The 42,060-nt window shown below is 69.8% G+C and carries 40 protein-coding genes (1 of these 40 running past the window's edge); 20 read left to right on the forward strand and 20 right to left on the reverse strand.

Going from position 1 to position 42,060, the window contains the following annotated elements; all coding sequences use genetic code 11:
• A protein-coding gene (locus tag ACFOY2_RS41990; protein WP_379533710.1) for a CU044_5270 family protein crosses the window boundary here: on the forward strand, positions 1-1,078 show its 3' portion. Its footprint begins 38 nt before the window's first position; only the last 1,078 of its 1,116 coding nucleotides appear in the window; the start codon falls outside the window, past its left edge; the stop codon is at positions 1,076-1,078.
• Positions 1,079-1,276: 198 nt separating this feature from the next.
• Here ACFOY2_RS41990 and ACFOY2_RS41995 read toward each other — a convergent pair whose 3' ends face one another.
• Together ACFOY2_RS41995 and ACFOY2_RS42000 are read right to left on the reverse strand one after the other, a co-directional pair.
• Positions 1,277-1,906, reverse strand: coding sequence for a response regulator (locus tag ACFOY2_RS41995; protein WP_379533711.1), 630 nt, complete (start codon positions 1,904-1,906; stop codon positions 1,277-1,279).
• A complete protein-coding gene (locus ACFOY2_RS42000) occupies positions 1,846-2,940 on the reverse strand; it encodes a sensor histidine kinase (protein ID WP_379533712.1) in 1,095 nt (364 codons plus the stop codon). Before ACFOY2_RS42000 ends, ACFOY2_RS41995 begins: the two co-directional genes overlap by 61 nt.
• A 165-nt stretch (positions 2,941-3,105) precedes the next feature.
• Between ACFOY2_RS42000 and ACFOY2_RS42005 the strand changes: the two genes are divergently transcribed.
• Positions 3,106-4,029: a hypothetical protein gene (locus ACFOY2_RS42005; protein WP_379533713.1), complete on the forward strand. Its 924-nt coding sequence runs from the start codon at positions 3,106-3,108 to the stop codon at positions 4,027-4,029.
• A gap of 3 nt (positions 4,030-4,032) precedes the next feature.
• Here ACFOY2_RS42005 and ACFOY2_RS42010 read toward each other — a convergent pair whose 3' ends face one another.
• On the reverse strand, positions 4,033-4,521 hold the full coding sequence (locus ACFOY2_RS42010; RefSeq protein ID WP_379533714.1) for a nuclear transport factor 2 family protein: 489 nt from the start codon (positions 4,519-4,521) through the stop codon (positions 4,033-4,035).
• 68 nt (positions 4,522-4,589) lie between these two features.
• Here ACFOY2_RS42010 and ACFOY2_RS42015 point away from each other — a divergent pair, with 68 nt between their 5' ends.
• Complete coding sequence (locus ACFOY2_RS42015; protein WP_379533715.1) at positions 4,590-5,183, forward strand: TetR/AcrR family transcriptional regulator; 594 nt, start codon at positions 4,590-4,592, stop codon at positions 5,181-5,183.
• Between the two features lie 89 nt (positions 5,184-5,272).
• Entirely contained in the window at positions 5,273-6,283 is a 1,011-nt protein-coding gene (locus ACFOY2_RS42020) for a zinc-dependent alcohol dehydrogenase family protein (RefSeq protein WP_379533716.1), read from the forward strand.
• On the opposite strand, the gene ACFOY2_RS42025 is transcribed toward ACFOY2_RS42020, so the two are convergent.
• A complete protein-coding gene (locus tag ACFOY2_RS42025) occupies positions 6,274-6,732 on the reverse strand; it encodes a MaoC family dehydratase (protein WP_379533717.1) in 459 nt (152 codons plus the stop codon). The genes ACFOY2_RS42020 and ACFOY2_RS42025 overlap by 10 nt on opposite strands.
• The gene (locus ACFOY2_RS42030; RefSeq protein ID WP_379533718.1) at positions 6,729-7,619 is read right to left on the reverse strand and encodes an amidohydrolase family protein; all 891 of its coding nucleotides are present in this window, start codon (positions 7,617-7,619) and stop codon (positions 6,729-6,731) included. The genes ACFOY2_RS42025 and ACFOY2_RS42030 overlap by 4 nt, the downstream gene beginning before the upstream one ends.
• A 176-nt stretch (positions 7,620-7,795) precedes the next feature.
• Here ACFOY2_RS42030 and ACFOY2_RS42035 point away from each other — a divergent pair, with 176 nt between their 5' ends.
• The 3 genes from ACFOY2_RS42035 (at position 7,796) to ACFOY2_RS42045 (ending at position 10,871) form a co-directional block, all read left to right on the forward strand.
• A complete protein-coding gene (locus ACFOY2_RS42035; RefSeq protein WP_379533719.1) occupies positions 7,796-9,073 on the forward strand; it encodes a phytase in 1,278 nt (425 codons plus the stop codon).
• A 66-nt stretch (positions 9,074-9,139) separates the two neighbouring features.
• Complete coding sequence (locus tag ACFOY2_RS42040) at positions 9,140-9,703, forward strand: hypothetical protein (RefSeq protein ID WP_379533720.1); 564 nt, start codon at positions 9,140-9,142, stop codon at positions 9,701-9,703.
• Between the two features lie 46 nt (positions 9,704-9,749).
• Positions 9,750-10,871: a sensor histidine kinase gene (locus ACFOY2_RS42045; RefSeq protein ID WP_379533721.1), complete on the forward strand. Its 1,122-nt coding sequence runs from the start codon at positions 9,750-9,752 to the stop codon at positions 10,869-10,871.
• A 15-nt stretch (positions 10,872-10,886) separates the two neighbouring features.
• Here the strand turns inward: ACFOY2_RS42045 and ACFOY2_RS42050 are convergent, their stop codons facing one another.
• Entirely contained in the window at positions 10,887-12,065 is a 1,179-nt protein-coding gene (locus tag ACFOY2_RS42050) for a cytochrome P450 (protein ID WP_379533722.1), read from the reverse strand.
• A 97-nt stretch (positions 12,066-12,162) separates the two neighbouring features.
• On the opposite strand from ACFOY2_RS42050, the gene ACFOY2_RS42055 reads away from it, so the two are divergent.
• Positions 12,163-12,645 carry a MarR family winged helix-turn-helix transcriptional regulator gene (locus tag ACFOY2_RS42055; protein ID WP_379533723.1) on the forward strand — a complete coding sequence of 161 codons (483 nt, stop codon included), beginning with the start codon at positions 12,163-12,165 and terminating at the stop codon, positions 12,643-12,645.
• A gap of 197 nt (positions 12,646-12,842) precedes the next feature.
• Here the strand turns inward: ACFOY2_RS42055 and ACFOY2_RS42060 are convergent, their stop codons facing one another.
• The 10 genes from ACFOY2_RS42060 to ACFOY2_RS42105 all read right to left on the reverse strand — a co-directional run bounded on the left by ACFOY2_RS42060 (position 12,843) and on the right by ACFOY2_RS42105 (position 24,238).
• Positions 12,843-13,310, reverse strand: coding sequence for a hypothetical protein (locus ACFOY2_RS42060; protein WP_379533724.1), 468 nt, complete (start codon positions 13,308-13,310; stop codon positions 12,843-12,845).
• Between the two features lie 264 nt (positions 13,311-13,574).
• A complete protein-coding gene (locus tag ACFOY2_RS42065; protein WP_379533725.1) occupies positions 13,575-16,163 on the reverse strand; it encodes a family 78 glycoside hydrolase catalytic domain in 2,589 nt (862 codons plus the stop codon).
• A gap of 8 nt (positions 16,164-16,171) precedes the next feature.
• The gene (locus ACFOY2_RS42070; RefSeq protein ID WP_379533726.1) at positions 16,172-16,999 is read right to left on the reverse strand and encodes a carbohydrate ABC transporter permease; all 828 of its coding nucleotides are present in this window, start codon (positions 16,997-16,999) and stop codon (positions 16,172-16,174) included.
• A complete protein-coding gene (locus ACFOY2_RS42075; RefSeq protein ID WP_379533727.1) occupies positions 16,996-17,925 on the reverse strand; it encodes a carbohydrate ABC transporter permease in 930 nt (309 codons plus the stop codon). Before ACFOY2_RS42075 ends, ACFOY2_RS42070 begins: the two co-directional genes overlap by 4 nt.
• Positions 17,919-19,220: an ABC transporter substrate-binding protein gene (locus tag ACFOY2_RS42080; protein ID WP_379533728.1), complete on the reverse strand. Its 1,302-nt coding sequence runs from the start codon at positions 19,218-19,220 to the stop codon at positions 17,919-17,921. Before ACFOY2_RS42080 ends, ACFOY2_RS42075 begins: the two co-directional genes overlap by 7 nt.
• Positions 19,221-19,578: 358 nt before the next feature.
• Positions 19,579-20,553 (reverse strand): aldo/keto reductase, encoded by a 975-nt coding sequence (locus ACFOY2_RS42085; RefSeq protein WP_379533729.1) that lies wholly within the window; start codon positions 20,551-20,553, stop codon positions 19,579-19,581.
• Positions 20,554-20,555: 2 nt separating this feature from the next.
• Complete coding sequence (locus tag ACFOY2_RS42090; protein ID WP_379533730.1) at positions 20,556-21,461, reverse strand: carbohydrate ABC transporter permease; 906 nt, start codon at positions 21,459-21,461, stop codon at positions 20,556-20,558.
• Between the two features lie 9 nt (positions 21,462-21,470).
• Entirely contained in the window at positions 21,471-22,370 is a 900-nt protein-coding gene (locus tag ACFOY2_RS42095; protein WP_379533731.1) for a carbohydrate ABC transporter permease, read from the reverse strand.
• Positions 22,371-22,428: 58 nt separating this feature from the next.
• A complete protein-coding gene (locus tag ACFOY2_RS42100) occupies positions 22,429-23,850 on the reverse strand; it encodes an ABC transporter substrate-binding protein (RefSeq protein WP_379533732.1) in 1,422 nt (473 codons plus the stop codon).
• 19 nt (positions 23,851-23,869) lie between these two features.
• Positions 23,870-24,238 carry a hypothetical protein gene (locus tag ACFOY2_RS42105; protein ID WP_379533733.1) on the reverse strand — a complete coding sequence of 123 codons (369 nt, stop codon included), beginning with the start codon at positions 24,236-24,238 and terminating at the stop codon, positions 23,870-23,872.
• Between the two features lie 229 nt (positions 24,239-24,467).
• Between ACFOY2_RS42105 and ACFOY2_RS42110 the strand changes: the two genes are divergently transcribed.
• The 4 genes from ACFOY2_RS42110 (at position 24,468) to ACFOY2_RS42125 (ending at position 28,821) form a co-directional block, all read left to right on the forward strand.
• Positions 24,468-26,213 (forward strand): glycoside hydrolase family 97 protein, encoded by a 1,746-nt coding sequence (locus tag ACFOY2_RS42110; protein WP_379533734.1) that lies wholly within the window; start codon positions 24,468-24,470, stop codon positions 26,211-26,213.
• An 8-nt stretch (positions 26,214-26,221) separates the two neighbouring features.
• The gene (locus ACFOY2_RS42115) at positions 26,222-27,016 is read left to right on the forward strand and encodes a hypothetical protein (RefSeq protein ID WP_379533735.1); all 795 of its coding nucleotides are present in this window, start codon (positions 26,222-26,224) and stop codon (positions 27,014-27,016) included.
• Entirely contained in the window at positions 27,016-28,251 is a 1,236-nt protein-coding gene (locus ACFOY2_RS42120) for a hypothetical protein (RefSeq protein WP_379533736.1), read from the forward strand. Before ACFOY2_RS42115 ends, ACFOY2_RS42120 begins: the two co-directional genes overlap by 1 nt.
• A gap of 378 nt (positions 28,252-28,629) precedes the next feature.
• On the forward strand, positions 28,630-28,821 hold the full coding sequence (locus tag ACFOY2_RS42125) for a hypothetical protein (protein WP_379533737.1): 192 nt from the start codon (positions 28,630-28,632) through the stop codon (positions 28,819-28,821).
• A 9-nt stretch (positions 28,822-28,830) separates the two neighbouring features.
• Here the strand turns inward: ACFOY2_RS42125 and ACFOY2_RS42130 are convergent, their stop codons facing one another.
• Positions 28,831-30,678 (reverse strand): glycoside hydrolase family 36 protein, encoded by a 1,848-nt coding sequence (locus ACFOY2_RS42130; protein ID WP_379533738.1) that lies wholly within the window; start codon positions 30,676-30,678, stop codon positions 28,831-28,833.
• Positions 30,675-31,838 (reverse strand): ROK family transcriptional regulator, encoded by a 1,164-nt coding sequence (locus ACFOY2_RS42135; RefSeq protein WP_379533739.1) that lies wholly within the window; start codon positions 31,836-31,838, stop codon positions 30,675-30,677. Before ACFOY2_RS42135 ends, ACFOY2_RS42130 begins: the two co-directional genes overlap by 4 nt.
• Positions 31,839-32,014: 176 nt before the next feature.
• Here ACFOY2_RS42135 and ACFOY2_RS42140 point away from each other — a divergent pair, with 176 nt between their 5' ends.
• Both ACFOY2_RS42140 and ACFOY2_RS42145 read left to right on the forward strand, forming a co-directional pair.
• The gene (locus ACFOY2_RS42140) at positions 32,015-32,833 is read left to right on the forward strand and encodes an NAD(P)H-binding protein (protein ID WP_379533740.1); all 819 of its coding nucleotides are present in this window, start codon (positions 32,015-32,017) and stop codon (positions 32,831-32,833) included.
• 21 nt (positions 32,834-32,854) lie between these two features.
• Entirely contained in the window at positions 32,855-34,048 is a 1,194-nt protein-coding gene (locus tag ACFOY2_RS42145) for an epoxide hydrolase family protein (RefSeq protein WP_379533741.1), read from the forward strand.
• A 104-nt stretch (positions 34,049-34,152) separates the two neighbouring features.
• Here ACFOY2_RS42145 and ACFOY2_RS42150 read toward each other — a convergent pair whose 3' ends face one another.
• The gene (locus ACFOY2_RS42150) at positions 34,153-35,178 is read right to left on the reverse strand and encodes a LacI family DNA-binding transcriptional regulator (protein ID WP_379533742.1); all 1,026 of its coding nucleotides are present in this window, start codon (positions 35,176-35,178) and stop codon (positions 34,153-34,155) included.
• 233 nt (positions 35,179-35,411) lie between these two features.
• On the opposite strand from ACFOY2_RS42150, the gene ACFOY2_RS42155 reads away from it, so the two are divergent.
• The 6 genes from ACFOY2_RS42155 to ACFOY2_RS42180 all read left to right on the forward strand — a co-directional run bounded on the left by ACFOY2_RS42155 (position 35,412) and on the right by ACFOY2_RS42180 (position 41,546).
• Positions 35,412-36,668: an ABC transporter substrate-binding protein gene (locus tag ACFOY2_RS42155; protein WP_379533743.1), complete on the forward strand. Its 1,257-nt coding sequence runs from the start codon at positions 35,412-35,414 to the stop codon at positions 36,666-36,668.
• Positions 36,669-37,613, forward strand: coding sequence for a carbohydrate ABC transporter permease (locus ACFOY2_RS42160; RefSeq protein ID WP_379533744.1), 945 nt, complete (start codon positions 36,669-36,671; stop codon positions 37,611-37,613).
• The gene (locus tag ACFOY2_RS42165; protein ID WP_379533745.1) at positions 37,610-38,440 is read left to right on the forward strand and encodes a carbohydrate ABC transporter permease; all 831 of its coding nucleotides are present in this window, start codon (positions 37,610-37,612) and stop codon (positions 38,438-38,440) included. The genes ACFOY2_RS42160 and ACFOY2_RS42165 overlap by 4 nt, the downstream gene beginning before the upstream one ends.
• 81 nt (positions 38,441-38,521) lie before the next feature.
• On the forward strand, positions 38,522-39,826 hold the full coding sequence (locus tag ACFOY2_RS42170) for a family 43 glycosylhydrolase (RefSeq protein WP_379533746.1): 1,305 nt from the start codon (positions 38,522-38,524) through the stop codon (positions 39,824-39,826).
• A gap of 400 nt (positions 39,827-40,226) precedes the next feature.
• On the forward strand, positions 40,227-40,571 hold the full coding sequence (locus ACFOY2_RS42175; protein WP_379533747.1) for a hypothetical protein: 345 nt from the start codon (positions 40,227-40,229) through the stop codon (positions 40,569-40,571).
• Positions 40,572-40,994: 423 nt separating this feature from the next.
• Positions 40,995-41,546, forward strand: a complete 552-nt coding sequence (locus tag ACFOY2_RS42180; RefSeq protein WP_379533748.1) for a hypothetical protein — start codon at positions 40,995-40,997, stop codon at positions 41,544-41,546.
• 106 nt (positions 41,547-41,652) lie between these two features.
• On the opposite strand, the gene ACFOY2_RS42185 is transcribed toward ACFOY2_RS42180, so the two are convergent.
• The coding region (locus tag ACFOY2_RS42185) for a hypothetical protein (protein ID WP_379533749.1) at positions 41,653-42,060 on the reverse strand (408 nt) is incomplete at its 5' end.

Here is a 42,060-nt window from a genome sequence, read left to right on the forward strand (position 1 = left end):
CGACCTGCCCGGGCCTTCCTCCGAGGCCGTCGCCCGTGCCAGGAGCCTGCTGGCAGTCGAGGCGGCGGGCACGCCCGCCGAGCCCTCCCGCCACGCGTTCCGGTCGGGCGACTCCGGCCGGGGGCGGCCGCTGCGCATGGGCGGGGCACCGCGTGGCCGGTTCGCGCTCAGGGGGGCCGTCGTGGTCGGCTTGGCAGCCGCGATGACGGCCGGAGTGATCACCCTGTGGGGCGGAGCGGGGGGCGTTCCGCCGGCGAGCGCCGCCGAGTTGCTCAGGAACGCCGCCGCCGCCTCGGCCGCGACCTCCGCGCCGGGGCCTGGCCAGTTCACCTACGTCGACCGCCTCGACCGCGACTGGGCTTTGGGCATCAAGCCCGGCGGCGTCTACCAGGAGCATTCCCAGGAGGTCCGCCGCGAGGTGTGGATCCCCGCGGACGACCCCGGCAGGGCGCTGGCGCGCTCGACGTTCGGCGCGTCCGTCCCGGACGTCGACGACCCGAGCTCCGCCAGGGAAGAGGGGACGGTGGAGTATCAGCGCGCCGGGCAGTGCCATATGGACGTCCTGCGCCTCCCCGCCCGGGACGTCGCGAGCCTGCCGACCGACCCCGACCAGCTGCTGGCCCAGGTCCGCCGGGAAGCGGACGTGCTCATCAGGTCGGACAAATCGGATCAGTCGACCGAGGACATGACCGTGCGCATGGTCGAACGGACCACCATCACGAAGTTGTTCCAGCTGGCGGAGACGCCGCTGGCCGGGGCCAGGACGCGCGCGACCGTGTTCGAGGCCCTGTCGAGGCTGCCCAGGACGACCGTGGTCTCCGACCGCACCGACCTGGCGGGCCGGCCCGGCGTGGGCGTCTCGATCCCGTATCAGGGGCCCGACGGCTGGGAGCGGCAGGAGCTGATCTTCGATCCGAAGACGTACGCGTTCCTGGGCTGGAACATGTGGGTCCCGTTCAAGCAGCCCGGCGGGCAGGCGAAGGAGACCATGATCGGTGGCACGGCCGTCCTGGACATCAAGGTCGTCGACACCATGCCCGAGGTCCCGAAGGACGCCAAGGCGCCCATGCTCTGCTGACCGTGCCGTCAGGAACCGGAGGCCGGCGGGGGCCAGACCTTCGCGGAAGGGACGGGGACGTCTGCCTCCGGGACCGGCCAGGTCTGCGCGGAAGGGACGGGGACGTCTGCCTTCGGGACCGGCCAGGTCTGCGCGGAAGGGACGGGGACGTCTGCCTTCGGGACCGGCCGGGTCCGCGCGGATCTGCCTTCGGGGCCGTCACGGCTCGGCTCGGCCGGTGGACCAGGCCCAGGCGGCGACGCCGACGCGGTTCCTGGCGCCGATCTTGCGCTGGACGGCCGCGATGTGGTTCTTGACCGTGCCGGGCGCGAGGAACAGCTCCGCGGCGATCTCGGCGTTCGTCCTGCCCTGCGCCACCATCGCCACGACCTCGTCCTCGCGCTCGGTCAGGACGACGTCCTGGCTCTCGCGCGGCAGGCCGCGTCCGCGCAGCAGTCGCACGGTGAGCTGGGGGCTGATGAGCATGTCGCCGCTCATCGCGGCCCTGACGGCCTCGACGAGCAGCGTGGGCCCCGAGCGTTTGAGTACGAAGCCGGAGGCGCCGTGCCGCAGCGCCGCGTGCACGTACTCGTCCAGCCCGAACGTGGTGACGATCACGACGTGGATGCCGGTGCCGGCCAGCACGCGGGCCACCTCGATGCCGTCGGCCCCCGGCATGCGGATGTCGGCGAGCACGACGTCGGGGCGGACCGCCATGGCGGTGTCGATCGCGGCCCTGCCGTCGGCGGCCTCCGCCACGACGGTCATGTCGGGCTGGGCGTCGAGGATCAGCCGGAAGGCGCTCCTGATGCCCTCCTGGTCGTCGGCGACGAGGATGCGGGTGGACACTCCGCCGATTGTGCCAGGGGCAGGCGGGCGGTCAGCGACCACCCGTCCCGTACGGTCTCCGTCACCAGGGCGCCGCCCTGCTCCCGGACGAGTGCGGCCAGCCCCGCCAGCCCGGAGCCGCCGCGTCGCGGGCCGCGTGTCCTCGTCACGCCGTCGTTGACCATCGTGATCTCCAGCCCGCCTGACCCGGCGCCGACGGCGAGGTCCACCCGGGTGGCCTCGGGGGCGTGCCTGCGCACGTTGGTCAGCCCCTCGACCACGATCCGGTACGCCAGCGCGCCGACCTCCGCGGGCACCTCGACCGGATCCATCCGCAGGTGGACCTGGGCCGCGCCCGCGGCGGAGAAACGCTCGGCGGCGGCGCGGACGCCGTCCAGGTCGCCCGCCGGGCTGCGGGGGCGGTCGTGGTGCAGCATGTCCAGGGTGCGGTCCAGCATCGACATGGCGCGCTGGCCGGCCGCCTCGACGCGTTCGAGCGCCCGCAGCGGATCGCCCGTGACCGTGCCCGCCTGGGCGTGCGCGATCATCTCGCTGATGTCGTGGGCGACGAAGTCGTGCAGGTCCCCGGCGAGGCGCAGCCGCAGGGCGGTACGGGCGTCGGCCACCGCGCGGGCCTGCCGCGCCTCGACGTGGCGCAGATGGCCGCCGACCGCGACGGCCAGCAGCGCGCCCAGCCCCCAGAACGCGCACACGCCGACGCCTTCCAGCACCGACGCCGGCTCGAACGAGCGCAGCAGCCACACGGACGCGGCCAGGCCCGCCGCCGGAGCGGCCGTAGCGGCCCGTGACGGCGGCGCGTACCGGACGACCAGGCCGGCCAGCGCCATCAGCGCCAGGCTCTCGACCAGCCCCGACACGTCGGCGCCCGGCACGGGCTCGATCACCCCGAGGGCGCGGGCAGGCGTGACGGCCAGGGAGAGCACGGCGGCCGCCCAGGCCGACGCGGGCAGCCACGGCCGGCGCGACAACCCCGCCGCCACCGCCACGACGGCAACCAGCGCCGGCGCGAAAGCCGCGACCCACATCACGCTCACCGCATCGAGGATACGCGCGCCACGAAGATCCCGAACGGCACGTTCCGCAGTGCTGAAGGGACAATGTTCTGCGTGGCGGTGGGTGCCGAATGGCATGTTTTGTGGTGGCGGTGGGTGCCGATCGGCATCTCGTCCAGGACCCTCCCCGGCCGCGACGCTTGTGCCATGAGAACCCTTGCTTCCCGCGCGGCGGCCGTGTGGGCGCTGCTCTACGGCGGGCTCGGCGCGGCCTGGGCGCTGGGCCTGCCCGGCTACCCGTGGGGCGCCTCCGACCCCGACCCGGACGGGGCGCTGTCCGTCCTCAGCGCTACGACGCCGCGCTTCGGCTGGTGGATCGCCGCCTTCGCGCTGCTCACCTTGGTGACGGCGCTGACCCACCGGGCGTCATTGTTCGTGGCTTGGCCGATCGCCGTGGTCCTGGTCCTGGTGATCCCCGACTCCCGGCTCATGATGGGCGTCGCCTACACGCCCCTGTTGCTGGTCGCGCCGGTCTTCGGCTGGGGGCTGGGCGGGGCGACGTTCGCCGACGCCTGGCCGTGGCCCGTGCTCAACCAGCTCTTGTGCGTGCTCGGCGGGTTGCTGCTGGCCGCCTCGGCCCTGGGCGGGGGCCGGTCCCAGGTGTTCACCCCCACGCTGGGACGCCGGGCCGCGTACGTGGCGGCCGTGGTGCCGCTGGTGTACTGCCTGACCCGGTGGGCCTGGGCGCTGGGCATCCCGTTGGGGGTGAGCCAGGAGTTCCTCGCCGAGGGCGAGGGCGGGCTGTGGCTGTTCGGGGCGTACCTGGCGACGTTCGGCGCGCTCGGCGGCGTGCTCACGCTCGGGCTGACCCAGCGGTGGGGTGAGATCTTCCCCCGCTGGATCCCGGGGCTGCGCGGCCGGCGGGTGCCGCCGTTGCTGGCGGTCATCCCCGCCGGGTTCGTCGCGATCATCATCACCGTGGCGGGGCTGACCTACATCCGCTGGACGATCGCCGGCCGCTTCGCCCTGGACGAGTGGGGGGCCTGGCTCCCCGAGTGCTTCTGGCCGATCTGGGGTGCCGCGCTGGCCACCGCCACCGTCTCCTACTACCTGCGCCGCGTTCGTAGCTGAAGTTCAGCAGCCGGGGGTCGCGGGGAAAGTAGCGCAGAACGTCACGGGGTTCCCGTACTCCGCGCTCCTGATCACGCGTCCGTCGCGCCACTCGAAGTGGTAGACGTACACGTTGCGATACGGCTTCCCGTCGGCGGTGGTGAAGTCGCCGTCAGCCTGGACGAAGGACGACTTCCCGTCCTTGGAGACGGTCACCTTCTTGTTGACGAAATTGATCTTGCCGAACATCGCGAACGCGTTCTTCGCGTACCCGAGCACCTCGGCCTTGCCGGTGAAACGGGCGGCGTCCTCCTTCCTGCCGGAGAACGACAGCGGCAGCGTCATCGTGACGTCCGGGTCGAGCAGCGCGGACAGAGCGGTGAGGTTCTTGCGTTCGAGCGCCTCCATGAACGCCGCCGTCCGCCGCTCCGTGGCCCCTTGGCCGTCTGCGAAGGCGGGTGCGGCGGTGGCGAGGGTGAGCGCGGCGGCGACCAGAATGATCGGGGTCCTCATGTGAGCTCCAATCTCTTTTGAGACTCAGTCTCGTTCAAGACTGAGTCTCGCACACTACACTGGGTCGCATGGATCGTGGGCGCCAGGCTGAGAGTTCGCTCAGGGAGCGCAAGCAGCGGCGCGCCAGAGAGGCGATCATCGAGGCCGCCCACGGGCTGTTCGCCGAGCGCGGGTTCGAGGGCGTCACGGTCAGCGACATCGCAGAACGCGCCGAGGTCGGCCGGGCTACCTTCTTCCGCTACTTCGGCGACAAACAGGAGGTCGTCTTCGCCGACACGGGCGAGCTGCAGGAGGTGCTGGCCGAAGCCCTGGAGGTTCCCGGGTCAGGTCCGATCGGCGACTCGCTGCCCGCCGCGCTGGCGCTCGTCCGCGCGGTCGTCGTCTCCTACATGGCCCGGCTGACCGCCGACCCCGACGCCTACGCCCGCCACGAGCGACTGGTCGCCAGTCATCCCGAGTTGTGGGCGCGCAGCCTCACCAAGCAGCGCCAGTACGCCGAGGCGCTGCGCGACCTGCTGGCCGGCAAGGGTGCGAACGCCGAGACCGCCGCCTTGGGCGCGGAGATGGGGCTGGCCGCCTTCTATGCGGGCCGCGCCATCGCGGGCGACGACCCAGTCCTGCTGTCGTCGGCGGTGGAGTCGGTCTTCGACCGTCTCAGCTGAAATCTCCCGGAGAGGCCACTGCTTTCGCATGCCCCTGTAGTACGATCGCCATCGAAGTTTGACGAACATCGTACTTAAGGACGTGTGGCATGGCCAAGACAGTGCGCTTCCACGAGATCGGCGGCCCCGAGGTGATGCGGCTGGACGACCTGGAGACCGGCGAGCCCGGTACCGGCGAGGTACGCATCCGGGTGGAGGCGATCGGGCTGAACAGGGCAGAGGCGATGTTCCGCCGCGACCAGTACATCGAGCCCGTCAGGCGGCTGCCCGCCAGGCTCGGCACCGAGGCGGCGGGCGTGATCGAGGCGGTGGGGGAGGGGGTGACCGGGTTCGCGGCGGGGGAGCGGGTCAGCGTCGTGCCCGCCTTCTCGCAGAACGACTACGGCGTCTACGCCGAGCGGGCCATCGTGCCCTCGGCGGCGCTCGTGCGCCGTCCGGCGAACCTCGACGCGGTCTCCGGGGCGGCCGTGTGGATGCCGTTCATCACCGCCTACGGGGCGCTGGTGGAGGTCGGCGGGGCGCGGGCCGGGGACACGGTGGTCATGAACGCCGCCTCCAGCAGCGTCGGGCTGGCCGCGATCCAGACCGCCAACCGGATCGGTGCCACCCCCGTCGCCGTCACCCGCACCGCCGCCAAGAAGGACCGCCTCCTCAAGGAGGGCGCCGCCGAGGTGATCGTCTCAGAGGAGGAGGACGTCGCCGCCCGCGTGCTGGCCATCACCGGCGGCCGGGGCGCCGAGCACATCCTGGACGCCGTCGCAGGCCCCGGCGTCACCGACCTGGCCAGGGCAGTCGCCCCAGGCGGCACGCTGTTTTTGTATGGGCTCCTGAGCGGGCAGCCGACCCCGCATCCCGGAATGGAGCTGGGCATGCCCGCCCTCAACGTGCGCACCTTCACCCTCTTCGAGATCACCAAGGACGCCGCGCGGCTGCGAAGGGCCGAGGCGTTCGTCGGGTCGGGGCTGCGTACCGGGGCGTTCCAGCCGGTGGTCGACCGCACTTTCACGCTCGACGACATCGTGGCGGCACACCGGCACATGGAGTCCAACACCCAGTTCGGCAAGATCGTCGTCACCGTCGACCCGGTCGCTCAGGCGTAGTGGCGGTAGACGGCCTGGGCCACGCACGCGGGCTTGGCCGAGCCGTCGATCTCGACCGTGAAGTCCACGACCATCTGGACGCCGTCACCGGCCACGTCCTCGACCGAGACCACCGTGGCCGCCAGCCGGATCCGGCCGCCGACCTTGACCGGAGCGGGGAAGCGGACCCGGTTCAACCCGTAGTTGACGCTCATCCGCACGCCCCCGATCTCCAGCAACTCCGTGAACAGCGGGATGACCAGCGACAGGGTCAGGTAGCCGTGCGCGATCGTGCCGCCGAACGGCCCGCGCCCGGCCCGCTCCGGGTCGAGGTGGATCCACTGGTGGTCGCCGGTGACGTCGGCGAAGGCGTTGACGCGCTCCTGGCCGATCTCCAGCCAGGAGCTGTGCCCGAGGTCCGCGCCCGTGAGCGCCTTCAACTCGGCCAGGCCGGCGGCGGTGGTGGTCACGGCTGCTTCTCCTTGGGGGTGAGGCCGAGCAGGCGGGCGGCGTTGTCCTTGAGGATCTTGGGACGTACCTCGGGTTTGAGGTCGAGCGCGGCGAAGTCGGCCAACCAGCGGTCGGGGGAGATGACCGGGTAGTCGGAGCCGAACATGACCTTGTCCTGGAGCAGGCTGTTGGCGTAGCGGACGAGCTGGGGCGGGAAGTACTTCGGCGACCAGCCCGACAGGTCGATGTGCACCGTCGGCTTGTGGGTGGCGACGGCGAGCGCCTCGTCCTGCCAGGGGAACGACGGATGAGCCAGGATGATCTTCAGGTGCGGGAAGTCCACGGCCACGTCGTCGACCAGCATGGGGTCGGAGAACTTCAGGCGGATGCCGCCCCCGCCGGGGACTCCCGCGCCGATGCCGGTCTGGCCGGTGTGGAAGAGCGCGATCGCGCCCAGCTCCTCGATCACCTCGTACAGCGGATAGGCCATCGGGTCGTTGGGGGCGAACGCCTGGACGCTGGGGTGGAACTTGAAACCCCGCACCCCGTGGTCGGCGACCAGCCGGCGGGCCTCGCGCACCCCCGCCCCGCCCTTCCACGGATCGACACTGGCGAACGGGATGAGCACGTCGGCGTGCCGGGCGCAGGACTCGGCGATCTCCTCGTTGGAGATGCGCGGGTGGCCGGTGGCGTGCTCGGCGTCCACCGTGAACACCACCGCGGCCATCTTCCGCTCCCGGTAGTAGGCGGCCGTCTCCTCGATGGCCGGCCGCCCGTGCGAGCCGAAGTAACGCGCGGACGCGCCGTACAACTCGGGGCTGAGCGAGCCGTGGCCGTCGGCGGAGACCTCCACGTGAGTGTGGACGTCGATCGCGGTCAGCTCGTCGAAGGAGAGCGGCATGCCCATGGACAGCACCTCTCGGGAGCGGCGGATGATGCGAATGTAGGCAGATTCATCATGGTCGTCAAGATTCTGCCGACCTTTTACGCGGAGGCGCATTCGTGTGATGTTCACGCTGTGCACGCTCACGCGCCGGAGGCGGTGCCTAGGCTCCTGGCGACACACGATCAAGGAGGCCGTCCATGCGTCCCCTGTCCAGGCTTTTCCTGGTGACACTGACCTTCCTATCCGCAGCAGGACTGGCGGTGCCCGCGCACGGCCGCGCCGTCGCGACGGTGGAGCCACGGGTGGAGACCCCCGCGCTCTACGACGACGAGGCGGGCGGCAACGCCAACGGCGACGACCCCGCGATCTGGCTGCACCCGTCCGATTCCCGCCGCAGCGTGGTGATCACCACGGCCAAGGAGGGCGGGCTCTACACCTACGACCTCAAGGGCCGTCAGCTTCAGCACTTCCCCGCCCCGGCCGCCCCCGGGCCCGACGACGAGGTCGGACGCTTCAACAACGTCGACGTCGCCTACGGCTTCCACGGGCGCGACCTGGCGGTCGTCTCCGACCGCGGCCGGGACACGCTGCGCTTCTACTCCGTCTCCGGCGGCCGGCTCACCGACGTGACCGACCCGGCCGCGCCGTTCGTCTTCAACACCACCCAGCAGGAGGTCAACAACGCCGAGACCGCCTACGGGCTGGCCGTCTGGCAGGACGCGACCGGCACCTACGCCCTGGTCAGCCGCCGCCACAAGACCTCGGTCGGCCTCGTCGAACTGCTCGCCAAGCCCGGCGGCAAGATCGGCTACCGGGTGGTCAGGACGCTCGACCTGCCCGCCTCCTTCACCCTCCCCAACGGCCAGAACTGGACCCCGTGCCTGGAGCCCGGTGAGCAGGCCCAGGTCGAAGGCATGGTCGTGGACCAGGACACGGACGTGCTCTACGTGGCACAGGAAGACGTCGGCATCTGGCGCATGCGCGCCGACCTCACCGGCCCGCCCGTGCTGATCGACAAGGTCCGCGAGTACGGCGTGCCCGGCACGTACGACCCCGGCACCGAGGAGTGCGCGCCCGGCGCCGACCCCGGCTACGGCGGCCGGCGCCTGGCCGCGGACGCCGAGGGTCTGACCATCTACTACCGCGACGGCGGCAAGGGCTACCTGCTGGCCTCCAGCCAGGGCGACAACACCTTCGCCGTCTACCGCCGCGAAGGCGGCAACGCCTACCTCGGCCAGTTCAAGGTCGGCCAGGGGCGCGGCATCGACGGCGTCGAGCACAGTGACGGCGCGGCCGTGCTGAACGTCCCGGTGGGCGACTTCGACGAGGGCCTGTTCGTCGTGCACGACGGCGAGAACACCCCGGCCACGCCGGAGCGCGAGAACACCAACTTCAAGTACGCCGACTGGGGCGACCTCGCCGACGAACTCGACCTCGACGTCGACACCGACGGCTGGAACCCACGCCACGGCTGACACGGCAGGCGGCCTGCGGCGGGTCCACCGGCCCGATCGAGCCGATGGACTCGGTAAATTGGTGCGGTGCGCGATCATGCCGTGATCACCTCGTCGGCGGCCCGGGGCGACGGCCCGTTGTTCCTGCTCGCGGGCGCGCCGTGCGCGGGCAAGACGACCCTGCTGCCCCACCTGCTGCGGGCGGCCGACGGGCTGGTCGTGATGGAGATGGACGAACTCCTCGAAGAGGGCAAGCTGATCGGGGTGCCCATCGCCGAGCCGCAGGCCGCGCCCGTCTGGCCCGCTTACGACCGCATGTGGGGGCGCATCGTGACCATGGTGCGCCGCGCGGGACACCCCGTTCTGCTGCTCTGCCCGATCCCCGACCCCGGCGACCTCGCCCCGCCGGGGCGGTGGGGCGAGGCCCGATGGGCGCTGCTCGACTGCCCCGACGACGAACGTGAGCGCCGACTGGCCGAGCGCGAGCAGGCGGCCGACTGGGCCGAGGAGGCCATGGCGGACGCCGTCCACGGCCGCGCGCTGATCTCCACCGTGTTCCACAACGGAAGCGAGGACCTCGCAGGACTGGCCGCGCGAATCGTCGCCTGGACGCGTTCGGGAGACTGCTACGGTGTGCCGACCGGCAGCTGAGAGGAGCTCGCCGGTCCGCCACATGACGGATGGATGGTGCTCACGCATGCGCTGGGGACCTGTGCCGCTGGATGTCCTGCTCGCCGCCGGAGGTCTCGCGCTGTCGGTGCTCACCACCTGGGGCATCTGGCACACCGGCGCCCAGCCCGCCGCCGTCACCGGGCTGTTCGCGGTGGTGGGCGGGCTGTCGCTCGGCGTCGCCAGACGGCTTCCCCACCTGGTCGTCGTCTTCCTGGGCGCGCTGCTGGTCGCCGCGGACACGTTCCTGAGCGCGGCGGTCGACACGTACCTGATCCTCACGCTGGTCGCGATCGGGATCTCCGCCACGCGCGTCACCTCATCGGCCTGGACGGCCGCCGTCTACCTGGGCGGCTGCCTGCTGATCGCGTCCGTCGTCATCGAGTCGCCCGGCAGGGTCACCCTGTTCCGCGTCATGGTCATCATGACGCTGGTGGCCCTGCCCATCGTGATCGGCCGCTACCTCGGGGCGCGGCGCGCCACCGAGGAGGCCGAACGGCTGCGTGCCGAGGAACTCGCCCGCGCCGCCGTGGCGCGGGCGCGCGCCGACCACGCCGCGGAACGCGAGCACATCGTGCGCGACGTGCACGACATTGTGGCCCGCCACATCGGCGCCATGGTGCTGCGCGCCGGCGCCGCCCGGCACACCGCGCCCGACGGGCCCATCGGCAACGCGCTCACCGACATCAGGGAGACCGGCCACCAGGTGCTGCAGGACCTGCGCGACCTGCTCCACGACCCGCACGGCCGCCCCGACCCGGCCGAGGCGGTACGCGAGTGCGCCGACCGCATGTCCGCGGCCGGGCTCCTGATCGACCTCGACCTCGACCCGGCCACCGGCTCGGCGCCGCGCGGCACGCGTGCCTCCGCCGCCCGCATCGTCCAGGAGGGGCTGACGAACGTGCTCAAACACGCGGGCCCCGGCACCCGCGTCCGCGTCCGCGTCGCCCGCTCCGGCGACGGACTCGACGTGCGGATCCACAACGAGCCCCCGCCCACCGCCGGCGAGCGGCTGCCTGCCTCCGGACACGGGCTGGCCGGCATGCGCGAACGCGTCCACACCCACGGCGGCACCCTGACCGCCGGACCCGACGGCGCGGGCGGCTGGCTCCTCACCGCTCACCTCCCCGGCGACGACCAGCCGAACTGACCGCGTCCCAGGGGCTCAGCTCGCGGTCCGGCCCGTCGCGACTGTCAGGCCGCGGATCTCGTAGCCGCCGATCTCGTCCTTGAGGCTCACTCTCGGCGTCCCCGTCATCCGGACGCCGCCGTCCAGCGCCAGGAGGCGGGTGAGGAAGATGTCGGTCTCCAGGATCGCGATGCCCGCCCCCGGGCATCGGTGCGGGCCGTCGCCGAAGGACAGCGCCGCCTCCACCGGACGGCCTGGGCACACGGTCAGCGGCCCGTCGCCCACGGCCTCGGCGTCGGCGTTGGCCGCATCGACGAACACGTCGATCAGCGCTCCCTCGGGCACCGTGACCGGCCCGTTGCGGCCGGGCAGTTCGAGCGCGGCCGTCGTGCGCCGCCGCAGCCGCGCCACCGCGGGTTCCAGCCGGACGAGCTCGCGCAGCACGGCCAGCCGCTCGGGCTCGTCCGCCCTCTGGTAGCGCTCCATCAGCTCCTCGTCGGTGAACAGGTGCCAGGCGGCCACGCAGATGAACTCCCGCGTGGTGACCATCCCGGCCGCGGAGAACGTCAGGCATTCCCCGAGGATCTCGGCCGCCGAGCAGCCCTCGGCGAGCAGGTGCGAGATGAGGTCGTCGCGGGGCTCGCGGCGGCGGGCGCGGACCGCCGGGCGGACGTCGGCGAGGTGGAAGCGCAGCCAGTTGGTGTTCAGGCGAAACAGCCAGTAGATCCCCCGCACGCTGGTCAGCCCGGGTCTGCCGAACTTCTCGGGAAAGAACCGCTCCAGCCTGCCCCGGATCCCGGGCCTGCTCTCGGTCAGGCCGATGACCTCGCAGACCACGCCGATCGCCATGTTGAAGCTCAGGTCCGACAGCTCGGCCTCGCCCGCCGCGCGCAGCTTCGCGAGCTGCTCGTCGGCGAGGTCGGCCATCAGGTCGCGATACCGCTCGTCCACGCGGCGGGGTGTTAAGAAGCGCGCGGTCTGCCGCCGGTGCTCGCGGTGCTCGGGCCCGTCGCGGTAGAGGACGGGGCGGCGGACCTTGGGGGGCAGCTTCTCCACGGTCTCGATGCCGAGCCCCGCCTGGACGGTACGGTCGCTGCGCAGCAACGCCCTGGCCTGCGCGTATCCGCGAATCTGCCAGGTCCCGTCGGCGGCGCGGTCCACCGGGCAGGTCCCCGGCGGGTGTCCCCGCTCGATCTTGCGCGCGTTGCCGTTCACGTGGAATGTCCCCCTGTCTGCGAAAGCCGGTCCTGATGCGATCGTGCGGCCTGGCGGCGCGTAAGGCCAGGGGCCGCCCGAACTTTAGGATGGGGGAGTGGACGACCCGCAGGAGCCGCGCTGGCTGACCGAGGAGGAGAGGCGGAGCTGGATGGCGCTGGTCAGCGTGCTGATCAGGCTCCCGGCGGCGCTCGACGGCCAGTTGCAGCGCGACGCCGGCATCAGCCACTTCGAGTACCAGGTGATGGCGGGGCTGTCGATGTCGCCCGGCCACACCATGCGGATGAGCGAGCTGGCCGACCTCTCCGACGGGTCGCTGTCGCGGCTGTCCCACGTGGTCAAGCGGCTTGAGCGGCGCGGCTGGGTGCGCCGCACGCCCGACCCGGGCGACGGCCGCTACACCCTGGCCATCCTCACCGAGGAGGGCTGGAAGAAGGTGGTCGAGACCGCCCCCGGGCACGTGGAGACGGTCCGCCGCTTCGTCTTCGACCCGCTCACCAAGGGGCAGACGCGCCACCTGGGCGACATCGGCGACCGCATCACCCGCGCCATCGACCCCGAGGGGCCCTGCCTCGGCTAGACCCTTGATCCGTGCCGCAAACATGTCGGTGGCGAACGATAGATCTCGGGTGTGCTTCGGTCGCACAGGTCACCATCGGCCCCAGCCGGATCGGGGACATCGCCCGCGCCGCCTTCGCACTCAACGCGATCTGGAAATGATCAGCACTGGGAAGACGTCACCGCCTGACTCCTATGCTGCCCGTCGGCTTCGCCGCGTCAATCTGCACCGGGGTAAGCGGCGGTGCGCCACCAGTTGCCGGCTTCAAGATGTTCGATCAACCGGGAGTCGGTGACCACCACGTCGTAATCGGCCCCCACGCGTATCTCCTCGCAGTGGACCAGGGCTGCGGCGGATTCAGGGGACATCTCGTTGAACGGCCCTTCATCCTCCCGGGGAAATCCTCTGCCACTTTCAAACAGCCGTGCTTTGGCCTTCGCCGTGAAGGGGTAGTTGCGCGTCGCAGTCCGCTCCACACTCTCGACGAAGTCGTCATCCACCCCGTCGTCCTCGTCAAGAAGAAGGTCCAGTATGGCCTCATCATCTTCCAGGTCGCGGAGGAAGAATTTCGCATCGTTGGGCAGCGGGCTGTCCCATACGTCCGGGTTAATGGCAGTCACCCGCAGTTGTATGCGGCGGCGTGGTGGATCGACCGCCAGCACCCGCACCGCGTAGAGATCGGTCATGGAGGCTATTCTCTGCGTGGACACCCGCACCTTCAACAGCCTCAGACGCAGCCTCCGCGCCCAGCGACGGACTCGACATACGGATCCACAGCGAACCCCCGCCCACCGCCGGCGAGCGGCTGCCTGCCTCCGGGCACGGGCGGGCGAGATGAGAGCCCCCGACACACCCAGGGCCAGGGGCTCCGTTCACCCGCGCCATCAACCCCGGCGAGCCCGGCCTCGGCTGACCGCCCCGCCCGCTTCGAGCGGGGCAGCCAGCGGTCGTCAGGTGAGGTCGTCGGCAGGATCGCGGAAAGCGCAGGTGAAGACGTGCTCGCCCGGACCCACCTGGACAGGCCGGTCCGGTTCGGCGGGTAGGTAGACGTCGGCGGTTGTCCCTTGCGGGACGAGCACCCGAAGCTCCAAAGACCCCCCGCGACGCTCCCAGCGGACCTCGGCCCGCCCGTACGGTGTGACGTGCGCGGCCCCTGCCCTGCTCAGGCCGCCGCCGGGCCGGGGGCGGACGAGCAGTTTGCGGTAGCCGGGAGCGCCGGGGGCCAGCCCGGCGACCGTGCGGTGCATCCAGTCGGCGACCGCCCCCAGCGCGTAGTGGTTGAAGGAGGTCATCTCGCCGGGGTTGACCGAGCCGTCCGGCAGCAGGCTGTCCCAGCGTTCCCAGATGGTGGTGGCCCCCATGGTGACCGCGTACAGCCAGGACGGGCACTCGGTCTGCAGCAGGAGCCGGTAGGCGTCGTCCCAGGCGCCGGCGTCGGTGAGGGCGTCGCAGATGATCGGGGTGCCGACGAAGCCGGTCCCGATGCGGTGGCCGTTCGCGCGGACGAGCTCCACCAGCCGCCGCCCTGCCTCCGCGCGGCGGCCGGCGTCCTGGATGAGGCCGAAGCGCAGGGCGAGCGCGTAGGCGGACTGGGAGTCGCTGGTCATCGTGCCGTCGGGGGACACGTACGCGGCCTCGAACGCCGCCCGCACCTGCCCGGCGAGCTGCCGGTAGTGGCGGTCGTCGTCCGTGCGGCCCAGGAGCGCGGCGGTCTCGGCCAGCAGCCCGGCGGAGTAGGCCAGGTACGCGGTGGCGACCAGGGCGGGTTCCGTACGCGCCTCGAAGGGCCGATCCGGCGGGGCGGTCGGGTCGAGCCAGTCGCCGAACTGGAACCCCTCGTCCCACAGGCGGCTCTCCCCGGCCAGCCCGGCGATCTGGTCCACCCACGCCTTCATGCTCGGGTACTGGGCGCGCAGCAGGTCGAGGTCGCCATAGCGCTGGTGGAGCGTCCACGGCACGACGACCGCTGCATCGCCCCACGCGGCGGCGGGCTCTGCGGGGTAGCGCAGGTTCACCCAGGGCACGTAGTGCGGCACGGTGCCCAGTTCTGAGTGCTCGGCGGCCAGGTCGGCCAGCCAGGAACCGAGCATGCCGGCACTGCCGTACAGGAAGCTCGCGGTCGGGGCGAAGACCTGGATGTCGCCCGTCCAGCCGAGCCGCTCGTCGCGCTGCGGGCAGTCGGTGGGCACGTCCACGACGTTGCCGCGCATGCTCCACACCACGTTCTCGTGCAGCCGGTTGAGCGCCGGGTCGGAGCAGTCGAACCAGCCGGCGCGTTCCATGTCGGTGTGGCAGACGACGGCCTCGACGGCGTTCGGGTCGAGGTCGCCCGGCCAGCCGTCGACCTGGGCGTAGCGGAAGCCGTGCGTGGTGAAGCGCGGCTCCCACTCCTCGGGACGGTCGTCGCCGCGCAGGGTGTACCGGTCGACGGCGGCGGCGTGGCGCAGCGGGCGCAGGGAAAGCGCGCCGTCCTCCAGCACCTCGGCGTGCCGCAGCGTCACGACGTGGCCGGCCGGCCCCTGGACGCGGATGCGCAGGCGGCCGACGAGGTTCTGGCCGAAGTCCAGGATGGTCTCGCCGTCGGGGCCCTTGAGCACGGCCGAGGGGGACAGGCTCTCCTGGCGGCGTACCGGCGGCCCGGTGGGGGCGACGAGCCTGGCCGGGGCGTGATCGAGCACGTCGGCGGGCAGCCAGCCGCCGTCGTCGAAGCCGGCCCGCGACCAGCCCGGCGGTTCGCGGCGGGCGTCGTGGTTCTCGCCGTCGTACAGGCTCGCGGCGGTGACGGGGCCGGCGGCGCAGCGCCACTGCCCGTCGGTGACGATCACGTCGGTGCCGCCGTCGGCGTAGGTGATCTCCAGTTGGGCGATGAGGGCGGGACGGTCGCCGTACACGCCGGTCCTGCCGCCGCCGAAGCCGATCCGGCCCCGGTACCAGCCGTCGGCCAGCGTGGCGCCGATGGCGTTGGGGCCCTGCGCCAGCAGGTCGGTGACGTCGTGGGTGCGGTAACGCAGGCGGTGGTGGTAGCTGCTCCAGCCGGGGGCGAGCACGTCGTCGCCGACGACCCGGCCGTTGATCTGGGCCTCGTACGTGCCGTGCGCGGTGAGGTACAGGCGGGCTCTGGCCACGGGGCCGCGCGCGGTGAACTCGCGGCGCAGCAGCAGGGCCGGGCCGTCGGGCGGGCCGAGCAGTTCAGGCGGCGGCGCGGCGGCCCGCGCCCGCCAGTCGGCCGGCTCCAGCAGTCCGGTCTCCGCCCACGACCAGTCGCTCCATTCTGAGACCGAGCCGTCGCGGCCGTGCGCGCGGACCAGCGCCGCCCGGCGTTCGCGTGAGCCCAGCGGCGAGCCCGGCCAGGCGACGAGGACGGACTGGTCCGACTCGATCACGCCGGTGGCGGTGCCGTCGTCGAGTTCGATCTCGTAGCCCCGCTGGGCCCAGCCGGGGAGGTCGGTGGTCACGGTCCAGGACAGGCGCGGGGCGGGCTCGCCGATGCCGAGCGGGTCGCGGTGGTGCTCGAAAGTGAGCGCGGTGACGTGCGGCAAGGTACTCCTTAGCCCTTGATGGCGCCGGCGGTCATCCCGGCGACGATCTTGCGGTTGAAGAAGACGAACATCAGCAGCGGCGGGATCGTGATGAGCACGATGTCCATGAACAGCAGGTTCCACTGGGTGTTGTACTGGCTTTGGAAGTTGTAGAGGGTGACCTGGACGGTGGCGTTGTCGTCGCCGGGCAGGAAGTACAGCGGGTTGACGAAGTCGTTGAAGACCGACACCGCGCTGGTCAGGATCACGGTGATGGTGACGGGCCGCAGCAGCGGGAAGACGACCTGGAAGAACAGCCGCAGGCCGCCGCAGCCGTCGATCATCGCGGCCTCGTCCAGTTCGCGCGGGATGGCCGCGATGAACGCCTTGAACAGCAGCATCGCGAACGACAGGTTGAAGGCCACTTCGATCAGGACGAGCCCCGGCATGGTCTTGAACAGGCCGAGGGCCTGTAGCAGCCAGATCGTCGGCACGATCGCGGGCGGGATGATCAGCCCCGACAACACCAGGAAGTCGGCGACCCTGGCGACCCTGCCGGGGCGGCGCTGCAGGACGAAGGCGGCCATCGCGGCGAAGACCACGATCAGCGCGACGGACGCGACCGTCAGGATCGTGGAGTTCACGTACGCGCGCAGCAGCACGTAGTCGCGCGCTTCGACGACGCGCACGAAGTTCTCCACGACGGGCCAGTTGGCGGGCCAGGCGAAGTCCAGGTCCAGGGACTGGACCTCGTCCTTGACCGCGGTCAGCAGCATGAACGAGAACGGCACCAGGAAGATCACGGTGGCCAGCACGAGCGCGACCGTCTCCGCGCCGAACCTCTTGAGCGCTCTCATACGGCGACCTGCCTCTTGCCGAGGAAGTGGTTGAGGGGGACGACGACGGCGGTGACGACGAGGAACAGCAGCACGTTGCCCGCCGTCGACAGGCCGAAGAAGCCGGCCTGGTACTGCTTGTAGATGATCGAGGCGATGGTGTCGCTGGTGAAACCGGGGCCGCCGCGGGTCATCGTCCAGATGAGGTCGAACGAGCGCAGCCCGCCGATGAACGACAGGAGGATCACCGAGTAGGTGGCCGGCCAGCTCAGCGGCAGTGTGACGTGCCTGAAGCGGTGCCAGGCGGTGCCGCCGTCCACCGACACGGCCTGGTAGTAGTCGCGCGGGATCGACATGATGCCGGCGATGTAGATCACGGTGGCCAGGCCGACGCCCTTCCACACGTCGACCAGCGCGACCGAGAGCAGGGCGGTGGCGGCGTCGCCGAGCCAGTCGCGGCCGTCGACGCCCACCACGGCCAGCGCCTTGTTGACCAGGCCCGTGTCGGGCCGCAGCAGCGCGCTGAAGGTGAAGCCGACCGCGACCGTGGAGACCAGCACCGGGAAGAACACGACCGAGCGCAGGAAGAAGCGCAGGCGCAGCTTCGAGGTCAGCAGCACGCCGAGCAGCAGCCCGAGGACCACTTTGAGGCCGCTGGTGACGACCGCGTAGAAGATCGTGTTCTGGAAGCCGATGCGCAGGTTCTGCTCGGACAGGAAGTCGCGGAAGTTCTGCAGGCCGACGAAGGTGCTGTCGAACAGGGTCCAGCGGGTCAGCGCGAAGTAGAACGCCATCACCGTCGGCACCAGGAAGATCACCAGGTAGACGACAGCGGCCGGCAGGTAGAGCGCGTAGGGGTAGGCCGAGCGCCGTTTCGTCGCGCGGGCGCGCCGCCGCCGGTCGGGCCCGGGCTCCGTGCGCGGTCTGGCCCGTTGTTCGGTCACCATCCCGCGAGCCCCAACTGCTTGGCCTGCTTTTCGACGTCCTTGTCGTACTGGGCGGCGCCCTCGGCGGGCGCGGTGAGCCCCGAGCCGACCGCGACCGTGATCTGCTCCAGCGACGGGCCCTTGACCGGCGAGACGAACTCCAGCGCGGGCGCGGTGGCGCCCTTGTCGATGTAGGCCTGCAGGTCCTTGGCGACCTGGATCGCGTCGTCGGGCAGCTTGGCGCCCTGGATCCGGTACGGCCCGGCCGGCTGGACGGCCTTGCTCACCGCGTCGGCGGCGGCCGGCGAGGCGACGAAGGCCAGGAACTTCTTGGCCGCGTCCAGGTTCTCGGTGGTCTTGGGGACGTAGAGGGCGGCGGGCTCCCAGATCGTGGCGCCGTTCCTGGCCGGGTCGGATCCGGGGACGCCGAAGAAGCCGACGTCGGTGGCGGCCTGCGGCATGGTGGCGACCAGCGGCGGCAGTTGGGCGCTGAGCATCGGGTAGTGGGCGCCCTTGCCCTCGATCAGCATCTTCATGCCCTGGTCGGCGGTGGCCGTGCCGAAGCCCTCGTTGAGCAGGCCCTTGGCGTGCACCTCTGCCAGGTGGTCGAAGCCCGCCCTGGCGGCCGGCGTGGTGGCGAACTTGACCTTGTTGGCCGTGTAGTCCCGCGCGAAGGCGGGCACCGCGGCCTGCACGTTGTAGTAGTCGCCCAGCACGAAGAGCTGTGAGGTCCAGGTGTCCTTGAACGTCGAGATCACCGGCGTGATCCCGGCCGCCTTGACCTTGTCGTTGTTGGCCATGAACTCGGCCCACGTCTTGGGCACCTGGAGGCCGAGCTTGTCGTAGACCCTGCGGTTGTACAGGATGCCGCCGCCCATGGCGGTACTCGCGGGCACGCCGTAGACCTTGCCGCCCTGCGTCACGACCGGCAGGAAGTCCTTCTGGACGCCTGCCAGCACCGGGTCGCCGGTCAGGTCGACCATGGTCTGGGCGGGGTTGAGGGCTTGGAGCAGCGAGCCGGAGTTGTACCAGAACACATCCGACATGTCGCCCGTGGACAGCCGGGTCTTGACGATGTTGTCGCCCTCGCTGCCGCCGGGACGGGTCTCGGTATCGATCTTGATGGTGGGGTTGGCCCGCATGAACGAGTCCGCGAGCGCCTTGGCTGTGTCCAGGGTCGCCTGGCTGTTGTCCACGAGGAACGACAGGGTCACCGAGCCGTCGGCGGCGGACTGCGAGCCGGAGCCACATGAGGTCAGGGCTGCCGTCGCGAGAACGGCCAGCGCGGTCCCGAGCGTGCGGTGAGAGGTCTTCACAACGCCCCTCCGGGTTCGTTTGAAACGTTTTAACGCCCCCCGATGCAAGTTAACGTAGGCGTTACCCGATGGAGTCGTCAAGAGGTTGACCTGGAGAACGGTCCTCACCATCGCCCACGCTCCGCCCATGCCCCACATGAAGTTCGGGGCTGAAAATGGAGAACGTTACCCACACGGGCAGGCGTGTCGGCCTGCTTTCTGGGCCGCAGCGCCGCAGCCGAAGTGGCGAAATGCCCCGACTCCCAGGCCGGCTCGATCACGGCCTGGGAGTCGGGGCATCGGAGAGGGGCCGGAGGTAGTGGCTCAGCGGCCCTTCCCCCAGCCCACGCGCAGGAGCCGGACCCTGGCTCCCGCGCGTTCAGGCGTGGACGCCGGTCTCCTTGGCGGTCCGCTCGATGGCCGCCAGCTCCTCGTCGGTGAAGTCGAGGCGATCGACGGCCGCCACGTTGGCCTCCAACTGCTCGGGGCTGGAGGCGCCGACGAGCACCGAGGTGATGCGCGGGTCGCGCAGCGCCCAGGCCAGGGCGAGTTGGGCCACGCTCTGGCCGCGGGCCTCAGCGATCTCGGCCAGCGCCCGCACGAACGTCAGCACCTGCGGCGTCACCCGGTCGGGGGTCAGGAAGCGGCCCTCGGCGGCCCTGGAGTCGTCGGGGATGCCGTTCAGGTAGCGGTCGGTCAGCAGGCCCTGCGCCAGCGGCGAGTAGACCACGCAGCCGACGCCGTGCTGTTCGAGCACGTCCAGCAGTTCGTCCTCGATCCGCCGGTTGAGCAGCGAGTAGGACGGCTGGTGCACCAGCAGCGGCGTGCCGAGGTCGCGCAGCATGCCGGCGGCCCGCGCCGTGTTCTCGGGAGAGAAGTTGGAGACCCCGACGTAGAGCGTGCGGCCGGTGCGCACCATGTAGTCGAGCGTGGCGACCTGCTCTTCCAGCGGGGTGTCCGCGTCCTCCCTGTGCAGGTAGAAGATGTCGACGTTGTCGAGGCCGAGCCGGGCCAGCGAGCGGTCGAGGGTGGCCAGCAGGTGCTTGCGCGAGTTGCCCTTGCCGTAGGGGCCGTCCCACATGGGGTTGCTGCCCTTGGTGGTGACCACGACCTCGTCACGCAGCGACGGCGACAGCAGGCGGCTGAACGTGGCCTCCGCGGCGCCGAACGGCGGCCCGTAACGGTCGGCGATGTCGAAGTGGGTGATGCCCAGGTCGAGCGCCTTGTGGAAGATGGCGCGCTGGCTGTCGAGGGACTTGCCCCCGCCGAAGTTGTGCCACAGGCCGAGCGACACGGCGGGGAGGAGGAGACCGCTGCGGCCGCACCTTCTGTACGGCTGACGTTCGTAGTCCAAAATTACCTTCCTGCGATACCGGTCAGAGTGACGCCCCGGATGAACGTCTTCTGTGCCAGGAAAAAGATGATCAAAATGGGCAGCATCGACACTAGCGCGACGGCCATCATCTGGTTGTACTGGGTGACATACTGCCCGCTGAACATGCCCAGCCCCTGCGCCAGCGTGATCTTCTCCATCGAGCGCAGGTAGATGGAGTTCTCCAGATACTGGTTCCAGTTGCCCACGAAGGAGAACAGGCAGATCGCGGCGATGGCCGGCTTGGCCAGCGGCAGCATGACGCTCCACAGGATGCGCAGCTCGGAGGCCCCGTCGATGCGGGCGGCGTCGATGAGCTCCTGCGGGATCGTGGTGAAGAACTGGCGGAGCAGGAAGATGTACATGGCCACGCCGAAGAACTCCGGCACGACCAGCGGCAGGTAGGTGTCGACCCAGCCGAGCTCGGAGAACATCACGAACTTGGGCACCAGCGTGATCTCGCGCGGGATCATCATGGTCGCCATCAGCGCCGCGAACATGAAGCCCGCCGCCCGCGCCCGCATCCTGGCGAAGGCGTAGGCGGGCAGCACGCACGAGATGAGGTTGCCGGCCATGGACAGCGCGGTGATCACGATGGTGTTCAGCAGGAACTGGGTGAACGGCAGCGAGCCCGTCCAGCCCTTGACGTAGTTGTCCCAGTTGAAGGAGTCAGGAAACCACTGGGGCGGGAAGGCCAGGTTCTCCGCGTCGGATTTGAGCGAGGTCGTGAGCATCCACAGGAACGGCAGCAGGAACACCGCCGAGCTGATGATCAGCAGGATGTAGGCCCCGGAACGCCTGATCTGTCTGACCCGCTCGGCCTGCGCGGAGGTCATGGGCGTGCCCGGCGGCCTGGTGCGGGCCGGCTTGGCCGCGGTCTCGAGGAGCATCGGCTGACCTCACTTGAACTCGTAGTGCACCCAGCGCCTGGCCAGGCTGAACTGAATCGCCGTCACGGCGATGACCAGCACGAACATGGCCCACGACAGCGTGGCCGCGTACCCCATGTCGAAGTAGACGAAGGCGTGCCGGTAGATGTAGAGCCCCAGCACCATCGTGGCGTTGCCGGGGCCGCCGTCGGTCATGACGAGGATGAGCACGTAGCTCTGCAGCGCGGCGATGAATCCCGTCACCACGTTGAAGAAGATGACCGGCGACATCATCGGCACCGTCACGCTCCAGAACCTGCGCCACCATCCCGCGCCGTCGATCTCGGCCGCCTCGTAGAGCGTCTTCGGGATGCCCTGCAGCCCGGCCAGGTAGATGACGATCGTGTTGCCCGCGCCCCACACGCTCATCAGCACCAGCCCGGGGATGGCCCACTCCTGGGAGGCCAGCCAGCCGGGGCCCTGGATGCCGACCGTGGCCAGCACCTTGTTGATCAGCCCGTAGTCGGGGTGCAGGATGTTCAGCCACAGCAGCGCGGTGGCCAGGCCCGAGACCACCGACGGCAGGTACATGACGGTGCGGAACAGGCCCTGGAAGCGCAGCGGCTGGTTGAGCAGCAGCGCCAGCAGGAACGTGAACGTCACGCCGAGCGCCACCGCGCCCAGTCCGTACTGGACGGTGTTCCCGACCGCCTCCCAGAACTCGGGGTCGCCGAACATGCGCTCGTAGTTGCTGAACCCCACCCACTTCGGCGACTGGAGCAGGTTCCAGTCCATGAAGCTGAGGACCATGGCGGCCACGATGGGCCCGGCGCTGAAGAGCACGAACCCGATCAACCACGGCGAGACGAACAGGTGGAAGCGCCGTGCCTCGCGACGGGCCAGAGGGCTGCGGGCGCTAACCGCGGTCATGCGACCTCCTTCGTCGGCCTCATGATTCCTTGCTCACTGATGACCTCGACAAGCTCGGTCATGCGACCTTGTTCTCGGCCAGGATGGGCGTGACCTTGGCGGCGATCTCCGCCAGCGCGTCGTCCAGGCTGATCTTGCCGAGCATCGCCCGTTCCCAGACGGGTTTGGCCGTGTCGACCACCTTCTTGTTGGCCGGCAGTCGCAGCACGCCGTCGTCGGCGGCGTAGTCGGCCATGACCTCCTTGACCAGCTCCGCGGTCTCGGGGGGCAGGCCCATCGCCTTGGCGTTGAACTCCCAGGCGGACTGCCGCGCCGGCGCGGAGATCTGGCGGAACTTGTAGCCGGAGGCCGACAGGAACTCGTTGATGTAGATCCAGGCGGCGTCCTTGTTCTGCGACGACGCCGGGATCACCAGGGCGCTGCCCACGGCCGAGGTGAAGCGGCCCTGCGGGCCCTTGGGGACGTGCGTGACGCCCCACTTGAACGCGTCCTGCTTGGACAGCTCCAGCATCAGCCAGGCACCGTTGATCATCATGGCCGCGTGACCCGTCTTGAACGGGTCCACCTTCTCCAGCAACTGCAGTTCGGCCAGGCTCGGCACCACCTTGTCCTTCAGCAGCAGGTCGAGCCAGAGCCCCAGGGCCTGTTTGGCCTGCGGCTCGTTGACCATCACCTTGGACTCGGCGGCGTCGAGGAACCGGCCGCCGAACGGCTTGAGGTATATCGCGCTCACGTCGTTCTCCAGCTTCGGCATCGGGGAGAAGCCGTAGATCTTCCCCGCGCCCGACCCGCTGGTCATCTTCCTGGCCGTCTCGAAGAGCTTGTCGAAGGTCCAGCTCTCGTCCGGGTAGTCGAGCCCGGCCTTGTCGAACAGGTCCTTGTTGAAGAAGAGCAGCTTGGGCGCCATGTCGGTGGGCAGACCGTACAGGCCGCCGTCGCGCTTGAAGTAGCCGAGCCCTGACTGCGGAATGTCAGCCATGTCGAAGTCGGGCGTCTTGGCGATGAAGTCGTCCAGCGGCGCCAGGACCTTGTTGGCGATGAGGTTCTGCGTCCAGGAGTAGTGGTTGTAGAGCACGTCGGGCAGGGTGCCGCCGGCCGCCTGGGCCATGTACTTGGTCAGGAAGTCGTCGAACGGCGCCGCCTCGCGCTTGACCTCGATGTTCGGGTGGCGCTTTTTGAAGAAGTAGTCGAACTGCGCGTTGCGGACCTCGGTGACGGCGTCCGTGGTCATCGCCAGCGTGATCACGACCTTGGACGCCGGGTCGGGCACGTTCGTCTTGGGCCAGGTCAGCGAGTTGTTGAGCTGCTCGGCCGCCTCGAACGGCCAGGCTTCGCTGCCCGGCCGGTTCGGGTCGATGACCTGCGCGCCGGACTTGACCGGCTCCGCGGCCTGCTTCTGCTGGCGGGTGTCCCCGCAGGCGGACAGCGCGGGCACGGCCGCGGCCGCCACCGCCAGGGCCAGCATCTGCCGACGGTTCATCTCCATGGGGGTGGGCCTTTCACGGGAAGAGCTCGATCGCCGGCACCGCCACGTCCGGGCGCCGCACCGGGAGCTGCAGGGTCGAAGTGCCGGGCGGCAGCGCCCCCGGCGTGGTGGTGCCGCTGTCCACGGCCGGGTCGGGGATCAGGGCACGGGAACGCCGGTCGGCCGCGCCCTTGTCATCGGGGGAGAAGCCTGGCCACATGGTGTCGATTCGGCCATAGCGGGTAAGCAGCTCTTCAACCTGGCTGTGCAAATGGGACTGATTTATCTCGATATTTCGGTCATCGCGGGGCACGCCCTCGACGAGGGCGTCTGGGCGGTGGCGCCAATCGATCGGCGAGTGGAGCCCCCAGCCGCCGAACAAACCGGAGCGCTGCTCGCGCAACTCTGCCAATCGGACGGTAGAGATCGGATGAATCGACGGGTCTGGTTGTGATCCCCGGCACATGGCCGTACCGTAGACCCGGTAATTAACTTCGTCAAGAATTGAATCGAAAGCCGCTTCAACCTAGGCTCTAGCCCACTGTGAGGAGAATCGGGCCGACCCGTGCGGCGGTTCGGCCGGGAGACACGACGCGATCGACTCCTCCTATCTCTTTCCTTCTGGAGGGCATGTGCCGAACTGGACGCTCAGCGACGAGGACCTGGAGGCGACCCTCGCCCTGTCCGAGGCGGGCGAGCTGACGCTGGAGGTCCGGCGCGCCGGGCAGGTCGTGCTGGAGCCGTCCAGACTGGGCCTGCGCACGGCCCACGCCGACCTGAGCGCGGGGCTGGAGTTCGCCGGCCTGTCCGAGCGGCGGATCGAGGAGTCCTACCTGACGGTGACCGGCAAGCGGCGCGAGCACCGGTACGCGGCCGGCGAGTGGACGTTGTCGTTCACCAAGGCGGACCACCGCATCGACCTGCAGGTACGGGTCGGAGGACACGGCGTGGCCTACCGGTACTCGGTCCCGTGGACGGGCCCCGTCACCGTGACGGAGGAGATCTCGGAGTACGTGGTGCCGGGCAGCGCCCGCGCGGTGCTGCTCCCGTACGAGAACGGCCGCTGCGACTACGAGGAGATCCACAAGCACAGCACGGTCGCCGACGCGGAACCCATCCTGTACGGCTACCCCTCCCTGTTCCAGACCGGTGCCGACTGGCTGCTGATCACCGAGTCGGACCTGGACAGCGGCTACGCCGGCTCCCGCCTGCGCTTCGACGGCCGCGCCTTCGGGCTCGACCTGCCCGACCCGTACGTGACCTCGGCCAGCCCCATCGTCACCCCGTGGCGCACGATGATCGTCGGCGACCTGGCCACGATCGTGGCCAGCGACCTGATCACCAGCCTCGCGGCGCCCTCCAAGGTCGAGGACACCTCCTGGATCAAGCCGGGGGCCGCGGCCTGGTCGTGGTGGTCCGACGGGCCCTCCACCCGTGACCTGGACGCCCAGAAGCGCTGGGTCGACTTCGCCGCCGCCAACGGCTGGCCGTACCTGCTGGCCGACGCCGGCTGGAACAAGGAGTGGATGCCCGAGCTCATCGCCTACGCCCGCGACCGGGGCGTCGGCGTCTGGCTCTGGTCGCACTGGCAGCACGTCGACACCGAGCTGGAGCACCGCCAGAAGCTCGCGCTCTGGAAGGAGTGGGGCGCGGTCGGCGTCAAGATCGACTTCACCGAGTCCGACGGCCAGGACCGGATGCGCTGGTTCGACTCCATCCTGGCCGCCACCGCCCGCCTGCGGCTCATGGTCGTCTTCCACGGCGGCACGATCCCGCGCGGCACCGAGCGGACCTGGCCGCAGTTCATGACCGCCGAGGCCGTCAAGGGCGCGGAGTGGATCAAGCCCAAGCCCGGCAAGCAGCCGCTCTACCAGCCTGAGCACTACCTGTCTTTGGCCTTCACCCGCAACGTGCAGGGCCCGATGGACTTCACGCCGTGCACGTTCACCGGCGTGCGCACGATCACGGCCGGCTTCGAGCTCGCCCTGTCGGTGATCTTCGAGTCGGGCGTGCAGCACTTCGCCGACGGCATCGAGGCCTACGAGGCCAGGCCGGAGGCGCTGCGGCTGCTGTCCGCCGTCCCGACCGCGTGGGACGACACAGTGCTGCTGTCCGGCGACCCCGCCGACCACATCCTGCTGGCCAGGAGGAACGGCGGCGAGTGGTACGTCGGTGCGGGCGTCGCGGGCGAGGCCCGCACGCTCACCGTGCCGCTCGACTTCCTCGACGAGGGGGAGTGGGCGGCCGAGATCTACCGGGACGCCCCAGGCGACCGGATCCTCGCCGAGACGGTCACCGTCTCGGCCGGGGGCAAGCTCGACCTCGCCGTCCCCCCCAACGGCGGGTTCACGCTTCACCTCAGAAAAGAGGAGTCATGATCAAGCGAATGAGCGGAGTCTTAGCCGCGCTGGCCCTCACGGCCACCGCCCTGCCGGCCGCCCCCGCATCGGCGGCGGCCTGGACGCTGCGCTGGAACCCGGCACCGTCGGACGACAGCGTCTCCGAGGCGTTCGAGGGCATCGAGGACGACCGCGCCGACTCCCACTCCGGCGCCACGCACATCTACGTCTCCGGCGACGCCTACCGCTTCGACATGCACACCCAGGATCGCGACGGCGACGACCGGCAGCGCAACGAGGTCAAGGGCATGCGCACGAGCGGCAGCTCGTACCTGAAGATCCTGGAGAACCAGACCTGGCGGATCAGCTACCAGATGTACATCCCCACGTCGCTGGACGCCACGAGCAGCTTCACCCACATCGCGCAGATGAAGGTGCCCGGCTCAGGCGCGCCCCTCTACACGATGTCGCTGCCGATCTCCGGCGGCACCCCCAAGATCAACGTCCGTTACTGGGACGAGGCCGAGCAGACCCACGAGGTCGGCAACACCAACCTCACCCCGATCCAGGGCAAATGGGTGAACACCACCTTCGAGTTCAAGGCCTCCGACAACGGCTACCTGCGCTGGACCCTCAAGGACGGCTCCACCACGCTCGTCGACAAGCGCATGGACGGCACCGACCTGTGGCGGGGCGACGACGAGTACCTGCGTCCCAAGTGGGGCATCTACCGCAGCATCAACAGCTCAGGGCTGCAGAACACCTACCTGCTGATCCGTAACCTGCAGGCCCACCAGCTCACCGGCGCCAGTGCCCCCGACCTGGATCCGGTGACGCCGTAATGAGAACGCACGGCCTGCGCCTGGCGGGCGCGTTGTCGATGATCGCGCTGACCCTCGCCCTCGCCCCGCCGGCGCAGGCCGGACCTGCGGGGACGAGCCCGCAGGAGAGCGCGCAAGCTCGCTGGGAGAAACGCTGGAGTCCGAGCCCGCGGCGCGACGGCGTCAACGCCTTCGAGGCGCTGGAGGACGACCGGCGCGGCTCCCACCCCGAGGGCCAGCCCCACGTGTACGTCGCGGGCGACGCCTGGCGGTTCGACGCCCACCTGGAGGACCGCGACGGCTCCGACCGCATGCGCAACGAGGTACGCGGCATGCGCACTGCCGACGGCCGTCCGCTGGAGATCCGCAAGGACGAGACCTGGCGGCTGACGTACCAGATGTACATCCCCGACACCCTCGACGCGACCACGAGCTTCACCCACATCTGGCAGCTCAAGAACTCCGACGTCGGCACCCCGGTCGCGCAGATCTCGCTGCCGGTCGTGAACGGCGTGCAGAAGATCGCGGCCCGCTACTGGACGCTGGAGGACAACAAGTCCCACGACTTCGCCACGGCCGACCTCGAACCCATCCAGAACAAGTGGGTCACCACCACGATCGAGTTCAAGTCCGGCGACGCCGGCTACATGCGCTGGGTGCTCCAGGACGGGCGGCGCACGATCGTCGATGAGAAGGTCGAGGGCATCGACCTGTGGTGGACCGAGGAGCAGTACAACCGGCCCAAGTGGGGCATCTACCGCAGCATCAAGAGCGCGGGACTGCAGGAGACGTACCTGCTGGTCAAGGACCTGCGGGCGGAGCAGCTCGGGCCCGCGACGCCGCCGGTGAAGCTGCCGCCGCCGGACCGTAGCGCCGGGGCGTACGAGGCCGAGCGGGTCGGGAACGTCTGGGAGGGCGCGGCCGAGCCGGCGTACTGCGCCGTCTGCTCGGGCGGGCGGAAGGTGATCCTGATCGGCGGCAACATCTACGACTACGCCGTGATCAAGGGCGTGCTGGCGGAGACCGCCGGGCCTCGCCCGATGACCGTGCACGCGCTGGTGGACGGGACGCAGGAGTTCTCGGTCAGCGTCAACGGCGGCGACGCGATCCGGGTGCCGATGACCGGCTCCAAAGACAAGGTGACGACCACGACCGTGCCGGTGGACCTGGTGGCGGGCGTCAACACGATCCGCTTCTACAGCCACACCGCGCGCTCACCCGAGCTCGACAAGATCGTCATTGGACAGGGGTCATGAAAGCCGATCTCAGCAGGCGCGCCCTGCTCGCCGCGGGCGGCGGGTTGCTCGCAGAACCGCGGTTGGTTTCTCTGGGCTATCGATCGCTACGATAGGTAATCGTGTGGTAATGTTCGGTCACAACCGGGTGCCCGACTGGCGCCCGGTCCCCGCCCCCATTGGTGTCCGCACCAACGGGACAGCGTCCGGCGGGGCGGTGGCCCAAGAGCCGCACTCCATCCAGGAATGCGAAGTCAGGCCCCGACAACGCGGCTCTCACCCATGGTCCGCCCGGCTCACCGGACGGACGCGGCGCCGGCTTCCACCGGATCGCTACCTGGCCTCGGCTGGCATGCGACGAGGCTACGCTGGTGTCCGTTTTACTCAGGTAAACATAGAGTGCCGAAGACGCTCATCGTCCAGAAGCCGCCGACCGCCCAGAACTACGCGATCGGCTGCCGCGGCACGATCACAGGCGACGGGCCGTTCCAGCAGCCCGCAGGCTACATCGAGGGCGCGAACCAGCCGGGCCTGTTCCCGCCCTCGCTCTACCAGGCCCAGCTGGCCGACCGGCTCAAGCACCGGCCGTAGCGGGCGCGGTTACTCGACCGGTTCAAGCGCCAGTCGTAGCAGGCCGCCCTCGGGTACGGTGACCTCCACCAGTCCGGGGGCCAGGTCCATGCGCTCCTCGCCCTCGGTGCGGCCCCGGCAGTCGAAGACGGTGGCGCGGGCCGTACCGGGCGCGGCGACGCGCAGCAGCACCTCGGACGAGGCGTCGCCGTTGGCCAGCCAGAGCGTGCCCGTGGCGGGGACCGTCACGGGCATCGGCGCGTACCTGGCGGTGATCACCGTGTCACCGGAGCGGGCCGTCACCTGCGGGTAGACCAGGTCGGGGCGGGCCGGCTCGAACGCGCCGCGCTGCAGGACGCCGGCGTGCTCGCGGAAGAAGGACAACCAGAACCGCAGCGCCTCCTCCTGCTCCGGGGTCTGCGCGGTCAGGTCGACGGAGATCTGCGGCACCGCGAACAGCACGTTGATGAGCTGCGTCGCCACGTGCCGCGGGCTCTCGTGCGGGTGCCACATCAGCATGTCGGCGTGCACGGCCATCGGGCCGGCGATCAGGCGCAGGTCCACCGTGCGCTGGCGGTTGTGCGCCGGGCTGAGCGGGCAGTCGGAGGCGCGGATCATCGTCGCGTACGGCCACAGGGCCGGGCTCACGTACGGCTGGCGCAGTTCGACCAGGCAGTCCTTCGGCAACTGGGCGAGGAGTTTGCGCACGCCCTCGTTCACGGTGGCGCAGTCGGCCTCGGGGCCCGGCTCGGGCGGGTCGTCCACCGCGAACTGGTCGATGAAGTCGATCTTGAGGCCGTCCATGCCCCACTCCGTGACCGCCCTGGCGAGGTTGCCGGCAAGCAGGTCGCGGATGGCGGGGTAGCGCGGGTCGACGATGGCGGCGTTCATGTGGTCCTTGTACGTCAGCGTGTAGGGCTGGACGCGGTCCCACAGGGCGGTGTGGCGGCCGACGAACGGCAGGGCGTACCAGAGCAGGTAGGCGAGCCCTTCGGCACGCACCTTCGCCACATGCGCCGAAATATCGGGAAATGAGGTGGGGTGTGGCTCCCACTCGCCGACGTACCCGTACCCACGGCCCCGGTCGTCGCTGTGCCAGCCGTCGTCCACGATGATCGCCTCGCAGCCCAGCTCGGCCGCCGGGCCCGCCTGGCGCTCCACACTCTCGGCGTCGACGTGCTGCTGCATGGCGTACCAGGTGGAGTAGGCGGGCATCCGCGCGACGTCCGGGACGTCCCTGCCGCCGGCGCCCCACCAGTCGGCCACCTCGGCCAGGGTGCGCGCGAAGTGCCGTCCGCTGAGATCCAGCCGCAGCACCAGCCCGGCCTCGGGGGTGGCCTCGTGCTCCACCCAGAACCCGAACTCGCCGCTCTCCTCCACCACCCCCGTACGGATCTGCACGGGTTTGTCGACCTCGGCGGCCGCATACGTGCACAGGGCCGCATCGCCGGTGCCGACCAGGGATCCGACGGGGGCGTTCTTCTCCATCGCCGCCGTACGCGGCCTGCGCCAGAAGGGCGGCAACCCGCGATGCTCCCCGCCGTCGGCCGCCCAGAACGCGGTCGCGCCCACGCACGGCACCCGCCACGCGACCCGCACCTTCGCGGGACGGTCGGGCGTGACCCGCACCTCCCACACCCCGCCCCCCACCTCGATGACCTCCCCACCCAAAACCGGGCGCGGCTCGGGGCCGTTCGGGTCCGCCGAGTTGTCCGGGGGCGTTCGAGGGGGTGTGGTCGTGTCCCCGCCGGGGCGGCTGGTTGGTTCGGCGGTGCAGGTGAGGGGGAGGGGGCCGGCTTCGAGGTGGAGTTCCGACGGTCCGGTGGCCGTGGGTCGGTCGTGGGGTTGCCAGATGCCGGGGGCGGCCGTCGCCATCATCGCTCCTGGAGGCTGAAGTGGGTCTGGATGGCGACCGCGGCCGCGCCGCGCGCCCATTGCTCGAAGCTCCGTGGCCGCAGCAGCAGCCGGCAGTCGGCAGCCGCGCCGAACGCCTGGCTGGTGAACGACCGGTTGATCTGCTCCTCGAAGAGGTCGTAGGCGGCCAGCCCCTGCACGTCGCCGGTGACGATGATCCGCTCGGGCCCGACCAGGTTGGCCATGGCGGCCATGCCCAGCCCGATGGCGTGCCCCGCCCGCGCGAACACCTCACGGGCCGCCGTGTTCCCCGCGTGGGCGACGTCGATGGCCGCGTCGATGGACAGCGACGCGTCGCCGGTCGCCGCGCGTACGGCGGCCACGATGGGAGCGGCCCCGGCGATCGCCTCGACGCAGCCGCGCCCGCCGCAGTGGCACTCGGGCTCGTCACCCCCGACCGGGATGTGGCCGATCTCCCCGGCGACCCCGTTCCAGCCGGGCACCACGCGGTCGTTCACGACCAGCCCGCACCCTATCCCCGTCCCCACGGTCACCAGCGCGAACGACGAGGCCCCCACGCCCTCCCCGAACCACTGCTCGGCCACGGTCAGCGACTTGACGTCGTTCTCGACGGTGACGTTCAGGCCGGTCGCCTCGGCGGCCAGCCGGGCGAGCGGCACCTGCCGCCAGCCGAGAAAGGGGGAGTAACGCACCATCCCGTGCACCTGGTCCACGTCGCCCGACACGGCCAGCCCCAGCCAGTGGCAGCGTTCGCGGTAGGCGGGGTCGGCGGCGAGCAGTTCGGCGACGAGGTCGGCCAGGGCCGCGAGCACGCCCTCGGGGGACATCGTGTCCAGGGGGTGGCGCGCGGACACCAGGGGCTGGGCTCTCAGGTCGGTGACGACGCCGATGAGCTCGTCGTCGGTGATCTTCACGCCGGTGAAGAACTCCCGTTGCGCCCTGATCGTCAGCGGGCTCGCCGGTCGTCCCGCGCCGGGCGTCGTACGCTCGGTGGCCTGCAGCTCCTCCAGGTAGCCTGCCTCGATGAACGGGCGGGCGGCCTTGGTGACGGCGGCGGACGACAGCCCGCTGCGCCTGGCGATCTCCACGCGGGTGACGGGGCCCCGGGTGAGCACCATGGTGAAGACGGTGGCCTCCGCACGGGTGGCGAGCCGAGGGTACATGGCGGCAATCGTAGCACTAATTAACTTCGTCAAGAATTGAATTGGAGCGCCTGGACGAGGGCCCGCATCGTACGCTCTTCCTGGGCTTTGGCGAACACGGTCAAGGCAGGGGATAGCGGCTGCTATTTCCCATGTAGCGCCTCCTGGTCAAAGAGCGTTCAGATCTGGAGGAACGCATGACGATTCTCGTGACCGGCGCGACCGGCACGGTCGGCCGCCAGATCGTGGCGCAGCTCGTCGAACGCGGTGAGCACGTCCGGGCCCTGACCAGGAACCCGGAGAAGGCCGCCTTCCCCGCCCCCGTCGAGGTGGCCTACGGTGACCTGGCCGTTCCCGGTTCCCTCGGCCCCGCGCTGGAGGGTGTGACGGGGCTGCATCTGATCACGTTCGGCGGCGACGACTACGCCCCGCTGCCGAACGGGCCCGAGCTCGTCGAACTGGCCGCGAAGGCCGGGGTGACGCGGGTCAGCGTGCTGAGCGGTTGGGACGAGACCTCGGTCGAGCAGGCTCTGCGCGCGGGCGAGATCGGCTGGACGCGGTTGTTGTGCGTCGAGTTCATGGCGAACGCGCTCGAATGGGTCGGCTCCATCCGCGAGGAAGGTGTGGTGCGGGTCTTCGGCAACCATCCCGGAGCGGTCGTCCACGAGGCCGACATCGCCGCCGTGGCCGTGGCCGCGCTGGTCGAGGAGGGACATGCCGGCAAGGCGTACACGATCACCGGGCCGGAGACGCTGACCCCCGCGCAGCGGGTCCGGTTGATCGGTGCCGCGGTCGGGCGGGAGATCGGGTTCGAGGAGCTCACCGAGGAGTCGTACCGGGCGTCGATGCGGGGGTGGGGCGCGGATGACGACTACATCGAGTTCGCGGTTCAGCTCGGGGCCAATCCGCCGCAGATGGGGTCCGTCGTGGTGCCGACGGTCGAGGACGTCACGGGGCGGAGGGGGCGGACGTTCGCTCAGTGGGTGGCGGAAAACGCCGACAAATTCCGCTCTTGAAGGATTTGAAGGAGAAATATCATGACAATTCGTTCGTTTCGTATTGACGTTCCGCAGCAGGACCTCGAGGACCTGCGTACCCGACTCGCCATGACGCGCTGGCAGGACCAACTCCCCGGCACCGGCTGGGAACGCGGCGTGCCCCTCGACTACCTGAAGGAGCTCGCCGACTACTGGCGCACCGGCTACGACTGGCGCGCGCACGAGGCCCGACTCAACGAGCTCCCCCAGTTCACCGCCATGATCGACGGCCAGAACATCCACTTCGTCCACCTCCGCTCCGCCAACCCGTCCGCGCTGCCCCTCATGCTGCTGCACGGCTGGCCGGGCTCGATCGTGGAGTTCCTGGACGTGATCGGGCCGCTCTCCCGTGACTTCCACCTGGTCGTCCCCTCACTGCCCGGCTTCGGCTTCTCCGTTCCGCTGTCCGGCCCCGGCTGGGACGCTGCCCGCGTCGCCAAGGCGTTCACGGAGCTGATGGCGCTGCTCGGCTACGAGCGGTATGGCGTGCAGGGCGGCGACGCCGGCGCCTTCGTGGCCCCCGAGATGGGCAAGCTCGAACCCGAGCGCATCGTCGGCATCCACCTCAACGCCGCCCTCACCTTCCCCGCCGGGGCCGAGGGCGAGATGGACACCCTGTCGCAGGAGGAGCGGCGGCGCTGGGAGGCGATGGAAAACCTCAACGACGGCTACCTCCAGACCCAGTCGAAGCGACCCCAGACGGTGTCGTACGGGCTACACGACTCGCCGGTGGGGCAGCTCGCCTGGATCATGGAGAAGTTCAAGGAACTGACGGAGCCGGTCGACGGTCTTCCCGAGGAATCGCTCGACCGCGACCTCATGCTGACCGACGTCACCATTTACTGGCTGACGGGGACGGCGGGCTCGTCGGCGCAGTTCTACTACGAGAACATGACCGCCAATGGCTGGGCCTCCGACTCGGCGGGCGACTGGGGTGAGGCCGGGCTCGGGACTGATGCGAACTGGGGCGGCGACTCGGCTGACTCGGCTGACTGGGCTGCGGCGGCGCGGGGGACCGTGCCGACGGGCGTGCTCGTCTCCAAGGCGTGCGACCTCACGATCCGCTCCTGGGCCGAACGCGACCACAACATCGTGCACTGGGCGGAGTACGACAAGGGCGGCCACTTCTTCGCCGCCGAGCAGCCAGGCCTGTTCACCGAGGACGTCACCACGTTCTTCTCGAAGCTGCGCTGACCAGGGCCCAGCCCCCGTCACCGACCGCGCCCTGCCGATGGCCGCCACGCTAGGTATCGTCCACCGCCCTGTCAAGAGACCGATCGGCGAGAGCGCCGAAAGTTTCAGAGCGGCGCGGTGCTGCTCCGGACGACGAGCTCGGTCCCCAGCTCGATGCGGCTCTGCGGCAACGGCTCGCCCTGAGCCAGCTTCACCAGCATGTTCGCCGCCGCGACGGCCATCTCGGTGAGCGGCTGGCGGATCGTCGTCAGCGGGGGCACGGCCCAGCGGGTCGGCGGCAGGTCGTCGAAGCCGACCACGCTCAGGTCGTCGGGGATGCGCAGGCCCAGCTCGTAGGCGGCCTGATAGACGCCGACGGCCTGCCCGTCGTTGCAGGCGAAGATCGCGGTCGGCGGGTCGGGCAGCCGCAGCAGGTGCCTGGCCTGGGCCAGGCCGCCCTCGACGAGGAAGTCGCCCCGCCGGATGAGGGCGGGATCGACGGGCACCCCGGTCGTGTCCAGCGCGGTGCGGTAGCCGTCGAGACGGGCCCGGCTGGACAGCGCGTAGTCGGGCCCGGTGATGATCGCGATCCGCCGGTGCCCGAGCCGCAGCAGGTGGCGGGTGGCCGACAGCCCGCCGCTCCAGTTGCCCGCGCCCACCGAGGGGACCAGGTGGCCGGGGTCACCGGTCGGATCCAGCAGGACGAGCGGGATGTCGCGGGTGGCGAGCTGGTCGCGTTGCTCGTCGGTCAGCCCGGAGAACACCGCGATCACGCCGGTCGGCCGGCGGCTCAGCACGCCCTCGATCCAGCCCTTGCCGGGGGTGTGGCGGTGCTGCAGCTCTGACAGCACCACGGCCAGGTGGTGCTCGCGCGCCGCCTGTTCGACCCCCTTGATGATCTCGATCGGGTAGTCGCCTTCGAGTGCGTGGAAGACCAGCTCCACCAGGGCGGCCGGGCTCACGCGCCGCTTCTGCCTGCGGTAGCCGTGCTCGCGGATGAGCCGTTCGACGAGCGTGCGGGTCTCGGGCGCGACCTCGGAGCGGCCGTTGACGACCTTGGAGACCGTCGCCGTGGACACCCCCGCGAGCTCGGCGAGCTGCGCGATGGTCAGCGGCCGGTCGGCGCCGGACGGGTCCTTCGTCGCGGTCATGGCCCGAAGTCTAGTCCGACGGTTTCGGGCGGCCGGTCCGACTGTTTCGCCGAGCTTACGAGGTGATTCTTGACGAGTTTCAGAAAGCGCACCTAGAGTCCGGCCTAACGATCGGCTTAAATTCCGAAAGTTTCTGGCTGCGACAACCGGCTTCGAAGGAGCGCAGCATGCCCCCCACGCACTCGTCCAGGTCCAAGCCCTCTTCCGCTCCCGGACACCGGAAGACAACGTCCGTGAAGCTCGTGCTCGCCGTGGCCCTAGCCCTGACCGCGACCGCCTGCGGAGGCGGCGGCGCCTCGGCCCAGCAGGCCGGCGACGGCAAGTCGTTCGAGTTCTGGTCGTTCACCGGGATCAACCAGAAGGCCTCCGTCGAGGACTACCAGAAGAAGAACCCGGGTGTGCAGATCAAGCTCACCGAGGTGGGCAGCTCGGTGGAGACCGCGCAGGCGCTGACCACGGCGCTGGCCGGCGGCAAGGTCCCCGATCTGGTGCTCATCCAGGGCGACGACCTGCCGAAGTTCGCCCAGCAGCCGCAGAACTTCCAGGACCTGCGGCAGTTCGGCGCCGACAAGATCAAGGGCGACTACCTGGACTGGGTGATCAGCCAGTCCGTGGCCAAGAGCGGCGAGATCATCGGCATCCCGACGGACGTCGGCGGCATGGCGGTGGCCTACCGCACCGACCTGTTCAAGCAAGCAGGTCTGCCCACCGATCGGGAGAAGGTGGGCCAACTCTGGCCGACCTGGGACGCCTTCATCGAGACCGGCAAGAAGTACACGGCCGCGACCGGCAAGGCATTCGTCGACAACGCCGCCACCAGCGTCTTCTACCAGGCGGTCAACCAGGGGCCGCAGAAGTACTACGACCCGTCGGGCAACGTCGTCTACGCCACGAGCCCGCAGGTCAAGACCGCCTTCGACCTGGGCATCAAGGCGGCCCAGGCGGGCATCACGGCCAAGCAGAGCTCGTTCTCCGAGGGGTGGAGCGCGGGCATGGGCAAGGGCCAGTTCGCGGTGATCGCCGCGCCGTCCTGGATGCTGGGCGGCATCCGCGACAACGCCCCGGACACCAAGGGCAAGTGGGACATCGCCACCATCCCCGGCGGGGCCGGCAACTGGGGCGGCAGCTACCTGGCCATCCCCAAGGGCGCCGCCAACCCCAAGGCCGCCTGGGACTACATCGCCAAGACCCAGTCGCCGCAGGGCCAGTTGGAGCACTTCACCGGGTCCGGCGCCCTGCCCACCACCCCGTCGGTCTACCAGGATCCGAAGCTGACGGGGTTGAAGGACCCGTTCTTCTCCGACGCGCCGACCGGCAAGATCTACACCGACTCGCTGCTGGGGCTCAAGCCGTTCCTGATCGGCCAGGACAGCTCGGCCATCGGCCAGGAGTTCCTGAACGCCATCACCAACGTCGAGCAGGGCAAGGGCGACGCGGCCAAGGCGTGGGACGCGGCGCTGGCCAACATCAAGACCGCCATCGGCAAGTAGATGGCGACGACTCTCAGCCCGGCCACGACGGCGCCGGAGGTCGCCTCGCGGGTGCGGCAGGGCCTCGGCGAGCGGATCGCCCCGTACGCCTACATCGCCCCGTTCTTCCTGATCTTCGCGGTGTTCGGGCTGGTGCCGCTGCTGTTCACGTTCTATGTCGCGCTGTTCGACTGGAATCCGATCGGTGAGCACGTCTTCATCGGATTCGACAACTTCACCCGCCTGTTCGGCGACACCCGGTTCTGGAACGCGGCCTGGAACACGGTCAGCATCTGGCTGCTGTCCACCGTTCCGCAGCTCGTGCTCGCGCTCGGCCTGGCGCACCTGCTGAACCACGCCCGGCTGCGGCTGGCGGTGTTCTTCCGGATGTCGATGCTGGTGCCGTACATCACGTCGGTGGCCGCCACCACGATCGTCTTCGCCCAGATGTTCGACCGCGACTACGGTCTGCTGAACTGGCTGCTCGGGCTGGCCGGGCTGGGGCCGGTCGACTTCGTCCAGTCGGGGTGGGGCAGCCACGTGATGATCGCGGTGATGGTCGCCTGGCGCTGGTTCGGCTACACGACACTGCTCTACCTGGCCTCGCTGCAGGCCATCCCGCGCTCGATCTACGAGGCGGCGGCGGTGGACGGCGCGGGGCCCTGGCAGCAGTTCAGGCACATCTCGATCCCGTCGCTGCGCCCGGTGATCATCTTCACGGTGGTGACCTCGACGATCGGCGGCCTGCAGATCTTCACCGAGCCGCTGCTCGTCTCCCGGTCCGCGCCGCTGACCTGCGGCCCGGTCCGGCAGTGCCAGACGCTCACCCTCTTCCTCTACGAGCAGGGCTTCGGCCGGTTCCAGTTCGGCTACGGCGCGGCCATCGGCGTGGCCCTGTTCGTCCTGATCCTCGCCGTCGCCACCCTCAACTACGTCCTGTCCACCCGCATCCGCCCGGAGCGATGATGACCAAGGCCGACCGGGTCCGCTGGTGGACCTACCTGCTGCTCGCCCTGGCCACGCTGGCCTGCCTGTTCCCTCTCTACTGGATGTTCGTGGTGGCCACCACCGACACCGCGACGGCGACCAGGCTCCCGCCCGAGATCGTGCCGGGCGGGAACTTCTTCCACCTGGCCGGGCTGGTGTTCACGACCGTGCCGTTCATCCGCTCCATCGTCAACAGCCTGGTCGTGGCCGGGACGATCGGCGTCGGGCACGCCGTGCTCTGCTCGCTGGCCGGGTTCGCCTTCGCCAAACTGCGCTTCCCCGGCCGCAACGCCCTGTTCCTGATCGTGGTGCTGACCATGACGGTGCCGACGCAGCTCGCGGTCATCCCGCAGTACATGATCATCTCTTCGCTCGGGTGGGTGGACACGCTGCAGGCGCTGATCGTGCCCGGACTGGCCAGCGCGTTCGGCATCTTCTGGATGCGTCAGCACCTCGGCGCCACGATCAGCGACGAGATCATGCACGCGGCCCGCATCGACGGGGCCAACACCTGGCAGATCTACTGGCGGATCGCCTTTCCGCTGGTGCGCCCGGCCGCGTTCGTGCTCGGGCTGCTCGGGTTCGTCACCGCCTGGAACGACTTCCTGTGGCCGTTCATTGTGCTGAAATCGCCCGAGATGTACACCGCGCAGATCGCGATCAAGGCCCTGCAGAACAGTTTCACCGTCGATCTCGGGCTGGCGATGTCCGGCTCGTTCCTGGCCACGCTGCCGCTGCTCGTGCTCTTCGTCTTCGTGGGCAGGCGCATGGTGGCGGGGATCATGGACGGCGCCTTCAAGGGCTGAGGCGTCCCGCTGCCGAAAAGGGCCCTTTCCTGGCGAGCCGAAATGGCTTACAACGGCTGGTAAGGATGATCGGAGGTTCCCATGCGGCGCTTGGGCCGTCTTGCTCTGGTATTGGCCACCGTCACGGCCTCGTTGCCGGCCGTCGGCGGCCCGGCCGCGGCCCTCGCCGTGGCTCCTGCGGCCGTCATCAAAACCGACTTTCCCGATCCGGACGTCATCCAAGTCGGCTCCATGTACTACGCCTACTCCACCAGCAGCGGGTCCGGGCGCATCCCTGTCGCCAGCGCGTCGTCCGCCACGGGCCCGTGGACCGTGCGCGGGGACGCGCTGCCCGCCAAGCCGTCATGGGCCGGTAACGGCGGCTTCTGGGCACCCGATGTCTCGCGACGCTCCGATGGCCGGTACCTGATGTACTTCACGGGACCCAGCACCGCGACCGGACGAATGTGCATCGGCGCCGCGATCGCCGACAATCCGCTCGGCCCGTTCCAGCCCGTGGGCAGCGCGCCGCTCGTCTGCGACGCGAGCGAGGGCGGCGACATCGACCCGTCGAGCTTCGTCGACACCGACGGCACGAGGTACCTGGTCTACAAGAACGACGGCAATGCCGTCGGGCGACCCACCATTCTGTGGCTGCAGCGGGTCGCGGCGGACGGCGTCACCTTCGTCGGCGGCCGCACCGAGCTCATCCGCAACGACCGCCCGGAGGAAGCCGGCGTGATCGAGGCGCCCGTGCTGGTCAAACGCCCGTCACAGTACGTCCTGTTCTACTCGGGCGGCTCCTACACCGGCAACAACTACTTCACCGGCTACGCCGTGTCCAAGTCGCTCACCGGCCCCTACACCAAGGCGTACCGGCCGCTGATGACGACGGCCAGCTTCGACGGGGCCGTACAGGGCCCTGGCGGCACGGACGTGCTCGGCGACCGCGCCTTCTTCCACGGCTGGGTAGACCGCGCGCGCTGGATGTACACCGCGGAGCTGGGCTGGGCCAACGACTACCCGGTCATCCGCGGCAGCCGGGTCCGCTACGAGGCCGAGCGCGGCGCGATCAACCACGCCGAGATCCGCAGCGGCGCGGCGGGCGCGTCGCAGGGCGCCGTCGTCGCCAAACTCGACTACGCCGACAGCTGGGTCGACGTCACGGTGTACGCGCCGGTCGCCGGAAACTACACCGCCCACGTGGCCTACGCGGCGGGGTACGGCGACGCGCAGCACCGGGTGACCGTGAACGGGGGGACGCAGATCGTGCTGAACTACCCCAACCGCGGCTGGGACAACTGGACCCAGGTATCGACGGGCCTCACCCTGAACGCCGGCTGGAACGTCCTGCGTTTCCAGTACCAGACCCGCTGGGCAGAACTTGACTACGTGGAGCTCGCGTGACGCGCGGGCGCACACCAGGAAGCTTGACCGCCGGACCCGTGTCACTTGGGGACCCGTCCCGGTCGGCTGTGCCACCCTGACGCATGGGCGCCCTCAGCGTGGCGCTGGCCGGAGGTCAGGCGGCAGCATCGCCTGACCCCGGACGAGGCAAGAGAGGCCGGATGCCATGTCAGAGCCGACCATGGTGGGGCGTAGGCGACGTATGGCCGGCCGCGCTCTGCTGACCACGCTCACCGCGCTGGCCGTGGCCGGATGCGGCGGTTCCGGCGGTAACAGTGGTGCCGGCGGTCCGGACGCGAGCGGCGAAAGCGCCAAGCCACCGGCCTCCGGTGCCCCGCGGAGCCCGTCCCCGGCGGCTGACTCCCCGTTCTCCCATGTTCCGCGGAGCCCGTCCCCGGCGATGACGGCCGCTGACGGGAGCGACCCCAAGGCGTGCTCCGACGGGAACTGCGAGATCACGGTATCCGCACCGGTGACGATCGACTTCGCGATCCCGGACGGTCCCGCGAAGCTGTCCGTGACCAAGGTCGGCGAGGATGAGGTCGCCTACCAGGTGACCTCGGGGGGCAGCAGAACGAGCGGTGAGGCGAGCGGCAGCGGCTGCGTCGCCGTCTTCACCGAGGGCGGCAGCAGGAGTGTGTGCGGTGGGTCGGGGGAGCCGCCGGACAAGGTGGACGGGGCCGTCGTCCTGCAGGTGGTGCCAGGGACGGACGGCACCGCGATCCTGCGACTCGTCTCGGACTGACCCGGTCAGTGCGTGTCACTGCCGCAGCCGCCGGGGCGCGAGCAGGGGACCGGACGTCATCGCGTTCTCCGCCGTGGCTTCTCGCCGGCTGAGTTGGACGGGCGGTTGTGGGCCCAATGCCGTCTAGATAGCAACTGATCATGGTTTTCGCTGAGCGGCTGACGGTGTGGGCAAGTGGTACGCAGCGGATCCTCGGCGAAGACGGCGTTCGCCGTAAGACGACGTATGACCAGTTCTGGGCAGAGGCATACTTTCCTGGACAGGATCCGCACCCCGGTTCCTGAACAAGACCGACGTCCTCCAGGAGCCGAGAGTCGATCACTGCTGCTGGGGGACGCTCCTTCTGTGTAGAGAGGCCAGCAAGCCGTTTTGGATGAGGTTGTCGCTCGTTACACTGACCTGCGGGATCAGTTCGGTGAGAACATGACGTACACGGTGACGATCCCCGACTCGGGAATCCTTACCATCGAAGACGCTGTGCGTCGCATGGGGTACACCACCACCGACCTGCAAGGCCCTGACGACTGGTCGCATTCCGGCGACAGCATTTCCCTCCACCAGGTCGGCGCTTGCATCGTCACCCTGGACTGGGTCTTCCCCCTGCCCGAGCGTCGGCAGGTAACTGACAGACTGCGCGGGGAAGGCTACCGCCACTGGTACGTGGCCTTCGATACAAACGGCTACACCAGCATGCACGTCCGTTATGGAGAAGCCGAGGGTGACCTCGAAGGGCCCGAGCCAGCCTCTGGGCCCTTCACACCCTGGACCGAGCTTCTCGGTCCGTTGAGTGCTTACGTCGATCTCTTCACCAGGTGCTATGAGAGTGAGGAGGCGGATGCATCGGTGGACATCGTCGCAGCATGCCTAGCCGTGGTCGAATTGGAGAGCGGCGTGCGCCTGGACGAGGAACTGCTGGGCAGGCCCAGCCCAGCACTACCACTTCCTAATCCGGACTACGCTCAAGAGGTTCTGTGAGCCTCTGCTCATGCGACGGGGCCAGTCGGGGCGGTGGGCAGGCTGGTGACGCCTGGCACCGCGTTCGCTGACAGCGGCTTCCAGCGCAGGTCGTGGACCATCCAGTTCACGCCCCGATCTCTCGCATCAGGACATTGCTGGTCACCTCGCACAGATGCGCGCTGTTTGTCGCCGTGGTGAACTCCGCCCAGACCGTAAGGTGCCGAGAGCGGCCCAACCGGCGCAACCCCCAGGTGGTCGAGATCTGCTCCACCAGCCGTAGGCCCCGCCCACCAGAGTCCAGACCATCAGACGAGCGCGGACGCGGAATGGTGTCCGCCCCGTCATCGGTCACCTCGATCCGAGCCAAGTCAGTACCGACACCGACAACATCCACCACGACGAGACCACCACCGAGACCGGAAGCTGTGTGCTGAAGAGTACCGGTAGGCCACTGGCGAGGTGTCTGCTGGTGCAGGTCCTTTTCCAGTGGCCCCCGGCCCGAACCCGCCGTGCACCTTTCAATGCAGCGGGC

Origin of the sequence: Nonomuraea purpurea (assembly GCF_042650645.1) — a bacterium.
Lineage (GTDB): Bacteria > Actinomycetota > Actinomycetes > Streptosporangiales > Streptosporangiaceae > Nonomuraea > Nonomuraea purpurea.

What these genes read in the sequence shown, in the direction of transcription:
- ACFOY2_RS42005 (WP_379533713.1), top strand. Translation starts at nt 3,106, where the DNA reads ATGAGAACCCTTGCTTCCCGCGCGGCGGCCGTGTGGGCGCTGCTCTAC.
- ACFOY2_RS42010 (WP_379533714.1), bottom strand. Translation starts at nt 4,521, where the DNA reads ATGAGGACCCCGATCATTCTGGTCGCCGCCGCGCTCACCCTCGCCACC.
- ACFOY2_RS42015 (WP_379533715.1), top strand. Translation starts at nt 4,590, where the DNA reads ATGGATCGTGGGCGCCAGGCTGAGAGTTCGCTCAGGGAGCGCAAGCAG.
- ACFOY2_RS42020 (WP_379533716.1), top strand. Translation starts at nt 5,273, where the DNA reads ATGGCCAAGACAGTGCGCTTCCACGAGATCGGCGGCCCCGAGGTGATG.
- ACFOY2_RS42030 (WP_379533718.1), bottom strand. Translation starts at nt 7,619, where the DNA reads ATGGGCATGCCGCTCTCCTTCGACGAGCTGACCGCGATCGACGTCCAC.
- ACFOY2_RS42035 (WP_379533719.1), top strand. Translation starts at nt 7,796, where the DNA reads ATGCGTCCCCTGTCCAGGCTTTTCCTGGTGACACTGACCTTCCTATCC.
- ACFOY2_RS42045 (WP_379533721.1), top strand. Translation starts at nt 9,750, where the DNA reads ATGCGCTGGGGACCTGTGCCGCTGGATGTCCTGCTCGCCGCCGGAGGT.
- ACFOY2_RS42060 (WP_379533724.1), bottom strand. Translation starts at nt 13,310, where the DNA reads ATGACCGATCTCTACGCGGTGCGGGTGCTGGCGGTCGATCCACCACGC.
- ACFOY2_RS42070 (WP_379533726.1), bottom strand. Translation starts at nt 16,999, where the DNA reads ATGAGAGCGCTCAAGAGGTTCGGCGCGGAGACGGTCGCGCTCGTGCTG.
- ACFOY2_RS42075 (WP_379533727.1), bottom strand. Translation starts at nt 17,925, where the DNA reads ATGGTGACCGAACAACGGGCCAGACCGCGCACGGAGCCCGGGCCCGAC.
- ACFOY2_RS42090 (WP_379533730.1), bottom strand. Translation starts at nt 21,461, where the DNA reads ATGCTCCTCGAGACCGCGGCCAAGCCGGCCCGCACCAGGCCGCCGGGC.
- ACFOY2_RS42095 (WP_379533731.1), bottom strand. Translation starts at nt 22,370, where the DNA reads ATGACCGCGGTTAGCGCCCGCAGCCCTCTGGCCCGTCGCGAGGCACGG.
- ACFOY2_RS42100 (WP_379533732.1), bottom strand. Translation starts at nt 23,850, where the DNA reads ATGAACCGTCGGCAGATGCTGGCCCTGGCGGTGGCGGCCGCGGCCGTG.
- ACFOY2_RS42115 (WP_379533735.1), top strand. Translation starts at nt 26,222, where the DNA reads ATGAGCGGAGTCTTAGCCGCGCTGGCCCTCACGGCCACCGCCCTGCCG.
- ACFOY2_RS42120 (WP_379533736.1), top strand. Translation starts at nt 27,016, where the DNA reads ATGAGAACGCACGGCCTGCGCCTGGCGGGCGCGTTGTCGATGATCGCG.
- ACFOY2_RS42130 (WP_379533738.1), bottom strand. Translation starts at nt 30,678, where the DNA reads ATGATGGCGACGGCCGCCCCCGGCATCTGGCAACCCCACGACCGACCC.
- ACFOY2_RS42135 (WP_379533739.1), bottom strand. Translation starts at nt 31,838, where the DNA reads ATGTACCCTCGGCTCGCCACCCGTGCGGAGGCCACCGTCTTCACCATG.
- ACFOY2_RS42140 (WP_379533740.1), top strand. Translation starts at nt 32,015, where the DNA reads ATGACGATTCTCGTGACCGGCGCGACCGGCACGGTCGGCCGCCAGATC.
- ACFOY2_RS42145 (WP_379533741.1), top strand. Translation starts at nt 32,855, where the DNA reads ATGACAATTCGTTCGTTTCGTATTGACGTTCCGCAGCAGGACCTCGAG.
- ACFOY2_RS42150 (WP_379533742.1), bottom strand. Translation starts at nt 35,178, where the DNA reads ATGACCGCGACGAAGGACCCGTCCGGCGCCGACCGGCCGCTGACCATC.
- ACFOY2_RS42160 (WP_379533744.1), top strand. Translation starts at nt 36,669, where the DNA reads ATGGCGACGACTCTCAGCCCGGCCACGACGGCGCCGGAGGTCGCCTCG.
- ACFOY2_RS42165 (WP_379533745.1), top strand. Translation starts at nt 37,610, where the DNA reads ATGATGACCAAGGCCGACCGGGTCCGCTGGTGGACCTACCTGCTGCTC.
- ACFOY2_RS42170 (WP_379533746.1), top strand. Translation starts at nt 38,522, where the DNA reads ATGCGGCGCTTGGGCCGTCTTGCTCTGGTATTGGCCACCGTCACGGCC.
- ACFOY2_RS42175 (WP_379533747.1), top strand. Translation starts at nt 40,227, where the DNA reads ATGACGGCCGCTGACGGGAGCGACCCCAAGGCGTGCTCCGACGGGAAC.
- ACFOY2_RS42180 (WP_379533748.1), top strand. Translation starts at nt 40,995, where the DNA reads ATGACGTACACGGTGACGATCCCCGACTCGGGAATCCTTACCATCGAA.